54 protein-coding genes, 2 tRNA genes, 1 pseudogene and 1 riboswitch (2 of these 58 cut by a window edge) are annotated in these 55848 nt (G+C 67.6%); of the genes and pseudogenes, 21 read left to right on the plus strand and 36 right to left on the minus strand.

What is annotated here, in order from left to right; all coding sequences use genetic code 11:
* Positions 1-861: the 3' portion of a histidine kinase dimerization/phosphoacceptor domain -containing protein gene (locus AADJ02_RS08540; RefSeq protein ID WP_341212575.1), read on the plus strand. Its footprint begins 156 nt before the window's first position; only the last 861 of its 1017 coding nucleotides appear in the window; the start codon falls outside the window, past its left edge; its stop codon occupies positions 859-861.
* 297 nt (positions 862-1158) lie between these two features.
* Here the strand turns inward: AADJ02_RS08540 and AADJ02_RS08545 are convergent.
* Positions 1159-1234: transfer RNA gene (locus AADJ02_RS08545), tRNA-Lys, on the minus strand.
* 94 nt (positions 1235-1328) lie between these two features.
* On the opposite strand from AADJ02_RS08545, the gene dapF reads away from it, so the two are divergent.
* From dapF to AADJ02_RS08560, 3 genes are all read left to right on the plus strand, one after another.
* The gene (gene dapF, locus AADJ02_RS08550) at positions 1329-2156 is read left to right on the plus strand and encodes a diaminopimelate epimerase (RefSeq protein WP_341212576.1); all 828 of its coding nucleotides are present in this window, start codon (positions 1329-1331) and stop codon (positions 2154-2156) included.
* Positions 2156-3418 (plus strand): tRNA (N(6)-L-threonylcarbamoyladenosine(37)-C(2))-methylthiotransferase MtaB, encoded by a 1263-nt coding sequence (gene mtaB / locus AADJ02_RS08555; RefSeq protein WP_341212577.1) that lies wholly within the window; start codon positions 2156-2158, stop codon positions 3416-3418. Before dapF ends, mtaB begins: the two co-directional genes overlap by 1 nt.
* A gap of 133 nt (positions 3419-3551) precedes the next feature.
* Entirely contained in the window at positions 3552-4157 is a 606-nt protein-coding gene (locus AADJ02_RS08560) for a glutathione S-transferase (protein ID WP_341212578.1), read from the plus strand.
* A 140-nt stretch (positions 4158-4297) separates the two neighbouring features.
* On the opposite strand, the gene AADJ02_RS08565 is transcribed toward AADJ02_RS08560, so the two are convergent.
* Positions 4298-4945 (minus strand): outer membrane beta-barrel protein, encoded by a 648-nt coding sequence (locus AADJ02_RS08565; protein ID WP_341212579.1) that lies wholly within the window; start codon positions 4943-4945, stop codon positions 4298-4300.
* Positions 4946-5268: 323 nt separating this feature from the next.
* Between AADJ02_RS08565 and petA the strand changes: the two genes are divergently transcribed.
* The 3 genes from petA to AADJ02_RS08580 are packed head-to-tail and all read left to right on the plus strand — an operon-like array spanning position 5269 to position 8041.
* Positions 5269-5829 carry a ubiquinol-cytochrome c reductase iron-sulfur subunit gene (petA, locus tag AADJ02_RS08570; RefSeq protein ID WP_341212580.1) on the plus strand — a complete coding sequence of 187 codons (561 nt, stop codon included), beginning with the start codon at positions 5269-5271 and terminating at the stop codon, positions 5827-5829.
* A gap of 11 nt (positions 5830-5840) precedes the next feature.
* Positions 5841-7184 carry a cytochrome b N-terminal domain-containing protein gene (locus tag AADJ02_RS08575; RefSeq protein ID WP_341212581.1) on the plus strand — a complete coding sequence of 448 codons (1344 nt, stop codon included), beginning with the start codon at positions 5841-5843 and terminating at the stop codon, positions 7182-7184.
* Between the two features lie 14 nt (positions 7185-7198).
* Positions 7199-8041 carry a cytochrome c1 gene (locus AADJ02_RS08580; RefSeq protein ID WP_341212582.1) on the plus strand — a complete coding sequence of 281 codons (843 nt, stop codon included), beginning with the start codon at positions 7199-7201 and terminating at the stop codon, positions 8039-8041.
* Positions 8042-8245: 204 nt separating this feature from the next.
* Here the strand turns inward: AADJ02_RS08580 and AADJ02_RS08585 are convergent, their stop codons facing one another.
* The 3 genes from AADJ02_RS08585 to AADJ02_RS08595 are packed head-to-tail and all read right to left on the minus strand — an operon-like array spanning position 8246 to position 11425.
* Complete coding sequence (locus tag AADJ02_RS08585; protein WP_341212583.1) at positions 8246-8941, minus strand: ATP-binding cassette domain-containing protein; 696 nt, start codon at positions 8939-8941, stop codon at positions 8246-8248.
* The gene (locus tag AADJ02_RS08590; RefSeq protein ID WP_341212584.1) at positions 8928-10433 is read right to left on the minus strand and encodes a thiamine/thiamine pyrophosphate ABC transporter permease ThiP; all 1506 of its coding nucleotides are present in this window, start codon (positions 10431-10433) and stop codon (positions 8928-8930) included. Before AADJ02_RS08590 ends, AADJ02_RS08585 begins: the two co-directional genes overlap by 14 nt.
* 5 nt (positions 10434-10438) lie before the next feature.
* Complete coding sequence (locus AADJ02_RS08595; protein ID WP_341212585.1) at positions 10439-11425, minus strand: thiamine ABC transporter substrate binding subunit; 987 nt, start codon at positions 11423-11425, stop codon at positions 10439-10441.
* 35 nt (positions 11426-11460) lie between these two features.
* Positions 11461-11559, minus strand: a riboswitch (TPP riboswitch).
* A 92-nt stretch (positions 11560-11651) separates the two neighbouring features.
* Here AADJ02_RS08595 and aroC point away from each other — a divergent pair.
* Entirely contained in the window at positions 11652-12752 is a 1101-nt protein-coding gene (gene aroC / locus AADJ02_RS08600) for a chorismate synthase (RefSeq protein WP_341212586.1), read from the plus strand.
* Positions 12753-12825: 73 nt separating this feature from the next.
* Here aroC and AADJ02_RS08605 read toward each other — a convergent pair whose 3' ends face one another.
* The 5 genes and pseudogenes from AADJ02_RS08605 to AADJ02_RS08625 form a co-directional block, all read right to left on the minus strand.
* Positions 12826-13182 carry a PRC-barrel domain-containing protein gene (locus AADJ02_RS08605; RefSeq protein ID WP_341212697.1) on the minus strand — a complete coding sequence of 119 codons (357 nt, stop codon included), beginning with the start codon at positions 13180-13182 and terminating at the stop codon, positions 12826-12828.
* Between the two features lie 81 nt (positions 13183-13263).
* Positions 13264-14130, minus strand: a pseudogene (locus AADJ02_RS08610) (DMT family transporter); the annotation flags it as partial.
* A 95-nt stretch (positions 14131-14225) separates the two neighbouring features.
* Positions 14226-14516 (minus strand): HU family DNA-binding protein, encoded by a 291-nt coding sequence (locus tag AADJ02_RS08615; RefSeq protein ID WP_341212587.1) that lies wholly within the window; start codon positions 14514-14516, stop codon positions 14226-14228.
* Between the two features lie 132 nt (positions 14517-14648).
* Positions 14649-16124, minus strand: coding sequence for an AMP nucleosidase (locus AADJ02_RS08620; RefSeq protein WP_341212588.1), 1476 nt, complete (start codon positions 16122-16124; stop codon positions 14649-14651).
* A 5-nt stretch (positions 16125-16129) separates the two neighbouring features.
* Entirely contained in the window at positions 16130-17929 is a 1800-nt protein-coding gene (locus tag AADJ02_RS08625; RefSeq protein ID WP_341212589.1) for an adenine deaminase, read from the minus strand.
* Positions 17930-18124: 195 nt separating this feature from the next.
* Here AADJ02_RS08625 and AADJ02_RS08630 point away from each other — a divergent pair, with 195 nt between their 5' ends.
* From AADJ02_RS08630 to AADJ02_RS08645, 4 genes are all read left to right on the plus strand, one after another.
* A complete protein-coding gene (locus AADJ02_RS08630; RefSeq protein WP_341212590.1) occupies positions 18125-19105 on the plus strand; it encodes a DNA topoisomerase IB in 981 nt (326 codons plus the stop codon).
* Positions 19102-19509 carry a DUF1810 domain-containing protein gene (locus tag AADJ02_RS08635; RefSeq protein WP_341212591.1) on the plus strand — a complete coding sequence of 136 codons (408 nt, stop codon included), beginning with the start codon at positions 19102-19104 and terminating at the stop codon, positions 19507-19509. Before AADJ02_RS08630 ends, AADJ02_RS08635 begins: the two co-directional genes overlap by 4 nt.
* A gap of 64 nt (positions 19510-19573) precedes the next feature.
* Positions 19574-19819 carry a hypothetical protein gene (locus AADJ02_RS08640; RefSeq protein ID WP_341212592.1) on the plus strand — a complete coding sequence of 82 codons (246 nt, stop codon included), beginning with the start codon at positions 19574-19576 and terminating at the stop codon, positions 19817-19819.
* 75 nt (positions 19820-19894) lie between these two features.
* Positions 19895-20746 carry an SDR family oxidoreductase gene (locus tag AADJ02_RS08645; protein ID WP_341212593.1) on the plus strand — a complete coding sequence of 284 codons (852 nt, stop codon included), beginning with the start codon at positions 19895-19897 and terminating at the stop codon, positions 20744-20746.
* 7 nt (positions 20747-20753) lie between these two features.
* Here the strand turns inward: AADJ02_RS08645 and dxs are convergent, their stop codons facing one another.
* The 6 genes from dxs to AADJ02_RS08675 form a co-directional block, all read right to left on the minus strand.
* Positions 20754-22694 (minus strand): 1-deoxy-D-xylulose-5-phosphate synthase, encoded by a 1941-nt coding sequence (dxs, locus tag AADJ02_RS08650; RefSeq protein ID WP_341212594.1) that lies wholly within the window; start codon positions 22692-22694, stop codon positions 20754-20756.
* Between the two features lie 17 nt (positions 22695-22711).
* On the minus strand, positions 22712-23578 hold the full coding sequence (locus tag AADJ02_RS08655; RefSeq protein WP_341212595.1) for a polyprenyl synthetase family protein: 867 nt from the start codon (positions 23576-23578) through the stop codon (positions 22712-22714).
* A complete protein-coding gene (locus AADJ02_RS08660; RefSeq protein WP_341212596.1) occupies positions 23571-23813 on the minus strand; it encodes an exodeoxyribonuclease VII small subunit in 243 nt (80 codons plus the stop codon). Before AADJ02_RS08660 ends, AADJ02_RS08655 begins: the two co-directional genes overlap by 8 nt.
* The gene (locus AADJ02_RS08665) at positions 23810-24736 is read right to left on the minus strand and encodes a histone deacetylase family protein (RefSeq protein ID WP_341212597.1); all 927 of its coding nucleotides are present in this window, start codon (positions 24734-24736) and stop codon (positions 23810-23812) included. The genes AADJ02_RS08660 and AADJ02_RS08665 overlap by 4 nt, the downstream gene beginning before the upstream one ends.
* A gap of 95 nt (positions 24737-24831) precedes the next feature.
* Positions 24832-25533 carry a response regulator gene (locus tag AADJ02_RS08670; RefSeq protein ID WP_341212598.1) on the minus strand — a complete coding sequence of 234 codons (702 nt, stop codon included), beginning with the start codon at positions 25531-25533 and terminating at the stop codon, positions 24832-24834.
* A complete protein-coding gene (locus tag AADJ02_RS08675) occupies positions 25533-26039 on the minus strand; it encodes a MarR family transcriptional regulator (protein WP_341212599.1) in 507 nt (168 codons plus the stop codon). Before AADJ02_RS08675 ends, AADJ02_RS08670 begins: the two co-directional genes overlap by 1 nt.
* Positions 26040-26193: 154 nt before the next feature.
* Here AADJ02_RS08675 and AADJ02_RS08680 point away from each other — a divergent pair, with 154 nt between their 5' ends.
* A complete protein-coding gene (locus tag AADJ02_RS08680) occupies positions 26194-27063 on the plus strand; it encodes a branched-chain amino acid aminotransferase (RefSeq protein ID WP_341212600.1) in 870 nt (289 codons plus the stop codon).
* Between the two features lie 218 nt (positions 27064-27281).
* On the opposite strand, the gene AADJ02_RS08685 is transcribed toward AADJ02_RS08680, so the two are convergent.
* From AADJ02_RS08685 to AADJ02_RS08740, 12 genes are all read right to left on the minus strand, one after another.
* Positions 27282-27665 carry a DUF1294 domain-containing protein gene (locus tag AADJ02_RS08685; protein WP_341212601.1) on the minus strand — a complete coding sequence of 128 codons (384 nt, stop codon included), beginning with the start codon at positions 27663-27665 and terminating at the stop codon, positions 27282-27284.
* A gap of 52 nt (positions 27666-27717) precedes the next feature.
* Positions 27718-28692 carry a DMT family transporter gene (locus tag AADJ02_RS08690; RefSeq protein ID WP_341212602.1) on the minus strand — a complete coding sequence of 325 codons (975 nt, stop codon included), beginning with the start codon at positions 28690-28692 and terminating at the stop codon, positions 27718-27720.
* 140 nt (positions 28693-28832) lie between these two features.
* Positions 28833-29018, minus strand: coding sequence for a hypothetical protein (locus tag AADJ02_RS08695; protein ID WP_341212603.1), 186 nt, complete (start codon positions 29016-29018; stop codon positions 28833-28835).
* A 172-nt stretch (positions 29019-29190) separates the two neighbouring features.
* Entirely contained in the window at positions 29191-30255 is a 1065-nt protein-coding gene (gene queG, locus AADJ02_RS08700; RefSeq protein WP_341212604.1) for a tRNA epoxyqueuosine(34) reductase QueG, read from the minus strand.
* 43 nt (positions 30256-30298) lie between these two features.
* Complete coding sequence (locus AADJ02_RS08705; protein WP_341212605.1) at positions 30299-30985, minus strand: glutathione S-transferase family protein; 687 nt, start codon at positions 30983-30985, stop codon at positions 30299-30301.
* 47 nt (positions 30986-31032) lie between these two features.
* On the minus strand, positions 31033-31800 hold the full coding sequence (gene mtgA, locus AADJ02_RS08710; RefSeq protein ID WP_341212606.1) for a monofunctional biosynthetic peptidoglycan transglycosylase: 768 nt from the start codon (positions 31798-31800) through the stop codon (positions 31033-31035).
* 111 nt (positions 31801-31911) lie between these two features.
* Positions 31912-32919 carry an alpha/beta hydrolase gene (locus tag AADJ02_RS08715; RefSeq protein ID WP_341212607.1) on the minus strand — a complete coding sequence of 336 codons (1008 nt, stop codon included), beginning with the start codon at positions 32917-32919 and terminating at the stop codon, positions 31912-31914.
* A 183-nt stretch (positions 32920-33102) separates the two neighbouring features.
* Positions 33103-37650: a glutamate synthase large subunit gene (gene gltB, locus AADJ02_RS08720; protein ID WP_341212608.1), complete on the minus strand. Its 4548-nt coding sequence runs from the start codon at positions 37648-37650 to the stop codon at positions 33103-33105.
* Positions 37637-38356 carry a hypothetical protein gene (locus AADJ02_RS08725; protein ID WP_341212609.1) on the minus strand — a complete coding sequence of 240 codons (720 nt, stop codon included), beginning with the start codon at positions 38354-38356 and terminating at the stop codon, positions 37637-37639. The genes gltB and AADJ02_RS08725 overlap by 14 nt, the downstream gene beginning before the upstream one ends.
* Positions 38357-38484: 128 nt before the next feature.
* Positions 38485-39924, minus strand: coding sequence for an NAD(P)-dependent oxidoreductase (locus tag AADJ02_RS08730; protein ID WP_341212610.1), 1440 nt, complete (start codon positions 39922-39924; stop codon positions 38485-38487).
* 158 nt (positions 39925-40082) lie between these two features.
* Positions 40083-40889 (minus strand): undecaprenyl-diphosphate phosphatase, encoded by an 807-nt coding sequence (locus AADJ02_RS08735; protein ID WP_341212611.1) that lies wholly within the window; start codon positions 40887-40889, stop codon positions 40083-40085.
* 15 nt (positions 40890-40904) lie between these two features.
* Entirely contained in the window at positions 40905-41888 is a 984-nt protein-coding gene (locus AADJ02_RS08740; RefSeq protein WP_341212612.1) for a complex I NDUFA9 subunit family protein, read from the minus strand.
* Positions 41889-42087: 199 nt separating this feature from the next.
* Between AADJ02_RS08740 and AADJ02_RS08745 the strand changes: the two genes are divergently transcribed.
* The 8 genes from AADJ02_RS08745 (at position 42088) to AADJ02_RS08780 (ending at position 46963) form a co-directional block, all read left to right on the plus strand.
* Positions 42088-42174: transfer RNA gene (locus AADJ02_RS08745), tRNA-Leu, on the plus strand.
* Positions 42175-42205: 31 nt separating this feature from the next.
* Positions 42206-42817, plus strand: coding sequence for a ribonuclease D (locus AADJ02_RS08750; RefSeq protein ID WP_341212613.1), 612 nt, complete (start codon positions 42206-42208; stop codon positions 42815-42817).
* A 1-nt stretch (position 42818) separates the two neighbouring features.
* Entirely contained in the window at positions 42819-43799 is a 981-nt protein-coding gene (locus AADJ02_RS08755; protein ID WP_341212614.1) for a KpsF/GutQ family sugar-phosphate isomerase, read from the plus strand.
* Between the two features lies 1 nt (position 43800).
* Positions 43801-44406: an LPS export ABC transporter periplasmic protein LptC gene (lptC, locus tag AADJ02_RS08760; protein ID WP_341212615.1), complete on the plus strand. Its 606-nt coding sequence runs from the start codon at positions 43801-43803 to the stop codon at positions 44404-44406.
* Positions 44403-44888: an LptA/OstA family protein gene (locus AADJ02_RS08765; RefSeq protein ID WP_341212616.1), complete on the plus strand. Its 486-nt coding sequence runs from the start codon at positions 44403-44405 to the stop codon at positions 44886-44888. The genes lptC and AADJ02_RS08765 overlap by 4 nt, the downstream gene beginning before the upstream one ends.
* A complete protein-coding gene (lptB, locus tag AADJ02_RS08770; RefSeq protein WP_341212617.1) occupies positions 44885-45646 on the plus strand; it encodes an LPS export ABC transporter ATP-binding protein in 762 nt (253 codons plus the stop codon). Before AADJ02_RS08765 ends, lptB begins: the two co-directional genes overlap by 4 nt.
* Before the next feature lie 224 nt (positions 45647-45870).
* The gene (gene raiA / locus AADJ02_RS08775; RefSeq protein WP_341212618.1) at positions 45871-46446 is read left to right on the plus strand and encodes a ribosome-associated translation inhibitor RaiA; all 576 of its coding nucleotides are present in this window, start codon (positions 45871-45873) and stop codon (positions 46444-46446) included.
* A 52-nt stretch (positions 46447-46498) separates the two neighbouring features.
* On the plus strand, positions 46499-46963 hold the full coding sequence (locus AADJ02_RS08780; RefSeq protein WP_341212619.1) for a PTS sugar transporter subunit IIA: 465 nt from the start codon (positions 46499-46501) through the stop codon (positions 46961-46963).
* A gap of 34 nt (positions 46964-46997) precedes the next feature.
* Here the strand turns inward: AADJ02_RS08780 and AADJ02_RS08785 are convergent, their stop codons facing one another.
* From AADJ02_RS08785 to cysQ, 8 genes are all read right to left on the minus strand, one after another.
* Positions 46998-48419, minus strand: coding sequence for a nodulation protein NodH (locus AADJ02_RS08785; RefSeq protein ID WP_341212620.1), 1422 nt, complete (start codon positions 48417-48419; stop codon positions 46998-47000).
* Positions 48412-50118 carry a beta-1,6-N-acetylglucosaminyltransferase gene (locus AADJ02_RS08790; RefSeq protein WP_341212621.1) on the minus strand — a complete coding sequence of 569 codons (1707 nt, stop codon included), beginning with the start codon at positions 50116-50118 and terminating at the stop codon, positions 48412-48414. Before AADJ02_RS08790 ends, AADJ02_RS08785 begins: the two co-directional genes overlap by 8 nt.
* Complete coding sequence (locus AADJ02_RS08795; RefSeq protein WP_341212622.1) at positions 50115-51125, minus strand: glycosyltransferase family 2 protein; 1011 nt, start codon at positions 51123-51125, stop codon at positions 50115-50117. Before AADJ02_RS08795 ends, AADJ02_RS08790 begins: the two co-directional genes overlap by 4 nt.
* Before the next feature lie 30 nt (positions 51126-51155).
* Positions 51156-52343, minus strand: coding sequence for a glycosyltransferase (locus AADJ02_RS08800; protein WP_341212623.1), 1188 nt, complete (start codon positions 52341-52343; stop codon positions 51156-51158).
* A 4-nt stretch (positions 52344-52347) separates the two neighbouring features.
* A complete protein-coding gene (gene galU / locus AADJ02_RS08805; RefSeq protein ID WP_341212624.1) occupies positions 52348-53244 on the minus strand; it encodes a UTP--glucose-1-phosphate uridylyltransferase GalU in 897 nt (298 codons plus the stop codon).
* A gap of 122 nt (positions 53245-53366) precedes the next feature.
* On the minus strand, positions 53367-54608 hold the full coding sequence (locus AADJ02_RS08810; RefSeq protein ID WP_341212625.1) for a glycosyltransferase: 1242 nt from the start codon (positions 54606-54608) through the stop codon (positions 53367-53369).
* Entirely contained in the window at positions 54605-55408 is an 804-nt protein-coding gene (locus tag AADJ02_RS08815) for a manno-octulosonate cytidylyltransferase (RefSeq protein ID WP_341212626.1), read from the minus strand. Before AADJ02_RS08815 ends, AADJ02_RS08810 begins: the two co-directional genes overlap by 4 nt.
* Positions 55408-55848, minus strand: the 3' portion of a protein-coding gene (cysQ, locus tag AADJ02_RS08820) for a 3'(2'),5'-bisphosphate nucleotidase CysQ (protein ID WP_341212627.1). Its footprint extends 354 nt past the window's final position; 441 of the gene's 795 nt are visible here — the last part of the coding sequence; the start codon falls outside the window, past its right edge; it ends in the stop codon at positions 55408-55410. The genes AADJ02_RS08815 and cysQ overlap by 1 nt, the downstream gene beginning before the upstream one ends.

The raw sequence follows: 55848 nt of genomic DNA on the forward strand, positions 1-55848 counted from the left end.
ACCGGGCTGCACGGGGCCACCGGTCGCACCGCGCGCGAATTGGTCCCGAACCTCGAACCCATCTGGGTCGAAACCTACGGGCGGATCGCCTTCGACGGCGAATCCCGGCGCTTTCAGCAGGAATCCCCGGCGATGGGCCGGTTTTTCGAGGTCTATGCCGTGCCGGTCGAACCGCTCGGCCGCTTTGCGCTGCATTTTCGCGACATCACCGAGACCAAACGCATCGAAGCCGAACGCGAAACGGCACTGTCCGAGGCACGGCAACTTCTCATCGAGTTGAACCACCGCGTGATGAACAGCCTTGGCACCATTTCCTCGATCATCTCCATGGAATCGCGTGCCCGCCCCGAAGGCGAAGGGCGGCAGGCGCTGCGCCGGATCGGCCAGAGGGTGCAGGCGGTGGCCAACCTCTATCGCAGGCTCAACGCCTCGAATTCGATCGACACCGTCTGTTCGCGTGACTACCTCGATCAGATCGTCGCCGGCCTCGCCGCGTCTATCGGTCGCGATGACGTGCGGATCGAGGCCCGCATCGCCCCGGTGCGCCTGTCCACCCGGATCGCGGTGCCGCTTGGGCTGATCGTCAACGAACTGGTGACCAACAGCCTGAAATACGCCTTCGCCCCCGGCGTCGCGGGCACCGTGATCGTGGCGCTCGACACCACCGAACACGGCGCGCTCAGGCTCGAGATCCGCGACAACGGCCGCGGCCTTGCCTCCAGCCTGCGCGACGAAAGCGACAATGTCAGCGGCATCGGCCAGAAGTTGGTTCGGGCCTTCGCCACGCAGCTTGGCGGCGAACCGGTGATCGACACCGGGCCCGAAGGCACGGCGGTGACGCTGCGCTTTCCCGGCATCTAAACCCAGCCACCGCCTCGGCCGCGCGGCGACGATGCCATGCCTACCATCCCTGAGGCGTCACCCGCGGTGCGTGTCGAACTGCTCTTCGCGGATCGTGCCCCTTCGGAAGCCGCCCGCCACGGGTGCGGCGCAGAGCGGGCTGCAGCGACTCGGCAGAACCGGGGGGAAGCAAAGGCTACAACCGCAAGGTCAGACACGGCAAAGTCGAGAGATAATCACGCTCTCGGACGGCATGCCGCGGCGGGGGAAGGCATGCGCACCCGCCCCGTCCGCGATCGATGATCCTGGAGTGATCAGTGGTGAGCCGTGCAGGATTCGAACCTGCGACCCACTGATTAAAAGTCAGTTGCTCTACCAACTGAGCTAACGGCCCACTGGGCGGGTCTCTAAGGGGAGTGGCGGGGGGGGTCAACCGCAAAATTCCCCTTTTGCTGGATAAAGTTCGCAGGCTTTGCTATTGGCCCGCCATGCAGGAAAACACACCCTCCGGCCTGCCGTTCATGAAGATGCACGGTCTTGGCAACGACTTCGTCGTGATCGACGCGCGCGGGCCAGTTCCGACCGTGACGCCGGAACTCGCGCGCGCCATGGCCGACCGGCATCGCGGCGTCGGCTTCGATCAGCTGGCGACGATCCACGCGGGCCAAGGCCCGAACCAGAACGCGGATCTGCATCTCGTGTTCTGGAACGCCGACGGATCGCAATCAGCGGCCTGTGGCAACGCCACGCGATGTATCGCGGCGTGGGAGATGGCGCGCACGGGCAAGCCCGCACTCGACATCACCACCGAACGCGGTCGCCTTGCCGCGCGCGATGCCGGGAATGGGCTGGTTGCCGTCAACATGGGCCAGCCGCAGCTGCGCTGGGACGAGATCCCGCTGGCGCGCGAGATGGACACGCTGGCGTTGCCGATCGAGGGCGCACCCACCGCCACCGGCATGGGCAACCCGCACTGCAGCTTCTTCGTGGACGACGTCTCGGCCATCGACATCGAAAGCTTTGGCGCGGCGCATGAGCATCATCTGCTCTACCCCGAGCGCACCAACGTGCAGGTGGCGCAGATCACCGGCCCCGACCGCATCCGCATGCGAGTCTGGGAGCGTGGGGCGGGGCTGACGCTGGCATCGGGGTCGTCGTCCTGCGCCGTGGCCGTGGCCGCCGCGCGCCGGGGGCTGACCTCGCGCACCGTCACCATCGATCTAGATGGCGGCACGCTTCATATCGACTGGCGCGACGACGGGGTCTGGATGACCGGCCCTACCGCGCATGTCTTCGACGGGGTCTGGAGGCTCTGATGGACCGCAAAGCACCGATTTTCGCGACCATGGGTTGCCGCCTCAACGCCTATGAGACCGAGGCGATGAAGGATCTCGCCGCACGGGCGGGTGTCGAGGACGCGGTGGTGGTCAACACCTGCGCCGTGACGGCGGAGGCCGTGCGCAAGGCGGGACAAGAGATCCGCCGCCTGCGCCGCGAGAACCCGACCGCGAAGATCATCGTGACGGGCTGTGCGGCGCAGACCGACCCCAAGCGATTCTCGGACATGGCCGAGGTCGATCTCGTCATCGGCAACACCGAGAAGATGCAGCCCGAGACATGGAAAGGCATGGCCCCCGACCTGATCGGCGCGACCGAGCCGGTGCAGGTCGACGACATCATGAGCGTGACCGAGACCGCCGGACATCTGATCGACGGCTTTGGCAGCCGCTCCCGCGCTTATGTGCAGGTGCAAAACGGCTGCGACCACCGCTGCACCTTTTGCATCATCCCCTTCGGGCGCGGCAATTCGCGCTCGGTGCCCGCGGGCGTGGTGGTCGAGCAGATCAAGCGGTTGGTGGATCGCGGCTACGAGGAGGTCGTGCTGACCGGCGTCGATCTCACCTCTTGGGGTGCCGACCTTCCAGCGACGCCGCGGCTTGGCGATCTGGTGATGCGGATCCTCAAGCTGGTGCCGGACCTGCCGCGCCTGCGCATCTCCTCCATCGATTCGATCGAGGTGGACGAGAACCTGATGCAGGCCATTGCCACCGAGCCGCGGTTGATGCCGCATCTGCACCTGTCGCTGCAGCACGGCGACGACCTGATTCTCAAGCGGATGAAGCGCCGCCACCTGCGCGACGATGCGATCCGCTTTGCCGAGGACGCGCGCCGCCTGCGGCCCGACATGACTTTTGGTGCCGACATCATCGCGGGTTTCCCGACAGAAACCGAGGCGGCCTTCGAGAACTCGTTGAAGCTGGTTGAGGAGTGCAATCTCACTTGGCTGCACGTCTTTCCCTATTCGCCGCGCCCCGGCACCCCAGCGGCCCGGATGCCGCAGGTGAAGGGTCCGGCGATCAAGGCGCGCGCGGCACGGTTGCGGGCGGCGGGCGATTTGGCCGCACAGGCGCATCTGAGCGCGCAGGTCGGACGCCAGCATCGCATCCTCATGGAAAGCCCCCGCATGGGCCGGACCGAGCATTTCGCCGAGGTCGATTTTGCCACCGATCGCCCCGAGGGGCGCATCGTCGAGGCCGCGATCACCGGGGTGTCCGGCACCCGGCTCTCGGCGGGCTGAAGGCCGGGCCCGCAGGTTCGCGGGTCCGGCATGTTCGTGGAATTGCGGAACCGGGGCAGGCTTACGCACCGCCCCGCCCTTGCGCGTCTGTGCCCCCGCTGCTTGACTGCGCCGTGACACAGGAGCGTTCCACATGAAACTTCTCACCTCCCCCGCCTCGCCCTTTGCCCGCAAGGTCCGCGTCGTGCTGATCGAGACGGGTCAGGCCGATCAGGTCACCGAGATCGCCGCCGCGACCGACCCGCTGGGCGATCCGGTGGACGTGATCCATGCCAACCCGCTGGGCAAGATCCCCGCCTTGGTGCGCGACGACGGCCCCGCCCTCTATGACAGCCGGGTCATCACCCGCTATCTCGACGCGCGCGCAGGTGGGCGGCTCTATCCCGAGACCCGGATCTGGGAGGTTCTGACGCTCGAGGCCACGGCCGACGGGATCATGGATGCGGCGCTGGCGATGGTGCTCGAAAATCGTGTCCGCCCCGAAGGCGAGCGGTCGCCGAAATGGGTCGAGGGACAATGGCGCAAGGTGGAGCGCAGTCTCGACGCGATCGAGGCGCGTTGGGTCAGCCATCTCGAGGGGCAGATCGACATGGGCCAGATCGCCGCGGCCTGCGCGCTGGGATATCTCGACCTACGGCATGGAACGCGCAATTGGCGCGAGGGTCGCCCGCAGCTTGCCGCATGGGCCGAACGCTTTGCGACGCGGGAGAGTATGGTGGCGACGGCCCCGCCCGCCTGAGGCGGGCCGATCCACAAATGACCGCCTGAGGCGGGCTTACCCGTAGCGGACAGCCCGAAGCAGGCGCGGAAGCTTCACCAAATCGAGGCCCACCAAAGCCTTCTCCGCCCGAGGCGGGGGAGGCTCGGACAAGCGCAGGATCAGAAGTTGAAGCTGACGCCGAGATTGAGCGCGTTGGTGACGATGTCCGATTCCAGCGTGCCGCCGCCGACGAGGTCGGCTTCGTTCTGCGAATAGGTGCCCTTGTATTCGCCGAACACCGACATGCTGTCGGTGACGGCGTAGCTCGCCCCCGCCATCAGCGCGACCGCCGGGCCGGTGAGCTGGTATTCGTCGGTGCGCCCCTCGCCGTCGTCATACTCGACCCGCGGCACCGCGACGCCCAAACCGCCACCGACATATGGCGTCAGGCCATAGGCGGCATCGGGAAAGCGGCGATAGGCGTTCAGCGTCAGGATATTGAGCCCGTCGGTGAATTCCAACGTCTCGAGCCCCTCGTCGGCAAGGGTGTCGTCGTCGGCATAGACCTTGGTGTGGTTGAAATCGAGGCCGAAGCCGAGATTGTCGCCGCGCCACCAGGTCGCGCGCAGGCCGTAATGCGGCGGCGCGTCGAAGGAGTTGCCCTCCCAGCCGGCGGTGAAATCGCGGTCACTCGTGGTGCCGGGCCGATCGACCGTGACACCCGAATGCGGCGCGCCCTGAACACCGCCATAGAAACTCAACTCGACCTCGGAATGGGCAAGGGCGGGAAGCAGGATCAGGAGCAGCGGAGCGGCGAGGCGGAACATCGGATATGACTTTCGGTCGGACGGTGGCGGACAGGGATGGGCGACAGACTCGCGCCACTATCACCCGAATCTGGAGATCCCAGTAACAAACCCCAAGGCAAAGCCATTTCAATTTTCCGTTGTCGCATTCCCGCAACGGCAAGCAGACCCCGCCCCCTTGTCGGCGCGGGTCACGGGGCCTAGGTGCCTCCGGCTGCGCGGTATTGTCCGCTGGACGGGCGCGGGATTGATGGCTAAACAGCGCCAAAACGCCAAGCGGGTCACGGCCCGCGGTCTTTTGCCGTCCGGGCGACGCCGCCCCAGCCATACCGGAGATCACCCCCGTGTCACACGCAGACGATCATCAGGGCACACGCCGCGATTTTCTCTACTATGCCACCGCCGGTGCGGGGGCTGTCGTGGCCGGCGCCGCGGTCTGGCCCCTGGTCAACCAGATGAACCCCTCGGCCGACGTTCTGGCGCTCGCCTCGATCCGGGTCGACGTCTCCGGCGTCCAGCCCGGCACCCAGCTTACCGTGCTGTGGCAGGGCAAGCCGGTGTTCATCCGCTCGCGCACCGAAGAAGAGATCGCCGCCGCCCGCGAGGTCGACGTCAACTCGCTGCCCGACCCGATCGCACAGAACGACAACCTGAACGGTGCCGCCCTCGCCACCGACGAGAACCGCGCGCTGGACGAGACCGGCACATGGCTCGTGCAGATGGGTGTCTGCACCCATCTGGGCTGCGTGCCCCTGGGCGAGCAGGGTGACTTCGGCGGCTGGTTCTGCCCCTGCCACGGGTCGCACTACGACACCGCCGGCCGCATCCGCAAAGGGCCCGCACCGCGCAACCTGCCCATTCCCGTCGCCGAATTCGTCGACGAGACGACCATCAAGCTCGGCTGAGGAGACCCCTGATGTCCGGTATTCCGCACGATCATTACGAACCCAAGACGGGTGGCGAGCGCTGGCTCAACAACCGCCTTCCGGTCATCGGCCTGCTCTATGACACGCTGATGATTCCGACGCCGAAAAACCTCAATTGGATGTGGATCTGGGGCATCGTCCTCACCTTCACTCTGGCGCTGCAGATCATCACCGGCATCGTGCTGGTGATGCACTACACGCCGCATGTCGACATGGCCTTCGCCAGCGTCGAGCACATCATGCGCGACGTGAACGGCGGCTTCATGCTGCGCTACATGCACGCCAACGGCGCCTCGCTGTTCTTCGTGGCGGTCTATGCGCACATCTTCCGCAGCCTCTACTACGGTTCGTACAAGGCCCCGCGCGAAGTCACCTGGATCATCGGCATCCTTATGTACCTCCTGATGATGGGCACCGCCTTCATGGGCTACGTTCTGCCCTGGGGTCAGATGTCGTTCCACGGCACTGCGGTGATCACCGGCCTGTTCGGCGCCGTGCCCTTCGTGGGCGAGGCGATCCAGACCTGGCTCTTGGGCGCTTCGGCCGTGGGCCAGCCTGCGCTGAACCGCTTCTTCTCGCTGCACTACCTGATGCCCTTCATCATCGCGGGCCTCACCGTCGTGCACATCTGGGCCTTCCATTCGACTGGCAACAACAACCCCACCGGGGTCGAAGTGCGCCGCACCTCGAAGGAAGAGGCCAAGCGCGACACCCTGCCCTTCTGGCCCTACTTCGTGCTGAAGGACCTGTTCGCGCTCGCCGTGATCCTCGCGGTGTTCTTCGCGATCGTCGGCTTCATGCCGAACTATCTCGGCCACCCCGACAACTACATCGAGGCGAACCCGCTCTCGACGCCCGCGCACATCGTGCCCGAGTGGTACTTCCTGCCCTTCTACGCGATCCTGCGCGCCTTCACCGCCGACGTCTGGGTCGTGATGTTCGCCGAGTGGATCACCTTCGGCATCGTCGACGCGAAGTTCTTCGGCGTGCTGGCGATGTTCGGCGCCATCGCGGTGATCGCGCTGGCCCCGTGGCTCGACACCTCCTCGGTACGCTCGGGCCGCTATCGCCCGATGTTCAAGTGGTGGTTCGCGCTGCTGGTCGTCGACTTCTTCGTGCTGATGTGGGGCGGCGCGATGCCCGCCGAGGGCATCTATCCCTACATCTCGCTGATCGGGGCCGCCTACTGGTTCGGCTACTTCCTCGTGATCCTGCCGCTTCTGGGCGTGATCGAGAAGCCGCTGCCGATCCCCGGCACGATCGAAGAAGACTTCAACGCGCATTACGACCCAAAGACCGGCGGCACCCACACCGTCGTCAAGCCGGCCGAGTGAGAGAGGCAAGACACATGCTGAGAACCGTCACGCTGGCCGCGATCGCGGCGATGGGCCTCTCCGGCGCCGCCACCGCGGAGTCCGAGACGCACATCACGGATTACGACTTTCCCTACGAGGGTCCCTTCGGGGCCTTCGACCAGATGCAGCTTCAGCGGGGCCTTCAGGTCTACACCGAGGTCTGTGCCGCCTGTCACGGGCTGAAGTACGTCTCCTACCGCAACCTCGCGGATGAGGGCGGCCCCGGCCTGCCCGAGGATCAGGTGCGGGCCTATGCCGCGCAGTTCGAGACCTTCGACGAGGAACTCGACGACTTCCGCCCCGCCACCGCGGCGGACAAGTTCCCCGAGAGCTCGCTGCCCGAGGCACCCGACCTGTCGCTGATGGCGAAATCGCGCGCGGGTTTCCACGGCCCCTATGGCTCGGGCATGAACCAGCTCTTCAAGGGCATGGGCGGGCCGGAGTACATCGCGTCGCTGCTGACCGGCTACGAAGAGACGCCCGAGTGCGCGCCCGAGGACTTTCCGGGCTACTACAACGTCGCCTTCGGCTCCGGCGGCTTTCCCGAAAGCTGCATCGACGAAGACGGCCACCACGAGGTGCCCGGCTCCTGGATCGCCATGCCGCCGCCGCTTCTTGGCGACGACGTGGTCTACGAGGACGGCCACGAAGCCTCGGTCGTGGAAGAGGCCAAGGACGTGACCGCCTTCATGATGTGGACCGCCGAGCCCAAGATGATGGCCCGCAAGCAGGCCGGCTTCACCGGCGTTCTGTTCCTCGGCATCCTCGCGGTTCTGCTCTACCTCACCAACAAGCGGATTTGGCATCGCGCCAAGTACGGCCCCCGCGACGAGTGATCGTCCGCGCCGCACGGATCACGGGGCGCCCCTTCGGGGGCGCCTTTTTTCATGCGCGGTATGTGGCCGGATAGGCTGGGCATCGGAAGCAAAAGGGACGGCACGTGACGCTCCGACGTCATGGCCCCTTCTCCTCCTGCTGCGATGCGCAAGGCACCGCCATGCCCCGAACGCGGCGATGGACAGAAGCCGTCGCCCAGTGCCTCAGCGCCCGAGATAGACCCTGAGCGCCGGGGGCGGATCGGCAAGTAGGGGTGCCGCCGCCTCGGGCGCTGCGGCAACACCGGCATCGACCAGAACGATGTGGCTCGCGATTCGCGCCGCGTCCTCCGGCGCGTGGCTCACCATCAGCAGTGTCCTCCCCTCCCCTGCCAGCACCTCGCGCGCCAGATCGAGCATCTCGGCCCGCAGACCCGGCCCGAGCGCGGCGAATGGCTCGTCGAGCAGCACCAACGCCCGGTCCATCAGAAGCACCCGCGCCAGAGCCGCCCGGCTTTGCTGCCCGCCCGAGAGCGCGGCGGGCCTGCGCGCGCCCATGCCGTCCAGGCCGACGCGCTCCAGCACCTCTCCGATGGCGCGCCGCCGTTCCGCGTCGAGCCGTCCGCGCGGATCGAGACCCAAGGCGAGATTGCGCTCCACCGTCAAGTGCGGGAACAGGTTGTTGTCCTGAAACAGGATCGAAATCGGCCGCGCGGCGGGCAACAGCGGCGTCAGGTCGCGCCCATCCCAGAGGACGCGGCCCGCACCGGGCGCGAGAAACCCCGCGATGGTGGCGAGCAGCGTCGACTTGCCGCCACCCGATGGCCCCATCACTGCGCAGACCGCACCGTCCTCCAGCGCCCAATCCGCCGAGAGGCCGAACTCACCCTGCCGGATCTCCAACCCCTCAAGCCGCAGCATCGACGCGCCCTCCCCTGTCGAAGATCCAGAACAGCGCGAGGCTCAGGCCCAGCAGCACCAGCGCCACCCCCGCCGCCTGCTCCATCCGGTAGGCCGACATCAGGCGCACCATCAAGAGTGGCAGCGTCGCTTCGCCGTCGCCCGCGAAAAGCGCGATCACCCCGAGGTCGCCCATCGACAGCGCCGCCGTCAGCCCGGCGGCGAACCCCAAGGGGCGGCGCAGGCGTGGCAACAGCAGCCAGCGCAGCCGCGCCCAGCCGGCGAGGCCAAGTGAGGTCGCCAGCCGCCCATGCGCGGCCTCGGCCTGTGCCACAGCGGGGGCCAGCACGCGCGCCGCGAAGGGCAGCGCCATCGCAGCGTTCACCCACCCCGTTACCACCAGCGCCACATCGCGGGGCGAAACCAGCGGATAGAGCACCACGAACAGCCCCGTGCCCATCACGAGGCTTGAAGCGGCGAGCGGCAGCAGCATCGACAGCTGCGCCAGCCCGCCCCCGCGCAGCACCAACGCCAAGGCCAGCGCCAGCGTCAGCACCGTCGCCCCCAGCGCCACCGAGATCGAGCGCAGCGCCGCCGCCCAGACCCCATCGGGCAAATCAAACAGCCCCGGCGCGCCGCGCGCCACGATCATCGCCAGCGGCCCCATGAGAAACAGCGTGGCAAGGGCGATGGCCACCGCATCACGCAATTGCCCGCCCGGCTCGAAACGCTCGACCACCCGGTCGAGCCCTGCGCCCAGCGCCTCGGGTGCGCCTGCCGTCCGCACCATCAACGCGGCGGCGGCACAAAGGCCGAACTGCACCATCGCCAGCACCGCGGCACGGCCCAGATCGAAGTCGAATCGCAGGGATTGATAGATCGCCAACTCCACTGTGGTCGCGCGAGGCCCGCCACCCAGCGTCAGCGCCACGGCAAAGCTCGTCAGACAGATGAGAAAGATGACGGCAAAAGCCCCCGGCACTACGGCGCGCAGCATCGGCCCTTCGAGCAGTCGCCCCACCGGCGCGCCGAGCGAAGCGGCGAGGCGAAAGCGTTCGGCGGGGATCGCGATCCAGCCCTGCAGGATCAGCCGCACTGCCAAGGGCAGGTTGAAGAATACATGCGCCAGCACCACCCCGTGCCAGCCATAGACCGAGACGGGACCAAGACCTGCCAGCCCCAGCGCGTCGTTCAAAAGCCCGCCGCGACCGAACACGCCGATGAGGCCAATCACCGCGACCACCACTGGCAGGATGAAGGGTGCCCCCAGAAGCGTCACCAGCGCGCCGCGCCCGAAAAACCGCCGCCGTGCCAGAGCCCGCGCCACCGGCATGGCGAGCACGACCGACACGCAGGCCGACAGCGCCGCCTGCCAAGTGGTGAACCAGATCGCCGAGAGATCGGCGGGGCCGAGCCGCAGTGCGAAACCCGCGCGCCAGATCACGGCCGCCAGCGTGCCCAGCGTCAGTGCCAGCACCAGCCCGGCGGCGATGCCGCCGGGCCATCTCGCCACAGGTGTTATTGCGACAGCCCCTGTCGCCAGGCCTCAATCGCGGGCGCGCGCAGCGCATCGGCTTCGGCCTCGGGCAGCCAGATCGCCTTTTCGGGCATCGCGATGTCGCGGAAGCCTTCAGGCCATTCGGTCTCGGGCAGCGCCGAGGGGTAGGACCAGTTCGAGGTCGGGATCAGCGACTGGAAGGTCTCGCTGGTGACGAACTGCATGAACCGCTGCGCCAACTCCGGCGCGTCGGTGCCCTCAAGCTGAGCCGCCAGCTCGATGGTCATGTAATGCCCCTCCTCGAAGATCGCCGCCGAAACGGTGTCGTCGTCCTCGGCGATCGCGTGGTAGGCGGGCGAGGTGGTGTAGCTCAGCACCATGTCGACCTCGCCCTCGGTGAAGAGACCATATGCCTCGGACCAGCCCGGCGTGACGGTGGTGATCTTGGGTGCCAGCGCGGCCCATTTCGCCTCGACCTCCTCGCCAAAGACCTCCTCGGCCCAGAGCACCAGAGACAGGCCCGAAACCGAGCTGCGCGGGTCCTGGATGGCGATGCGCAGATCGTCGGAGGCCGAGACCAGCTCCGCAAAGCTCCCCGGCACCTCTTTCAGCGCCTCGTTGTCGTAGACGAAGGCGAGGTAGGACCAGTCGAACGGCAGAAAGACTTCGTCGGTCCAGTCGATCGGCAGCGTCAGACCGGCGGTGTCGACGCCATGCGGCGCGAAGAGCCCGGTCTCGCGCGCCTTCTTCATCTCGGTCGAATCAAAGCCGATGGCCACGTCCGCCTCGGTGCGCGCGCCTTCGAGCAGCAGCCGCGGCAGCAGGTCGCCGGTCTGGTAGTCGAGCGTACAATCGCACTCGGCCTCGAAGGCCTCCTTGATCGCGGGGCCGGGGCCCCATTCGGAGGCGAAGTAATCGGGGGCATAGACGGTGAGGGTCTGGCCTTGCGCGAGCGCCGGGGTGGCGACGAGTGCTAGGGCGAGACCCGCATTCAGGCGATGGGACATGGTCATCCTCCAATGCGGGCGAAGAGCAAGGAGGACGCGTGTCCCGAAACCTTCCCTCCGCCGGTGTGATCCGGTTCAGGTTCAACGGGTCCGCGCGATGCGCATCTCAGCCAGTGGCCCCCCGAGGTGGCGCAGACACTACGCCATGGGGGGCTGCGCGCAAGCCCCCGCCCTTTCCCCCGCACCCGCCCCGCGCTACACCGGCCCCGCCACAAGGAGAGCGTCCATGTCCCTCAACAGCTTCGGCCACCTGTTCCGTGTCACCACATGGGGCGAAAGCCACGGCCCCGCACTCGGCGCCACGGTCGATGGCTGCCCACCGGGGGTGGAGATTACCGAAGCCGACCTGCAGGTCTGGCTCGACAAGCGACGCCCGGGCCAGAACAAGCACACCACGCAAAGGCGCGAGCCCGATACGGTGGAGATCCTGTCGGGCGTGTTCGAGGGCCGCTCCACCGGCACGCCGATCCAGCTGATGATCCGCAACACCGACCAGCGGTCCAAGGATTACGGCGACATCGCCGAGACCTTCCGCCCCGGCCATGCCGACATCGCCTATCACCTGAAATACGGAATCCGCGATTATCGTGGTGGCGGTCGCTCGAGCGCGCGCGAGACGGCGGCGCGGGTGGCGGCGGGTGGCGTGGCACGGGCCGCGTTGGCAGCCCTTCTGCCGGATTTGAAGATCACCGGCTACATGGTGCAGATGGGCGAGAAGACGATCGACCGCTCAAAGGTCGATATGGCCGAGGTGGCCCGGAACGACTTCTGGTGCCCCGATGCGCAGGCCGCGACCGATTGGGCCGACTATCTCGACGCGCTCAGGAAGGACCACAACTCGGTCGGCGCGATGATCGAAGTCGTAGCCTCGGGCGTGCCCGCGGGCTTAGGCGCGCCGGTCTATGGCAAGCTCGACACCGATCTGGCGGCGGCGATGATGTCGATCAACGCGGTCAAGGGTGTGGAGATCGGCGAGGGCATGGCGGCGGCGGCGCTGACGGGCCGCGACAATGCCGACGAGATCTTCATGGGGCCGAACGGGCCGGAGTACGGCTCGAACCATGCGGGCGGGGTCTTGGGCGGCATCAGCTCGGGGCAGGATGTGGTGGTGCGCTTTGCGGTCAAGCCGACCTCGTCGATACTGTCGCCCCGCAAATCGATCCGTATGGACGGCAGCCCGACCGAGGTCATCACCAAAGGCCGCCACGACCCCTGCGTCGGCATCCGCGCGGTGCCGGTGGCCGAGGCGATGATGGCCTGCGTGCTGCTCGATCACTATCTGCTCGATCGTGGCCAGACCGGGGGCGCACGCGGTACCATCGGCTGAGGTCGTTGTTAGAGACAATTCAGAGACAACAAAGGCCGCCGGGGCATCCCTCGGCGGCCTTTCTCGTGGCGCGTCAGATCCAGTAGTAAGGCGCGCCGTAATGGGTATAGGCCGCCTCTTCCCAACGCCGGTCCTCGTACCAGCGCTCGGGCCGCTCGGGCGCGCCCTGAAGCTGCGCCTCGGTGATGTCGGTGCGATACCCGCCAAGGCCGGTGTCGTAGTCGAGCTTGGACCAAGGGATCGGGTGATGCTCTTCACCGATGCCGAGGAAGCCACCGAAGCCCATCACGGCGTAGGTGATTTTGCCGCTCTTCTTGTCGATCACGAGATGGTCGATGTGGCCAATCTTCTCGCCCCCGGCACCAAACACCTCGGTGCCGTTGACGCGGTCGGACGAAATCGTGCTGTGGCTGTCGCTGTAGTCGAACATGATGTCCTCCTGTGCTGTCTCGGGTGTAAAACCAACAGCCCTGCCCGGCTGTTCCGACGCGCGCGCCGGTGCGCCGGTTTTGGCCGATGGCCGCCGTGCCAGCTGCACCGCGAGGATGCCCGCCGCCACCACCGCGACGCCCAGCGCGTCCGTACCGCCCAGCGCCTCGCCCAAGAGCACGGCGGCGATGACAACGCCGAAGACGGGGTTGAGGAAGTGGAACGTCGCCGCCTTCACCGCGCCGATCCGCTCGACCAGCACGAACCACACCAGCGTCGCCAGAACACCCGGCACCAGCACGGTGTAGACGAAGGCCAGAACGAGCGGCCATGACCACCCCACAGCCCATGTCTCCAAGATCAGCGCCGGGGGCAGCAGCGCCGCCGCGCCGACCAGCATCTGCAGGCCGACCACCATCATCAGGTTGCCACCCGAAGCCGCGCCGCGCACCGCCAGGGTCGCCGTGGCCAGCGCCAGCGCTGCCACGCCGCACAGCGACACTGCGAAGAGGTCGAGCCCGCCCGCCATACGCCCGCCCATGATGATTGCCACGCCCGCGAACCCAGCGACGAGGCCCAGAGCCGCGATGGGCGGCAACCGGTCGCGCAGCACCACCCAGCCGATCAGCGCCACCAGAAGCGGCATGGTCGAGGCGATGATCGATGCGACCGAGGCACCGATCCACTGCATCGCCACGAAGTTCAGCCCCAGATACAGCGCGTTCTGGCACAGGCCGAAGATCACCACCCCGCGCCACTGGCCCCGGCTCAGCCGCGCCGTCTGCCGCAAGGCCAGCGCGATGCCGATGGCGATGGCGCCGGAGGCCAGAAACCGCAGCGTCAGCGCGGTGAGCGGCGGCGCGTAGGTGACGACCACCCGCGCCGAGGTGAAGGCCGAAGACCACATCAGCGCGAAAGCGAGCCCGAGCCCGAGTGACCTGAGATCCATCGACTACCTCCTTGCGGCAACGAAAAAGGGCCGCCCCTCTCGGGGCGACCCTTTCGTCATTTCGTCCGGGCCGCAAGGCCGCGGCGCGTCGAGGATCACTCCTCGTTGACGCTGTCCTTCAGGGCCTTGGCGATGGTCATCTTGACCACCTTGTCGGCGTCCTTCTTGATCTGCTCGCCCGTCGCGGGGTTGCGGACCATGCGCTCGGGGCGCTCGCGGCAGTAGATCTTGCCGACGTTCGGCAGGGTCACAGCGCCGCCCTGCGACACTTCGCGGGTGATGATGGCGACCAGCGCGTCCAGATGGGCGCCAGCGGATTTCTTGTCGCCGCCGGTCTCGTCGGCGATGGCGCTGACGAGCTGCGCCTTGGTCATCGGTTTGGCCATTCCAGGTCTCCTTACCACAGCCCGCTTGGGGCGTATTCCTGCGCCGCTTGGCGCGACGTGTTGCCTAGACCCACAATGAAACAATCGCCAATGCAAGCAAAAACCGATGTTTCCTTGCGGTATCGGCGGGTTTCAGAGGAAAGCCGTCTCTTCGAAGCTACGCAGTTTGCGGCTGTGGATGCGTTCGAGCGGCATTTCGCGCAGCCGCTCCATCGCCCGGATCCCGATCATCAGGTGGCGCGCCACCTGCGTCTTGTAGAAATCCGACGCCATGCCCGGCAGTTTCAGCTCACCGTGCAGCGGCTTGTCCGATACGCACAGCAAGGTGCCGTAGGGCACCCGGAACCGAAAGCCGTTGGCGGCGATGGTCGCACTTTCCATATCGAGCGCCACCGCGCGCGACTGGCTCAGCCGCTGCACCGGGCCGGACTGGTCGCGCAACTCCCAGTTGCGGTTGTCAATGGTGGCGACGGTGCCGGTGCGCATGATCCGCTTGAGATCGTAGCCCTCGAGCGCCGTCACCTGCTCCACCGCCTCCTCGAGCGCGATCTGGATCTCGGCCAGCGCCGGGATCGGCACCCAGACGGGCAGGTCGTCGTCGAGCACGTGATCCTCGCGCAGGTAGCCATGCGCGAGAACGAAATCGCCCAGACGCTGAGAGTTGCGCAGCCCCGCGCAGTGGCCGACCATCAGCCAGGCGTGCGGACGCAGCACCGCGATGTGGTCGGTCGCGGTCTTGGCGTTCGAGGGGCCGACGCCGATGTTGACCAGCGTGATCCCCTGCCCCTTTGCCCGCTTGAGGTGATAGGTCGGCATCTGCGGCATCTTTGCGGGGATGTGCATCGCCCCTTCGGGATCCGTGATCACCTGATTGTTCGGCCCGACAAAGCTGGTGTAGCCGCTCTCGGGGTCGGCCAGCACGTGGCGCGCGTAGGCCTCGAACTCCTCGACATAGAACTGGTAGTTGGTGAACAGCACGTGGTTCTGGAAATGCGTCGGGTCGGTCGCCGTGTAATGCGCGAGCCGCGCCAGCGAATAATCGATCCGCTGCGCCGTGAAGGGGGCCAAGGGCCGCGCCCCGTCGGGATAGGTAAAGCCGTTGCCGTTGACGATGTCGTCATGCGTGGTGCTCAGATCCGGCACGTCGAAGACGTCGCGCAGATGGAACTCCATCGCCCCGTCCTGCGGCACCGTGACCGAAGGGTCGTTGGAGACCGCGAAATGCACCGGCATCGGCGTCTCCGACGCGCCGATCACCACCGGCACGCCGTGGTTTTCGATGAGCAGGCGCATCTGCTGCTTGAGGTAATTGCCGAACAGCTCGGGCCGCGTCACGGTCGTCGAATAGGTGCCGGGCTCGGCCACATGGCCAAAGCTCAGGCGGCTGTCGGCCTGTGCGAAGGTCGAGGTGGAAAACCGGATCTCGGGATAGAAGGCGCGATATCGCGTCTCGGGGATGCCGCCCTTCAGCGTCTCGGTGAACTTTTCGCACAAAAAGTGCGAGGCGCCCTCGTAGATCTCCTTGAGCCGCGCCAGCGCCGCCTCGGGATCGGTGAAGGCCTCGGCGGCGGGGCTCGGGGGGGTCTCGATCTTCAGCGTCTTCTCCATCTCGTTCAGTCCTGTCCTTCGAATGGTCCCGTGATCTCGAAGCGGGTGACGTCCACCAGCCCCAGATCCGATATGCGCAACTCGGGGATCACCACGAGTGCCAGCAGCGAGTGCTGCATGTAGGCGTTGTTGAGGGTGCAGCCAGCATCGCGCATCGCCGCCCCCATGTCATCGGCCGCGGCCGCCACCTCGCGCGCGGGCGCGTCCGACATCAGCCCCGCGATCGGCAACCGCACCAGCGCGCGCTCCTCGCCGTCGCGCCAGACGGTGACGCCGCCGCCGACCCGGCCCAGCCGGTTCGCGGCCCGGGCCATCATCTCGGCATCGGTGCCGACCACGATCATGTGGTGGCTGTCATGCGCCACGGTCGAGGCGATTGCCATGCGCCCCTCGTAGCCAAAGCCCTCGACGAAGCCGTTCACGACCCCGCCGGTGCCGCGATGCCGCTCCACCAGCGCGATCCGGGCGACCGAGCCTGAGGGCACCACCGCGCCATCCTCGACGGGCAGCTCGCGCACCAGTGCCTTTGTCGGCGCTTGGTTCTCGACCACGCCGATCACCTTGGCGCGCACCGTCTCGACCTCGCCGGGGGCCTCGACCTTGAAATCATCCGCCATCAACTCCCGCCCGAGGCGCACGGTGTCGCGCGCCTTCAGGGGCCAGTCGTAATGCGGGCATGTGACACGCAGATCACCGTTCTCGGCCACCAGCACACCGCGCGCGAAGACCGTCTCGATCGGCAGGGCCTTCAGATCGGAGGTCAGGATCACGTCAGCGCGCCGCCCCGGCGCGATGCTGCCCAGTTCGCGCTCCATGCCGAAATGCGTGGCCGAATTGATCGTCGCCATCTGCAGCGCCACCACCGGATCGCAGCCGCAGGCAATGGCATGGCGCACCACCCGATCCATGTGGCCGTCGTTGACCAGCGTGCCGGAATGGCAGTCATCGGTGCAGAGCACGAAGTTGCGCGGGTCGAGACCTTTCTCCGTCACCGCAGTGATCTGGCTCTCCACGTCGTACCAAGCGCTCCCGAGCCGCAGCATCGAGCGCATGCCCTGCCGCACCCGGTCGATCGCGTCGCTCTCACGCGTGCCCTCGTGATCGTCGGCGGGTCCGCCCGCGACATAGGCGTGGAACGGCACGCCGCGGTCCGGGCTGGCGTAATGACCGCCCACCGTTTTGCCCGCGCGCATGGTCGCCGCGATCTCGGCCAGCATCTTGGGGTCGCCCGCGACGACACCGGGGTAGTTCATCATCTCGCCCAAGCCCACGATGCCGGGCCATGACATCGCCTCGGCCACATCCTCGGGGGAGATTTCGTGGCCGGTCGTCTCAAGGCCCGGCGCCGAGGGCGCGCAGGAGGGCATCTGGGTGAAGATGTTGACGGGCTGCATAAGCGCCTCGTCATGCATCATCCTGACGCCGTCGAGACCCAGCACGTTGGCGATCTCATGCGGGTCGGTGAACATCGTCGTGGTGCCATGCGGGATCACCGCGGCGGCGAATTCGGCCGGCGTCAGCATGCCGCTCTCGATATGCATATGCGCGTCGATCAGACCGGGGATCAGATAGCGCCCCCCGGCATCGACCACCTTCGTCCTCTCGCCGATGCAATGGCGCGCATCGGGGCCGACATAGGCAAAACGCCCCTCGGCCACCGCCACCTCCCAGCCGTCGAGGATCTCGCGGCTCTGCACGTTGACCAGACGGCCACCACGGATCACGAGATCGGCGGCCTCGCGGCCCGCGGCCACGGCGACAAGACGGGGGGCGGTGTCGGCCCAGGATTTGAAGGCATGTTCCATCTTCGGATTTCATACCAACCGGAGAGCCGCCGCAACCCCGGCCCACCGCGATTGCCCCCTCGGGCATCCATGAACAGATCGCCGATACCGTGCGTATTTGAGAATTCGCACGCCTGCGCTTCGCGCGAGAGTGTGATCGGCCTCTCCGGAACGGTCTCGACCCATGTCGCGTTGCGCGCCAGAGGAGACCCGGCCATGCCACCACCTGCCCAACTCGTCTACTACCCCGACTCGGAACCCGGCATCGCGCGCCGTCGCTGCGGTCGCGGATTTTCCTACACGGCACCCGATGGCACCACTATTGCGCGCGGCGCTGAGCGCCGCCGTCTCGACGCGCTCGCGGTGCCGCCCGCCTATGAAAACGTCTGGATCTGTCCCAAGCCAGAGGGTCATTTGCAGGCCACTGGTCTCGACGCGCGCACCCGCAAGCAATATCGCTACCACCCCGACTGGCGCGCATGGCGCGAGGCGCACAAGTTCGATCACCTTGCGGAGTTCGGCGACGCGCTGCCCGCGATCCGCCGCCGCATCCGCCGCGATCTCTCGGGCGAGGCGGGAGAGCTCGACTTCGCCATTGCCGCCGTTCTCGCCCTCATCGACCGGGTGTCGATCCGCGTCGGCAACCCCGAGTACGCCGCGGAGAACCGCACCTACGGGGCCACGACACTGACGGGCCGACACATTCGGCTATCGGGTGGCGAGGTGCGGTTGCGCTATGTCGCCAAGGGCAGCAAGAAGGTGGACCGCAGCCTCAAGGATCGCCGCTTGATGAAGGTGCTGGGAGAGCTGCACGACCTTCCGGGCAAGCAGCTCATCGGCTGGATCGACGAGGACGGCACCCCGCGCGGCGTATCCTCGGGTCAGGTCAACGACCGGCTGGCCGAGATCACCGGCTCCGAGCATATCACCGCCAAGACCTTTCGCACTTGGGCGGGTTCCGAAGTGGCGCTGGCCTGCGCGCTCTCGAACGACGCGCTCAGTATCAAGGGCATGAGCGAAGCCGCCGCCGAGCGGCTCAACAACACGCCGACCATCGCGCGCAACAGTTACATCCACCCCCGCGTGATCGCTCTGCACGACACCGACCCCGAAGAGCGCGCCGCCCTGCTCGAAGACCTCCCCGAGACGGCCGGGCTGCGACAGGCCGAGCGCGCCTTGCTGAGGCTTCTGTCATGAGTCTCGAGCGGTTCATCGAGGCGCAGAAGGACAGCTACGCCACAGCGCTGTCCGAGATCGAGGCGGGCCAGAAGCGCAGTCACTGGATGTGGTACATCTGGCCGCAGTTGCGCGGTCTCGGCCATTCGCCCATCGCGCAGCACTACGGCATCGACGGTATCGAGGAGGCGCGCGCCTATCTCGCCCACCCGGTGCTCGGCCCGCGCCTGATCGAGATCAGCCGTGCCCTTCTGGCACACCGAGGCCGCAAGTCGGAGGAGATCCTCGGTGGCATCGACGCGCTGAAGCTGCGCAGTTCGGCCACGCTCTTCGCCGCGCAGCCCGATGCCGATCCGGTGTTCGCGGCGTTGCTCGATGCCTACTGCGACGGGCCCGACCCCGAAACCCTGAAACGGCTGCGCTGAATGGGCCGCTTGCCGGAGCGCCCGGACGCGAGCAAGCTGTGGCGAAACTCGGAGGGCCATGACGATGACATCGGCGGGCATATTGGCAGGTTTGTTCTGGAGCCTCATCGGCGGCCTCTGCATCGGCGCCGTCATCGCGGCGCTGATCATGACGATCCGCCACGGGCGCGACGCCAAGAGATCCGGCGGCGGTCATGTGCAGTTCGGCAAGAGTTGGTCCGTCAGCTTCGAGCGCAGCTACGAGTTGCGGTGGCCATGGCGCCGCGCGTCCGTTGCTTCGCCGCCGAACGACCCGCCGCCGCCGAGCTGACGTGGCGCGATACCTGTTTAGATGGCGGTGGCCCGTAGGCTTGCATCGCGCCGCGCCGAGAGCGACAACCCCGACATGAACACGCTGCTTTCCTTCGGCCACGGTTACTCCGCTCGCGCGCTCACACACCTTTTGCCGGATGACTGGCGCGTTATCGGCACCACACGTTCTACCGAGAAGGCCGAGAGCCTGCGCGCCGAAGGCGTAAAGCCAGTGATCTGGCCCGGTAGCGATCTCACACAGGCGCTCGATGCCGCGACGCATCTGCTGATCTCCGCAGCACCCGACGGCGAGGGCGACCCAGTGCTGCGCGACTGGCACGACGCCATCACCGCGCGCGCCGACCGCTTCGCATGGGTCGGTTATCTCTCGACCACGGGCGTTTACGGCGACCGCGAGGGTGGCTGGGTCGATGAGGACAGCGACCTGCGCCCCGCCACAAGACGCGGGCAGGCCCGAGTCGAGGCCGAGGCCGCGTGGCGGGCGATCCCCGATCTGCCGCTGCACATCTTTCGTCTTGCCGGGATCTACGGCCCCGGTCGCGGCCCCTTCGCCAAGGTGCGCGCGGGCACGGCCCGGCGCATCGTCAAACCGGGTCAGGTCTTCAGCCGCATCCATGTCGAAGACATCGCACAGGTGCTCATGGCCTCGATCAAGGCCCCGAGGCCCGGTGCGATCTACAATCTGTGCGACGACGATCCCGCCCCGCCGCAGGACGTCATCGCCCACGCGGCAGAGCTTCTGGGGCTGCCGGTGCCGCCCGAGGTGGCGTTCGCCGAGGCCGAGATGACGCCGATGGCGCGCAGCTTCTATGCCGAATCGAAGATGGTGCGGAACGACCGGATCAAGGACGAGCTGGGCGTGAAGTTGATCCACCCCGACTACCGCTCGGGGCTGGCCGCGTTGCTGGAGGCCGAGAGGGGCTGAGCGCGCCTCAGGCCCGCCTGCCCAGCACCTCGACGCCCAGCACCGAAAGCACCTTTTCCTCGATATGCCGCGCCGAGAGTTGGGCGGTCTCGTACATGTCCGAAGGGCTCGCCTGATCGATGAAGATGTCAGGCAGCACCATGGAGCGGAACTTCAGCCCGTGGTCGAACACGCCCTCGTCCGACAGAAGCTGCGCAACGTGACTGCCAAAGCCGCCCACGGCCCCTTCCTCGATGGTGATGAGCGCCTCGTGCTCTTCGGCCAGCTTCAGGATCATCTCGCGGTCCAGCGGCTTGGCGAAACGCGCATCGGCGATGGTCGGCGTGATGCCGCGCGCGCCGAGCGCCTCGGCGGCCTTCACCACCTCCGAGAGCCGCGTGCCGAACGACAGGATCGCCACCCGGCTGCCCTCCTGCACGATCCGCCCCTTCCCGATCTCGAGCGGCTCCGCCTCCGCGGGGATCTCGACGCCGACGCCTTCGCCGCGTGGAAAGCGGAAGGCGATGGGGCCTTCGTCATGCGCGGCGGCCGTGACGACCATGCGGGCCAGTTCCGCCTCGTCGGCGGCGGCCATTACCACCATGCCCGGCAGGTTCGCCATGAAGCCCACGTCGAACGATCCGGCATGGGTCGCGCCGTCGGCCCCCACGAGACCGGCGCGGTCGATGGCAAAGCGCACGGGAAGCCGCTGGATCGCGACGTCGTGCACCACCTGATCGTAGCCGCGCTGCAAGAAGGTCGAATAGATCGCGCAGAAGGGCTTCATGCCGCCCGCCGCGAGACCGGCGGCAAAGGTCACCGCGTGCTGCTCGGCAATGCCCACGTCGAAGCAACGGCTGGCGTAGCGGTCCATGAACCGGGCCAATCCCGTACCGTCCGGCATCGCCGCCGTCACGGCGACGATCTTGTCGTCTTTCTCGGCTGCTTTGATCAGGCTCTCTGAAAACACCGATGTGTAGGATGGCGCATTGCTCTTGGCTTTGGCCTGCTCGCCCGAGATCACGTCGAACTTGGCCGTTGCATGCCCTTTGTCGGAGGCGGCCTCGGCGGGGGCATACCCCTTGCCCTTCTTCGTGATGGCATGGATCAGGATCGGCCCGCCTGCGCGCGATTTCACCGTGCGCAGCACCGACAGAAGCTGCTCCATGTCGTGCCCGTCGATCGGGCCGATGTAGGAAAAGCCCAGCTCCTCGAACAGGGTGCCGCCGACGGTCATGTGCTTGAACACGTCCTTGGCCCGCTTCGCCCCCTCCTGAAAGGGCGGCGGCAGGAAGCTGACGGCTCCCTTGGCGAGCGCCTTGAACTCCTGAAACGGCGCACCGGCGTAGAGCCGCGACAGATAGGAGGACATCGCGCCCACCGGGGGGGCGATGCTCATCTCGTTGTCGTTAAGGATGACGATCATCCGCTTGCCCAGATGGCCCGCGTTGTTCATCGCCTCATAGGCCATGCCGGCGCTCATCGCGCCGTCGCCGATCACCGCGATGCAATCGCCGACGCTCTCGCCCTCGAGCCCGCGCCCGCCGAGATCCCGCGCCGCCGCCATGCCGAGCGCCGCCGAGATCGAGGTCGAGCTATGGGCGGTGCCGAAAGGGTCGTAGGGGGACTCCGAACGCTTGGTAAAGCCCGATAGCCCGTCCTTCTGGCGCAGCGTGCGGATACGGTCTCGGCGGCCCGTCAGGATCTTGTGCGGATAGGACTGGTGGCTCACGTCCCAGATCAGCCGGTCGCGCGGCGTGTCGAACACCGCGTGCAGCGCCACGGTCAGCTCGACCACGCCGAGGCCCGCGCCCAAGTGCCCTCCGGTCTCGCTCACCGCCGAAATGGTCTCGGCGCGCAGCTCGTCGGCGAGGCGTTTCAGCTCGGCGTCGCTCAGCCGCTTCATGTCGGCGGGGATCTTCACCCGGTCGAGAACGGGCGTGATGGGGCGGTTCGGCGTCTGGGTCATGGCGAGCCCCCTGATGTTCAGTTGTCGCGCGCGATAACGAAGCGGGCGGTTTCGTGCAAGGTTTCCGCCTGCGCGCCGTAAGGCGACAGCGCGTCACAGGCGGCCTCGACCAGTTCGGCGGCGCGCAGCTTCGCGGCCTCGAGCCCGAGCAGCGACACGAAGGTCGCCTTGCCCGCCGCATCGTCCTTGCGCAGCGCCTTGCCCATCTTTTCGGCGTCCCCCTCCACGTCGAGGATGTCGTCCGCGATCTGAAAGGCAAGGCCAAGTGCTGCAGCGTAACGCCCCAAGGGGCGCGCATCGGCCCCCGCCATCACCGCGCCTGCCTCGGCGGACCAGCGGATCAGCGCCCCGGTCTTGCCTTGCTGCAGCTCGGTGATCTGATCGAGGTCGAGAGGCAGGTCCGCGCTTTCGGCCATGATGTCGCGCGCTTGCCCACCGACCATGCCCGCGATTCCGCTCGCGCGGGCGAGCGCAAGGCACAGATCGGCGCGGTGCGGCCCCACGGCGGGATCGGCGCAAAGCTCGAAGCCCAGGCTTTGCAGCGCGTCGCCCGCGAGGATCGCGGTCGCCTCGTCCCAGGCGACATGCACGGTGGGCCGCCCGCGGCGCAGGTCGTCATCGTCCATCGCGGGGAGATCGTCATGCACGAGGGAATAGGCGTGCAGCGCCTCGATCCCGGCGGCGGGCAGCAACGCTGCTGCGCGATCCACACCATGCAGCCGCGCGCCTTCGAGCACGAGAAAACCGCGCAGCCCCTTGCCGCCCGCGACCGCGTGCTCCATCGCGCGGGCCACCGGCAGGTCGTGACCCGCGAGCCTGTCGCGCAGCAAACTTTGGGTCTCGCGTCCGGCCTCGGCCAGAGCGGCCGCAAAGCCCTCAGCCATCGAGCGGCGCGGTGCCCTGCGCCTGCCCGTCGGGCCCTTGGGTGATCTTGGCGACCTTTTCCTCGGCCTCGGCCAACTGCTTTTCACAGCGGGCCTTCAGCTCGGCCCCGCGCTGATACAGCGCGATGGAATCGTCGAGCGCGACATCGCCGCGCTCAAGCTTGCCCACCACCTGCTCCAGTTCCTTGATCGCCGCTTCGAAGCTCAGTTCCCCGACGGGTGTCGCATCGCTCATCGCCCGCGTTCCTCCAGTATTCTCACATGGGCGGCCACCGAGGCCGCCAGCGCCTCAAGGTCATAACCGCCTTCGAGCGCGGAGACCACGCGCCCCGCGCACAGATCGTCGGCCAGATCGCAGATCCGGGACGTGATCGTCGCGAAGTCCTCGGCCTCCAGCATCAGCCCGGCCAAGGGATCGGCGCGATGCGCGTCGAACCCCGCCGAGATGAGAATCAACTCGGGCGCATGGGTCGCGACCCTTGGAAACACCCCGCGCTTCAGCGCCGCCAACATCCCCGCCCCGTCGCAGCCTGCGCGCAGGCCGACGTTGACGACCGTGCCATGCGGGCCGGTGTCGGAGGGATCGCCGGTGCCCGGATAAAGTGGCCGCTCATGGGTCGAGCAGAACAGGATGCGCGGATCGTCTTCGACCAGATCCTGCGTGCCGTTGCCGTGATGCACGTCGAAATCGATGATGGCCACGCGTGAGAGCCCATGGTGGTCGAGCGCGTATTTGGCGGCAGCGGCGACATTGCCCAGAAGGCAGAAGCCCATCGCGGTTTCGCGCTCGGCGTGGTGCCCCGGCGGACGCATCGCGCAAAACGCATTGGCCGCCTCGCCCGAGAGCACCAGATCCACCGCCCGGATCGCCGCCCCCGCGCCGCGCCACGCAGCCCCGAGGCTGCCCGACGACAGCCATGTGTCGGCATCGATCTGGCGGGTGCCGTGCTCGGGCGTGTCGCGGCGCAGATCGTCGAGATAGGATTTCGGATGCACACGCAGCAGGTCCGCCTCGGCGGCGAGCGGCGCCTTGATGCGCATCAGGTCCATGCCTTCGAGCGCGCCAAGCACGGCGTCGAGCCGCGCCACCTGCTCGGGATGGCCGGGGGGCGTGGCGTGGTCGAAACCGTCGGGATGGGTGAGGAGTGCTGTGGTCATGGCGGCAGGCAATCCCAGATCGCGCCGAGGCGCAAGCGCCACGCCATCACCCAAGCGCGAGCCGCGCCTGTCCCGCTCCCATCGCCATAAAGGTCTCAGTCCGGTGTCAGCATGTAGCCTTCGCCGCGCACCGTCTGCAGGTAGCGTGGCTGGCGCGGATCGGTCTCGAACTTGCGCCTTAGCCGTGTGATCTGCACGTCGACCGCGCGCTCTTGGCTTTGGCCACCGCCCCGGCCCAACTCCTCGACGAGATGGGCACGGGTCACCGGCTCGCGCGGCTGCGCGGCAAAGATCCGCATCAGCTGCGATTCGGTCGCGGTCAGGCGAATCCGGTCCTCGCCCTCCCACATCTCGCCGCGCGCCACGTCGTAGCGCACCGGCCCCAGCTCCAGCATGGTGGGCCCTTCGGGTTCCGGCTCGGGCACCGGCTGACGCCGCAGCACGGCGTTGATCCGAAGCAGCAGTTCCTTGGGGTCGAAGGGCTTGGCGAGGTAGTCGTCGGCCCCGGCCTCGAGCCCCATGATCCGGTCCTCGGTCTCGCCGCGAGCGGTGAGCAGCAGGATCGGCACCGGCAATGTCGCGCGCAGCGACCGGCACAGCGAAATGCCATCCTCGCCGGGCATCATGACATCCATGACGATGAGATCGAAGTCGAGTCCCGACAGCAGGCGGCGCGCATGGCCCGCATCACGCGCCCCTGTCACGAGGTAGCCGTGCCGCGCGAGGAACTTCTGCAGCAGCCCCCGCAGCCTTGCGTCGTCGTCGACCACCAGAAGATGCGCGAGATCGGTGCTCATCATCCGCTCCTTCCGGCCAAGGCCTCGTATTGGCGGCGGCTTTCGTCATCCATCATCGCTTCGAGCACCTGCCGGAACCCGGCCACCGCGACCGGCCCGGCGGTGCGGTAGGCGGCACGCATCCGCTCTCGCTGCGCGTCGGACAGCTCGCGCTCCAGCCGTGCACCTTCCTCTGTCAGGTGCAGGTGCCGCTCGCGCCGGTCGCGCCGCCCCACCCGCGCCTCGACCAGCCCTGCCGCGATCAAGGCCCGAAGCACCCGGTTCAGCGATTGCTTGGTGACGCCCAAAAGCGCCATCAGGTTCGACACGGTGGTGCCCGGGGAGCGGTGGATGAAGTGGATCGCCCGGTGATGCGCACGGCCCATCTCGCGCCCTTCGAGGATGCGGTCGGGATCGGCGGTAAAGCCGCGATAGGCGAAGAACATCGCCTCGATGCCCTTTCTGAGCTGCTCGTCCGTCAGGAAGAGGAGGCTCGATCCCCCCTGCGGCGCCGGTGCCTCGGCCATGCGGTGTCGTCCCTTCGGTCGTTCGCCTTTGGGTCACAATACGTCAGCCTTGTTGACATTCCAAGAGCGAAGGACTAGCGATCTGCCCCATGAGGCGCAATTTTCGGTCTCGGAGACCTGCGCCGGCCCGAATATCTTGACAGGGAGGCACGCCATGTCCGGCGGCTATGACGATCGCGACGGAAAGATCTGGCTCGACGGCCAGCTTGTGGAATGGCGCGATGCGCAGGTGCACATCCTGACCCATGCGCTGCATTACGCCTCCTCGGTGTTCGAGGGCGAGCGCTGCTACGACGGCAAGATCTTCAAGGGTGTCGAGCACTCCAAACGGCTGCGCACCTCGGCCGAGCTGCTCGATTTCGAGATCCCCTATTCGGTCGAGGAGATCGAGGCGGCGAAATATGCGGTGCTCGAGGCCAACGGCTGGTCCAACGCCTATGTGCGCGCCCTCGCATGGCGCGGCGCCGGTCCCGACATGGGCGTGGCGTCCTTGCGCAACCCGGTGCGCATGGCCGTCGCGGCTTGGGAATGGGGCAGCTATTACGGCGACGCCAAGATGAAGGGCGCCAAGCTCGACATCGCCAAGTGGAAGCGCCCGAGCCCCGAGACCGCGCCGTCTCAGGCCAAGGCCGCCGGTCTCTACATGATCTGCACCATGTCCAAGCACGCCGCCGAGGCCAAAGGCTGCTCGGACGCGCTGATGTTCGACTATCGCGGCTACGTGGCCGAGGCGACCGGCGCCAACATGTTCTTCGTCAAGGACGGCGAGGTGCACACGCCGCTGGCCGATTGCTTCCTCAACGGCATCACGCGCCAGACCGTGATCGCGATGCTCAAGGAAAAGGGCATCACCGTGCACGAGCGTCACATCATGCCCGAGGAGCTCGAGGGCTTCGAGCAGTGCTGGCTCACCGGCACCGCCGCCGAGGTCACCCCGGTGGGGCAGATCGGCGATTACACCTTCGAGGTCGGCGCGCTGACCCGCGACGTGGCCGAGAGCTACGAGAAGCTCGTGCGCGCCTGAACCGAAGCTCATGCCGACAACGAGGGGGCGGGGCCGTATGGTCCTGCCCCTTTTGATTTCCAGCACCAGTCAGACGATTGCGGGCCTCTCGAGCATGGTGGAGACCCTAATGCTCCGCCTCTACACGACCGCCCTGACCGGCTGGCCTGCACCTGCCTATAGCCCGCGGTTGATCCTGACCGCGGCCCCTGCTGCTCGTTCTGTCACGGGCTCCGGCTCTACGGCGCCCCCTGCCAGAGCGCCCCTGCCGACAGGGTCACGGCCTCTGCCAGCCCCTGCGCTGCCATTTCGATTGCACGGCGTGTCGGTTCGGACCAAATCAGCACCGCCCCGAGTACGGCGACGAACACCGCCTGACCGGCGACGATCCGGTTCAGACGCCGCGCGAAGGGCTGCTTTCGGGTCTTGTGCCGCAACCGGTGCTGCGCCGACTTGGCCCCGATCCCGCCGCCCAGTGCTGCCAGCCACAACAGCCGTCGCTCGGACACCCTGCGCCCAGCGCTCTGCGCGCGCCGCTTGTCATGCGCATAGATCGCGAAGACCATGAGGTTGATCATCCCCAGACCCGCTGTGGCGATCACCAGCCCCTGCACCCATGCCATGCCGTGCGCCTTTCGTCCTTGCTCATGTGATCCCGTTCCCCGGGGGCTGCCCTCAGCCGTTGGGACTCATCGCGCGCCGCCCGCGGTTGCGCTCGAGGCCGAGGCGGTGTTCGCGCCAGATGATCGCGATGCCCGCCGAGATGATGATCGCCGCCCCCGCGAGCATCGCCGCCGTCGGTATTTCGTCGAACAGGAAATAACCCACTCCAAGCGCCAGCAGCATCGAGGCGTATTCGAACGGCGCGATCAGCGAGGCGTCGGCGTAGCGGTAGCTGGAGGTCAGAAAGATCTGGCCCAAGCCTCCTAGAAGCCCCGCCGCAACCAGTAGCGCGAAGCTGGCGGGGTCGGGCATGGCCCAGCCGAAGGGCAGCGTCAGCAGCGACAGAACGCTCGCCGTGGCCGAGAACCAGAACACGATCGTCGCCGTGCCCTCGGTGCGGGTAAGCTTGCGCACGAAAACCTGCGCCAGCGCCGCGCAGAGCGCGCCGCCCAGCGCCACCACGGCCCCCAGCGTCTCGGCCATGCTGAGCGGGTCAGAGGTCACCGAAAGCCGGGGCGACATGACGATCAGCACCCCGACGAGCCCCGCCCCCACCGCCGAGAGCCGGAACAGCCGCACCTCTTCGCCCAGAAACATGGCCGCGAGCACCACCACCATCAGCGGCGCCGCATAGCCGATCGCCGTCACCTCGGGAAACGGCAGCAGCCCCAGCGCGGTGAAGCCGAGACCCATCGCGGCGGTGCCGACAAGACCGCGCCACAGGTGGCCCATTGGGTTTGGGGTGTCGAGCCCGTGGCGCAACTCGCCACGCCACAACAGCCAGACGATGATGACCGGAAGCGCAAAGAAGGAGCGGAAGAACACCGCTTCGCCGGGCGGCACCACGTCCGAGGTCGCCTTGATGATCGAGGCCATGGCGACGAAGACGCAGACCGAGGCGACCTTGAACAGGATGCCGCGCATCGGCTGCTGCGGCGGCGCGGCCACGGGCCGCGCCGGGGTCGGCGAAGTGCTGGGTCGGGGCATGGGGCATCCTTTCGCCCCGACCCTAGCCGCGCGAGCGGCAGGGGCAAGCGAGCCGACAGGACTTCTGGCTCACCGGCTGCTGTTTCAAACCCACTGCGCGGCCCGCGCCCCGGCGGCCCGGCAGGGGAACTCTCAGGCTCTCAGGCCTCGCGACCGCGCTCGATCCTCAGGAACTGCCGCATCCGCGTCGCGCCGCGCGACCCGAGGCTGCGGGCATGGAGCCGCTTCACGGAGCGATGCGGGCCCTCCTCGCGCTCGAGCCGCATGAATTCGCGCGCCTTGATCTCGGTGCGGTCCTTGGGTTTGTCGATCACGTGCTTGGTCATCGAAACGTCCTCCCTTGGGGGTATCGCGGGTCTGCAACCTAACCGATCCCAGCGATTCGGTCTGCATCTTTCAAATTAGCCCTCGGGCATGGGCCACTCGCCGCCGGGGACCGCGGCGGGGCTCTGCCTCAGGACTTGGGCGAAAGCTTAAGCATTCCGGTCTCCTTTGCGGTCAGGAGATCGAGCCAGCCCCCTCCTCGGGCCCTTCCAGCCGCCTTACGGCCCATTGACCGGCCTCGGCCACCACGGGATCGGCATCGCGCGCCAGATCGCGGGCCGTGGCCATGAGCGCGGGCGCGCCCGAATTGCCCACGGCATAGGCCACGTTGCGCAGGAACCGGTCGCGCCCGAGCCGCTTGATCGGAGAGCCCGAGAACATCGTGCGAAAGCCCGCGTCGTCAAGCCGGGCCAGATCCGCCAGCGGCGGCGCGCCAAGATCGCCGAAGTAGCGCATCTCGGTCGCGTCCTGGGCGAACTTGTTCCAAGGACAGACCGCGAGGCAGTCGTCGCAGCCGTAGATGCGGTTGCCCAGCGCCTCGCGGAATTCCTCCGGCACCGGTCCTTTGTGCTCGATGGTGAGGTAGGAGATGCAGCGCCGCGCATCGAGCTGGAACGGCGCGGGAAAGGCATTCGTCGGGCAGATGTCGAGGCAGCGCGTGCAGGAGCCGCATTTCTCTGTCGCGGGCGCATCGACGGGCAGATCGATCGTGGTGAAGATCGCCCCCAGAAACACCCAATTGCCGACCGTGCGGCCCAGAAGATTGGTGTGCTTGCCCTGCCAACCAAGGCCCGCCGCCTGCGCCAGCGGCTTTTCCATCACCGGAGCGGTGTCGACGAAGACCTTGATCTGCTCCTCCGGCACCTGCTCCAGAAGCCAGCGCCCGACCCGCTTCAGACGCTTCTTGACCAGATCGTGGTAGTCGCGGCCCTGCGCATAGACGCTGATCGCGGCGCGCTCGCGCTGTTCGAGCACATCGAGCGGATCGTGGCGCGGCGTATAGGCTTCGGCCAGCATGATGACCGAACGCGCCTCGGGCCACAGGGCGGCGGGGTTGCCGCGCCAGTGCATGCGCTCTTCCATCCAGCCCATCTGGCCGTGGCGGCCTTCCTCGACATAGGTGGCGAGCCGGTCGGCGGCCTCGGGGATGGCATCGGGGCGACAGATGCCCATTTCGGCGAATCCCTCGCCGAGCGCCGTCTCGCGCAGCCTGTCCTTGAGCGCTTGGCTATCCATCATTCCTCAAACACCCGATCGGAGCGTCGGCCCCAAACGGGGCGTCTCAGAAGTCGAGATCCGCGTAGTGCGACGGCTGCGGAAAGCCCGGCAGCTGGTCGGCGAGCAGCGAGCGGAAGGCCGGGCGCGACTTGATCTTGGCGTACCAGTCCTTGACCGTCTCCGAGCGGTTCCAGTCCACGTCCGAGATATAATCGAGGCACGACAGATGCGAAGCGGCGGCGAAATCGGCGAGCGACAGCTCGTTGCCCGCGAGCCAGCGCCGCTGATCCAGCAGCCACGCCATGTAGTCGAGGTGGTACTTGATCGCCCGCGCGCCTGCCTTGACGTTGGTGCTGTCGGGATAGCCGCCGCCCATGACCTTCTTGAACACCCGCTCGCCCAAGAGCTTCGAGGTCACCTCGCGATGGAACTTGTCGTCGAACCACGCCACGAGCCTGCGCACCTCGTAGCGCGCATCGACCGACTGCGGCAGCAAGGGCGGGTCGGGCTGCACCTCTTCAAGGTATTCGCAGATCGCCGCGCTCTCGGACATCATGCGGTTGCCGAGCTTGAGCACCGGCACCTTGCCCGCCGGGTTGCGGCGCAGAAACTCGGGGTCCTGTTCCCAGTATCGCTCTTCGACGAGTTCGACCTCGATCCGCTTTTCGGCGAGGCTGAGCCGCACCTTTCGCGAGAAAGGCGAGAGCGGGTAGTGGTAAAGGCGGTGCGTGGCGGGACGGTTGTTCTGCATGACCCCTTATCTGCCGCAACTGCCGCGCCGCTTCAATCCCGCGCGCGTCACTCGAAGCAGTCGTCGCGCCCATCGCGGCGGATCGTGGCGGCCCCGTCGAGAATCTGGCCCGCCCGCCTGCGCACGAAGTCCGACGGGCTGGAGGCCGAGCGCCCCTTGGGGTCGGGCAGGATCGCGGCGAGGCGGGCGGCCTGCACCTCCGACAGATCGGCTGCGGACACGCCGAAGTAATGCGGCGCCGCCATGCCAACGCCGAACACGCCCTCGTCGAACTCGGCGACGTTGAGATAGGTCTCGAGGATGCGCCTCTTGGTCCAGACCGCCTCGACGGCGGGGGTCAATCCGGCCTCGAGCGCCTTTCTCAGCCAGCTACGTCCCTGCCAGAGATAGACATTCTTGACCACCTGCTGGCTGATCGTCGAGGCGCCGCGATTGCCGCCCTGCGCCATGGCGGTACGGATCGCCTTGAGATCGAGACCCCAATGCAGGCAGAAGTCCGCGTCCTCGGCAGCGACGGCGGCGCGGGCCATGACCGGGGCGATCTCGTCCATCGGCACCCAGTCATGGGTGATTTCGCCCAGACGGGCACGCTCGGACATCATGTAGGGGGTGATCGGCGGGTTGATGGTCGAAAACACCAGCACCATCACGCCCGCAAGGCCGACAAGGCCAAGGACCGCCCAGAGCAGGGCACGCGCGATCAGCCGGGTCGGTCCACCGGGTGTCGGGGTGTCGGACGCCTTTCGAGCGGCGGCACGCGCCTTGCTCCGACGGGATGCGGAGCCGGATCGGGAGGTGTTCACGGGCTTGGCCATGCCGCCATAGACCTTGCCCGCCGGGGCCGGGTCAAGCCGAACCTCGGGGCGTCCACGGGGCGCCGACCGGGGCCGGTACGTCCACCGCACCGCTCCCGGCCCGCATCCCGCTCAGGCGACGGCAAGGGTGCGTGGCGCGGCGACCTTGTCGATCGCCGCCATCAGCGCCGTGGTCGCGGTCTGGTGGATCATGTGGCCCTCGCCCGGCAGGCGGTCGAAGCTGCTCTGCGCGATCTCCTCATGCAGCCGCGCCGACTGCTCTTCGCAGTCGATCAGCCGGTCCTCGGCCCCTGCGAGAATGGCGACGGGCATCGAAAGCGCCGCATAGCGCGGCCGTGCTGCGGCGGCGCGCGGGATCATCAGGGCGGTTTCGGCCGCACTGGCGCGGATCTGCGAGGGGCGCACCGCCATCTCCTTGGGAAAGCCCGCGAATTTCGGCGGCACCGGGCGCGGGGCAAAGAGATGCTCGATGACGGCGGGCCACGTTAGCCGCGCCAGATGCGGCGACACGGCATAGCGCAGCACGTCGCCCAGCACCGGGACCGCCGGGACCGAAAGGCCCACCACGTCGGCGCGCGCGCTGGGGTAGTAATAACCCGAGGCCAGTACCAACCCTGAAACCGTTCCGGGGAAGCGATCCGCAAGGGCCACCGCCACCGAGCAGCCCCAGGAGTGGCCCAGTACCGTGGCGCGCGTCACGCCGATCCGGCGCATTGCCTCGTGAAACAACGCCGCCTGCGCTGCTGGCGTCCAGATCATGCCGCGGGGACGGCTGCTGTGGCCATAGCCGGGCCGGTCGAAAACGATGACGCGGTGGGTTCGCGCCGCCATGTCGATCAGCCCGCTGCTCTCGAAGTCCTGGATCATGCTGCCATTGCCATGCAGCAGGACCAGCGCCGGGCCGGTGCCGCGTTCGAGGTAATGCAGCCGCACGCCTTGCACGGTGATGAAGCGCCCGATGGGCGGGTTGTCACGTTCAGCGCGCTTGGCAAGGCGGTGGTTGGCATAGGCCGAGGCCGCCATAGTGGCCATGGCGGTTCCCGCGACGGCGCGGATCTTGAGCCGCTGCGACGCCGCGCGTGTGAGGGAGGCCGAATCTCGTCTGTTCGGGGAGGTCATCGGGCGTATCCATTCGTGGGGGGCCGCGTGCTCGCCGCCGTCCTTGGCGATGTTGCGGTGCAGCACGACTACCCTCAAAGGCCCATCCCGGTTCCCGCATGGCGGCCATGACCTCCGCTCGCAGGCAAAAGGGCCGGAGCGTCGCCGCCCCGGCCCTTTTCGAATTTCAAACGCTGTGTCCGATCACTCGGCGGGCAGCGCCACCTCCTCGACGGTGAGGGGGTGCGGGATGTGGCGCAGCATCTCCTTGGGGCAGACCTGCAGGAAGTTGTGCTTCTCGCTGTCCCAATGCTGCAGGATCTCGGCGGCCTTGCGGCTACCGGTCTCGAGCTGGTGACGCTCAATGAGGCCGTGCAGCTCGCGCTCCCAATGATCGACCGTGACGCCGCAGGTGACGAGCGTCTCGGTGTTCATCAAGGGCTCTGCCAGACCCTCGGGGTCATAGAGATAGGCCATGCCACCGGTCATGCCCGCGCCGAAGTTGGCGCCGATGGAGCCGAGGATCACCGCGACGCCGCCGGTCATGTATTCGCACCCGTTGGTGCCGCAGCCTTCGATGACCACATGCGCGCCCGAGTTGCGCACCGCGAACCGCTCGCCAGCGCGGCCGGCGGCAAAGAGATAGCCCGCCGTCGCACCATAGAGCACGGTGTTGCCGATGATCGTGTTTTCGGAGGCCACCAGAGGGCTTTGCATCTGCGGGCGCACCACGATGGTGCCGCCCGACAGGCCCTTGCCGACATAGTCGTTGGCGTCACCGGAGACCTCCAGCTTGAGGCCGGGGGCGGCAAACGCGCCGAGCGACTGGCCCGCGGAACCGGTCAGCTTCACGGTCAGGTGGTCGGGCTGCAGCGAGTTGCGCATGCCGAAGTTGGCGACGATATGCGCCGAAGTGCGGGTGCCGATGGTGCGGTGCGTGTTCTGCACCGCGTATTGCAGCTGCATCTTCTCGCCATCGTTGAGGAAGCGCTGGGCGTCCTTGACGATTTCCGCATCCAGAGTGTCGAGCACCTCGTTGCGCGGCTTGTTGCGGTCGTAGCGAATGCTCTTGGTGCCATCGACCGTGATCAGGAGCGGGTTGAGGTCGAGGTCGTCGAGATGCGCCGAACCACGGCTGACCTGCGTCAGCAGGTCGGCCCGACCAATCACCTCGTCGATCGACCGCGCGCCGATCGACGCCAGGATCTCGCGCACTTCCTGCGCGTAGAAGGTGATGAGGTTCACCACCTTGTCGGCGTTACCCGCGAACTTGCCCCGCAGAGCCTCGTCCTGGGTGCAGACCCCCACCGGGCAGGTGTTGGACTGGCACTGGCGCACCATGATGCAGCCCATGGCGATGAGGGCGGCGGTGCCGATGCCGTATTCCTCGGCCCCCATCATCGCGGCCATGACGATGTCACGACCCGTGCGCAGGCCACCGTCGGTGCGCAGCGTCACGCGGCCCCGGAGGTTGTTCATCGACAGAACCTGATGCGCCTCGGTGAGACCCATCTCCCACGGCAGGCCCGCGTATTTGATCGAGGTCGCAGGCGAAGCCCCGGTGCCGCCGTTGTGGCCCGAGATCAGGATCACGTCGGCCTTGGCCTTGGCCACGCCCGCCGCGATGGTGCCGACGCCCGAGGACGACACCAGCTTCACCGTCACCTTGGCACGCGGGTTGATCTGCTTGAGATCGTAGATCAGCTGCGCGAGATCCTCGATCGAGTAGATGTCGTGGTGCGGCGGCGGCGAAATGAGGGTCACGCCCTCGGTCGAATGCCGCAGCCGCGCGATCAGCTTGGTGACCTTCATGCCGGGAAGCTGGCCGCCCTCGCCGGGCTTGGCGCCCTGCGCCACCTTGATTTCCAGCTCCTCGCAGGCGCCCAAGTATTCGGCGGTGACGCCGAAGCGGCCCGATGCCACCTGCTTGATCTTGGCCGAGGGGTTGTCGCCGTTGGCCTCGGGCAGGAAATGCGCCGGATCCTCGCCGCCTTCGCCAGAGTCGGACTTGGCGCCGATCCGGTTCATCGCGACGTTGAGCGTCTTGTGCGCCTCGGGGCTGAGCGCGCCCAGAGACATGCCCGGCGTGACAAAGCGCTTGCGGATCGAGGTGATGCTTTCGACCTGCTCGATCGGGATCGCTTCGCCCATCGGCTTGATGGCCAGCAGATCGCGCAGATGGATCGGCGGGTTGGCCTGCATGGTCGAAGCATATTGCTTCCACAGCTCATAAGAGGCGCGGTCGCAGGCGGCCTGCAGCATGTGCATGGTCGTAGCTTCCCAAGCGTGCTTCTCGCCCGAGCGGCGCGACTTGTAGAAACCGCCGATCGGCAGCGTGCCGAGATCGGCGCCGTCCTTGGTCCAGCCGCGAGCGTGCACCTCCTCCAGCTTCTTCTGGATGCCGGTGAGGCCGATACCCGAGATGCGGCTGTGCATGCCGGGGAAATACTCGGCGCACATGGCGCGGCTCAGACCCACGGCCTCGAAGTTCAGGCCGCCGCGATACGACGAGATCACCGAGATGCCCATCTTGGCCATGATCTTCAAAAGGCCCGCGTCCACCGCGTCGCGGTAGCGGCGCATGATGTCGGTGAGCGTGCCTTCGAGCAGGCCGCGGTTCAGGCGATCCGCGAGGCTGTCCTGCGCCAGATAGGCGTTCACCGTGGTCGCACCCGAGGAGATCAGCACCGCGAAGTAGTGCGGATCGATGCATTCGGCCGATCGCACGTTGACCGAGCAGAAGGTCCGCAGGCCCTTGCGGGTCAGCCACGAATGCACCGCCGAGGTGGCGAGGATCATCGGCATCGGGACGCGGTCCTCATCCTGATGCTGATCGGTGAGCACGATGTGCCCCGCACCCGAACGCACCGCGTCCTCGGCCTCGGCGCGAATGCGCTCGAGCCCGGCGCGCAGCCCCTCGGCCGCACCGCCCGCCGGGAAGGTGCAGTCGATGAAGGCCACCTGATCGCCGAACTGCTCGACCATGGTGTCGAACTCGGCATTGGCGATGAACGGGCTCTCCAGCACGAGGATCTCGGCTTGGGACGAGCTTTCATCCAGCACGTTCTTGAGGTTGCCGAAGCGGGTCTTGAGCGACATCACCCGGCTTTCGCGCAGGCTGTCGATCGGCGGGTTGGTCACCTGCGAGAAGTTCTGCCGGAAGAAGTGCGACAGCGGCCGGTACTTGGTCGAAAGCACGGCCGAGGGCGTGTCGTCGCCCATTGACGCGATCATCTCCTTGCCGTCCTCGGCCATCGGCGCCAGCACCTGCTCCAGCTCCTCGATCGAGTAGCCGGCGGCGATCTGGCGCTTGCGCAGTTCGGGGCCCTCGAACAGCGGTTCTTCGGGCACGTCGCGCAGGATGTCGTTGAGGTTCACGACCTTCTCGATCCACTCGCCGAAGGGCTGCGAAGCGGCGAGCTTGTCCTTCATCTCCGCGTCGTGGAACAGGCGGCCTTCGGTCATGTCGACGGCGATGAGCTGACCCGGCCCGAGCGCGCCCTTCTCGACGACGCTGGCCTCGTCGACGGGCACCATGCCGGCCTCCGAGCCCGCGACCAGCAGGCCGTCACCGGTGACCACGTAGCGCATCGGCCGCAACCCGTTGCGGTCGAGACCGGCGCAAACCCACCGGCCATCGGTCATGGCGAGGGCGGCGGGGCCGTCCCACGGCTCCATCACGGCGTTGCAGTAGGAATACATGTTCTGCCAGGCCTCGGGCATCTCGACCCGGCTCTTGGACCAGGCCTCGGGCACCAGCATGGTCTTGGCCATCGGCGCGTTGCGCCCGGCGCGTACCAGCACCTCGAACACCGAATCGAGCGCGGCCGAGTCGGAGCTGCCCTGCGGCACGATCGGCTTGATGTCCTCAGCCATCTCCCCGAACGTGGAGGACGCCATGCGGATCTCGTGGCTCTTCATCCAGTTGGTGTTGCCCTTGAGCGTGTTGATCTCACCGTTGTGGGCGAGCATGCGGAAGGGCTGGGCCAGCCACCACTGCGGGAAGGTGTTGGTGGAATAGCGCTGGTGATAGAGCGCGAAGGCGCTCTCGAAGCGCGGGTCCAGCAGGTCGGGATAGAACACGGCCACCTGCTCGGCGAGCATCATGCCCTTGTAGATCACGCTGCGGCACGACAGCGAGGCGAGGTAAAGCTCGCGCACACCGGCGGCAATCGCGGCGCGCTCGATGCGGCGGCGGATGATGTAGAGCTCGCGCTCGAACTGCTCCTCGTCGATGTCCTTTTCGCAGCGGATCAGGATCTGCTCGATCTCGGGGCGCGTGGCATTGGCCTTTTCGCCGAGGCAGGTGACGTCGACGGGAACGTGGCGCCAGCCATAGATATAGTGGCCCATGCGGAGCACTTCGGTCTCGACGATGGTCCGGCAGGTCTCCTGCGCGCCGAAATCGTTGCGCGGCAGGAACACCTGACCCACGGCGATGCGGCGGTCGGCCATCGGCTCGTGGCCGGTGCGGCGGATCTGGTCCTCGAAGAAGGCGCGCGGGATCTGCACGTGGATGCCGGCACCGTCGCCGGTCTTGCCGTCGGCGTCGACGGCGCCGCGGTGCCAGACCGCCTTGAGCGCGGCGATGCCTTTTTCGACCACCGCGCGCGATGGCGTGCCGTCGATCGCAACGACGAGGCCTACGCCACAGGAGGCATGCTCGTCGTCTTCGCGGTAGAGGCCGTGCTCGGCCATGTACTTGCGCTTGGCCTCTTCCGAGGCGACCCAGGCGTCATCATAGGTGGTCATGGAAGATCTCCTTGGCGATGGGGGCGGGTGCTGACGACATGGTCGCGCCGCAGCCGTGTTTGGGGTTGGACGAGAGGAAGCCCGGCTCGCCCGGAAGGATGAATTCGACCGGCGTATCGTCCGAGGTGAAGCTGCCCTCGGATCCGGTCACTTCGCTGGTGCCCGACAGGAAGATGCGCCGGGCGCGGTCGATGAACTCGGTGCCGCGGCTGAGCCACAGCGTTTCGCCGTCGGGGCCGATGGCGCGCACCTCGTAATCGGTGCGCTCCAGCTCGACGCCGTCGATGACGACGGTTTCGCCGGTCAGGCTGTCGAAGCCGACATAGCGGGTTTCGCCGACCTGATCCGACAGCGTCGTGAAATCGAAGCTGTCGGCTCCGGTTTCCGACAGCTCGGTGAACGAAGCCGGATCGACGGGATCGGGGCCGAGCGCCTCGCGCCGGTCGGCGCGCGGATAGACGCTTTCGACCCACTGGGTCTCGGCGTCGATGGCGCCGAAATAGCTCACGCCGTCGCGGTCGAGATCGACCCTGCGGCGCCAGCCCTCGGGGTCGGCCTCACAGGTGAAATGGTGCGACACGTTGCAGTTCGCGGTCTGCACGGTCAGCTCGGCGGTGCAGCCCTCGGGCAGCGTCACCTGGCGCGGTGCCTGCGCCGTGGCCACGGCTGGCAACGCGCAAAGCAGAAGGGCGATAGGCGTCTTCATGGCGGTCTCCGAAACAGGGTCGGCGGGACAGGGATCATCGGGGATCAGGCGACCCCGGCCCGAAGGCCGGGGCATCGGCCCCGGAACCGACGCTTGGCAGCACGGGCCACGCGGCCCGCGCCATCCGCTCACTCGGCGGCGACGCCGGCGCTGGCGGACTGATCGAGATAGTCGACGATGGCGGTGGCGCTGTCACGCCCGTCGCGGATCGCCCAGACCACAAGCGAGGCCCCGCGCACGATGTCGCCCACGGCATAGACACCGTCGAGCGAGGTCGCGCCGGTGCCGAACTCGGCCCGAACGGTGCCCCAGCGGGTCACTTCGAGACCCTCGACGCCCCAGAGCGTCGGCAGATCCTCGGGCTCGAAGCCGAGCGCCTTGACCACGAGGTCGGCCTTCTCGACATAATCCGCGCCCTCGATCTTCTCGGGCATGCGGCGGCCGGTCGCATCCGGGGTGCCAAGGCGCATCTTGTGAACGTGGACGCCCTCGACGCCGTTCGGGCCGCAATCGAACCCCTTGGGAGCCGACAGCCAGACCAGTTCGACGCCCTCTTCCTCGGCGTTGGCGACCTCGCGCTGCGAGCCCGGCATGTTGGCCCGGTCGCGACGATAGAGACACTTCACGCTCTCGGCGCCCTGACGGATCGCGGTACGCACGCAGTCCATGGCGGTGTCGCCGCCGCCGATGACCACGACGTTCTTGCCCGCCGCGTTCAGCTCGCCGCTGTCGTACTCGGGCACCTCGTCGCCAAAATTCTTGCGGTTCGACGCGGTGAGGTAATCGATGGCGCGGACCACGCCATTGTGGTCGCTGTCGGCCAGATCGCGCGACTTGTAAACGCCGGTGGCGATCATCACCGCGTCGTGCTTGCCGCGGATCGCGTCAAAGGAGATGTCCTCGCCGACCTTGCAGTTGAGCACGAACTCGACGCCCGACTCCTCGAACTGACGGGTGCGGCGCTCGACGATCTCCTTCTCAAGCTTGAAGCCCGGAATACCGTAGGTCATCAGCCCGCCGACGCGGTCGTAACGGTCGTAGACCGTGACCTGCACGCCGGCACGGCGGAGATAATCGGCGGCGGCCAGACCACCGGGGCCCGCGCCGATGATGCCGACGCTCTCGCTGCGCTCGCGCGCGGGGCGGATCGGCTGGACCCAGCCTTCGTCCCACGCCGTGTCGGTGATGTATTTCTCGACCGAGCCGATGGTGACGGTGCCGTGGCCCGACTGCTCGATCACGCAGTTGCCTTCGCACAGGCGGTCCTGCGGGCAGATGCGGCCGCAGATCTCGGGGAAGGTGTTGGTGGCCTGAGAGACTTCGTAGGCCTCTTGCAGGCGGCCTTCGGCGGTCAGGCGCAGCCAGTCGGGGATGTTGTTGTGCAGCGGGCAATGCGTCTGGCAATAGGGCACGCCGCACTGGCTGCAGCGGCTCGACTGCTCGGCCGCCTTGTCACGGGCGAACTCGGCGTAGATTTCCTGGAAATCCTCGCGCCGCGCTGTGGCCAGACGCTTTTCCGGCATGTCCCGCGGTACGGACACGAATTTCAGCATCTTATTCTCGGCCATGGCTTGTCTCCCTCTGGCTGGGCTCGCGAGAGGGGATACAGAAAGGCCGTGACGATGAAAAGGCAGTACGCCTGACCTATTAACCGCTTTCGCGCGCAGGATCGTGAAATTCTCGGCCCTGCGCCGTATTTTTAGGTCAGTAACTGATACCTACCGCCTCACCCGACCAGAAGAAGCCCGGCCAGAGCCACGAGGCCCACGATGATTCGCCACCAGCCGAACAGCGCGTAGCCATGGCGGGAGACGTAGCCCAGCAGCCATTTGACCACGATGGCACCGGAAACGAAGGCCAGGGCAAAGCCGATGGCGATCTCATTGAGCGAGCTCCAATCGAGCACGTCACGGTTCTTGAACAGGTCGTAGGCCACCGCGCCTGCCATGGTCGGCATCGACAGGAAAAACGAGAATTCCGCCGCCGCGCGTTTGTTCACGCCCATCAACAGACCGCCAACGATGGTCGCACCCGAGCGCGAGACGCCCGGCACCATGGCCAGAACCTGAAAGAACCCGATGGCAAGCGCGGTGCGCACCGGCAGCTTCATCGCGTCGCCGTGGCGCGGATTCGGCGCCATGCGATCGACGAAGAGCAGCACGATGCCGCCCAGCACCAGCATCACCGCGATCAGCACGGGCGTCTCGAACAGCACCGTCTTGATGATGTCATGCGCCAGCACGCCGATCACCGCTGCCGGAAGAAAGGCGATCAGCACCGCGGCGATGAAGCGCCGCGCCGCCGGGTCGTGCGGCGCATCGCGCAGCACGCGCCAGAGCTGCCCGAAATAGAGCGTGAGCAGCGCCAGCACCGCGCCGAGCTGGATCACCACCTCGAAGGTCTTGCCCGTGCTCTCGAAGCCGAGGAAATGCCCCGCGAGCAGCAGGTGACCGGTCGAAGACACCGGGATGAACTCCGTTAGCCCCTCCAGAAGGCCAAGGAGGAGTGGCAGGAGAATCGTCTCTCCGGTCATGGCTATGTCCGTTCGTTAGTGCGGGCGCAAGTTCTGCGCCGACTCCTTGATGGAGAGATACTGCCCCGAGGGGCGGAAGCGCCACAGGTAGTCGGGCAGCACGGCCTCCATCGCGATGGGCTCGATTCCAAGATCGGCGAAGCCCTTGGAACCGCTGCTCACGACATTGTCGCGGCGCAAATTGGCGACCTGATCGGCGGTGATCGGCGCGCGGACCAACCCGAGGGTCAGCATCTGCACCAGACCGCCGGCGATGGCCATCAGGCGACCGACGCCGAACGGCAGCGCCAGAACCATGCGGCGGCGGCGGATCATATGCAGCATCTGCGTGATCAATTCGCGGAAGGTATGCACGTCCGGCCCACCCAGCTCGTAGACGCCGGGGGCGGCATGACCGGTCACTGCGAGGGCGGCGGCATGGGCCACGTCGTCGGCATGCACCGGCTGGAACTTGGTATCGGCGCCGACCACCGGGATCACCGGCGAGATCTGCGCCATCGAGGCGAAGCGGTTGAAGAACTCGTCCTCCGCGCCGAACAGGATCGAGGGGCGCAGGATCACCGACTGCGGCATGTGGCGCAGCACCGAGGCCTCGCCCGCCGCCTTGCTGCGGGCGTATTCGCTCTCGCTTTCGGCGTCGGCACCGATCGCCGAGATCTGCACCATGCGCGTCACGCCCAGCTCGGCGGCAATGCGGGCGATCCGCTCGGGGCCCTCCTCCTGCACCGCCTTGAAGGTGTTGCGGCCCTTTTCAGCCAGCACGCCCACGCAGTTCACCACCGCGTCGGCCCCGGTCATCGCGCCGCGCACACTGTCGTCGTCGCGGATGTTGCAAAAGATCGGCTCGACCTGACCCACGACGCCGTAGGTGCGCACGAACTGCGCCTCTTCGGGGCGGCGACAGGCCACGCGGATGCGCCAGCCCTGCTGCGCCAGACGACGCGTGATATAGCGCCCGAGGAAGCCCGATCCGCCGTAGATGGTCACAAGTCCGGTCATCTGCCCCGCCCTGTAAGGTGAATTGACGCCTCGCGGTTTACCCGCAGGGGGCCACGCGGACAAGCGCCGATCCGGTCGGCTGCCCCGCGCCGTGGCACCAAGACGCCGCATCGCAGGCTTCCGCAGCGACAGCGAAAATTCGCGCGGATTGTCGTTGACACCCTCCGCGCCATTCCGTAGATCGCCCCTCACACGACCTGCCCAGGTGGTGGAATTGGTAGACGCGCTGGCTTCAGGTGCCAGTGTCCGAAAGGACGTGGAGGTTCGAGTCCTCTCCTGGGCACCATCCCTCCTCGTGGTTCAAGAGCGAGGATACCGTGGCAAATCACCTTTACCAGAACGACCTCCCCGACGATCTCGATCTTGGCCCCGTCGTGGCCATCGATTGCGAGACCATGGGCCTGAACCCGATCCGCGACAGGCTCTGCCTGATCCAGATGTCGGGCGGCGACGGGCATTGCCACATGATTCAGGTCCGGCCCGGCCAGACCGAGGCCCCGAACCTCGTGCGGCTGCTCGAAGACCCGCAGGTGCTCAAGCTGTTCCATTTCGGGCGATTCGACATCGCTGCGATGCGCCACGCCTTCGGTGCTACTGCCGCCCCAGTCTACTGCACCAAGATCGCCTCCAAGCTCGTGCGCACCTTCACCGATCGGCACGGGCTCAAATTCCTGCTGCAGGAGCTGGTCGGCGTCGATATCTCCAAGCAACAGCAGCAATCCGACTGGGGTGCCGAAGAGCTGACCAATGCGCAGCTCGATTACGCGGCCTCGGACGTGCTTTATCTCCACCGCCTCAAGGAAGCGCTCGACGCCAAGCTCGCCCGTGAAGGGCGCAGCGAGCTGGCGCAGAGCTGCTTTGATTTTCTGCCCACCCGCGCAGCACTCGACCTCGCGGGTTGGCCCGACGCCGACATCTTCGCGCACTGAAATGACCGATCCCGAGCAACGCACCAAGGATCTGGAGATCGCGCGACAGGTGATCGCCGACGAGGCCGCGGGCCTGGCCGCGCTGGCACGTGGGCTCGATGACGGGTTTACCTCTGCGATCTCGGCGATTCGCGCCGCGACCGGGCGGGTGATCGTCTCGGGCATGGGCAAATCGGGGCACATCGCCCGCAAGATCGCCGCCACCCTCGCCTCGACCGGCACCCCCGCCTCCTTCGTGCACCCCGCCGAGGCCAGCCATGGCGATCTGGGCATGATCTCGCGCGGCGACGTGGTGCTGGTGCTGTCGAACTCGGGCGAGACGCCCGAACTCGCGGATCTCGTGGCCCATACGCGGCGATTCGGCATCCCTTTGATCGGCGTCGCGGCGCGGCCACAGAGCACGCTGATGACGCAGGCCGACATCGCGATCGTGCTGCCCGCCCTGCCCGAGGCCTGCGGCATCGGCGTGGTGCCCACCACCTCGACCACGATGACCCTTGCCTTGGGCGATGCGATCGCCATCGCACTGATGCGCGGGCGCGGTTTCACGGCGGCCGATTTCCGCGCCTTTCATCCGGGCGGCAAGCTCGGCGCGCGGCTGGCGCGGGTGCGCGACCTGATGCACGGCGCGACCGAGCTGCCGCTGGTGACGCTCGACACACCGATGTCCGAGACGCTGCTGGCGATCACCGGCGCGGGGTTCGGCGTCGTGGGGGTCACGGGCGCGGACGGGGGCCTCGCGGGCATCGTCACCGACGGCGATCTGCGGCGGCACATGTCGGGGCTTCTCGACCACCGCGCCGGCGAAGTCATGACGCCCGCGCCGCGCACCATTCGCCCCGACGCGCTCGCCGCCGAAGCGCTGGCACAGATGAACGAGCGCAAGATCACCTGCCTCTTCGTCGTCGACGATGAGGACGCCGCGGGTCGCCCGCTCGGCATCCTGCACATCCACGACTGTCTGCGGGCGGGCGTGGCCTGAGATGCACGCCCGCGACAACGCCTATTCCCGTTTCATCGGACGCGCCAAGGTGCTGCTGCCGCTGGTCGGGCTGGTGCTGCTCTCGACGCTGTTCCTGATCGCACGCGCGCCGCAGGGGCCCGGCGATATCCCCTTTGCCGAGATCGAGGCCATCGCCAACGAGCAAAGGGTCAGCGCGCCACGATTCGCGGGCATCGCCGACAACGGCGCGTCGATCTCGGTCGAGGCGGCGACGGTGCGCCCGCAGTCCGAAGGGGTCTATGCGATCGACGCGCCGCATGGTGTGGTCGACACCCCCGACGGCGCCCGGATCGAGATGCGCGCCGCTTCGGGCGCCATCGTTGCGGCCACACGGCAGCTACGCTTCAACGGGCCTGTCAGGGTCGAAACCTCGATGGGCTACAGCGTCGAGACGCCGACGCTCGAGGCCGATCTGGGCACCGGCGGCGTCGTGTCCACCGGCGCGATCACGGTCGACGGCCCCTTCGGTCGTTTCACCGCCGGAGGAATGCGCACCGAGCTGCCGGAGGAGACCGCGCCGCGCATGGTGTTCTCCGGGGGCGTGCGGCTGCTATATGATCCCTCAAGCCGAGGAGAGAGCCCATGATCCGCACCACCGCCCTTGCCGTCTTGATGACGGGCCTGCTGCTGCCCGGCCTCGCCACGGCCCAGACCCAGATGGCGCTGGGCGGGCTCACCGCCGATCCCTCTGCCCCGGTGGAGGTCACCGCCGAGAGCCTGAGCGTCGATCAGGCCACGGGCCGCGCCACCTTCGAGGGCGACGTGCTGATCGGTCAGGGCGATATGAAGATCTCGGCCGCCACGGTCGAGGTGGTCTATGACGACGCCTCCGGCGAGATCGCCCGGCTCGAGGCGGTGGGCGGCGTAACCTTCGTCACCGCGACCGAAGCCGCCGAGGCCGAGAGCGCCGTCTATGACATCTCGGGCGGCATGCTGACCCTGATCGGCGACGTGCTGCTCACCCAAGGGCGCACCGCGCTGTCGTCGCAGCGCATGGAGATCGACCTCGCCGCCGGCACCGCGCAGCTCACCGGCGGCGTGCGCAGCGTCATCGAGCCCGCGCAATGAGCGACCGCCCCGCCCTTGACCTGACGCCGGGAACCGGAGGCCTGCGCGTCACCGGCCTGCGCAAGAGCTATCGCAAGCGCCCGGTGATCCGCGACGTGTCGCTGCACCTCGACCGCGGCGAGGTCGTGGCGCTCTTGGGCCCCAACGGATCGGGCAAGACCACCTGTTTTTACTCCATCGCCGGGCTGGTCAGCCCCGAGGGCGGTCAGGTGATGATCGACGGGCGCGACGCGACGCTGCTGCCGATGTACCGCCGCGCGCGTCTGGGTATCGGCTACCTGCCGCAGGAGATGTCGGTGTTTCGCGGCCTCAACGTCGAGGACAACATTCTCGCGGTGCTGGAGATCGCCGAGCCCGACCGCACCTCCCGGCGCGAGCGGCTCGAAGAGCTGCTGTCGGACTTCTCCATCGGCCACTTGCGCCGCGCCCCGGCGCTGGCGCTTTCGGGGGGCGAACGCCGCCGGGTCGAGATCGCGCGCTGCCTTGCCGCGAACCCGCGCTACGTGCTGCTCGACGAGCCCTTCGCGGGCGTCGACCCGATCGCCGTTGGCGACATCCGCGACCTCGTGGCGGCGCTCAAGACGCGGGGGTTGGGTGTGCTCATCACCGATCACAACGTGCGCGAAACGCTCGGCATCGTCGACCGCGCCTACATCTTGCATGATGGCAAGGTCCTGATGTCCGGGACCACCGACGAGGTGGTGCGCGACGAGAACGTGCGCCGGGTCTATCTCGGCCAAGGCTTCCGCATCGGCTGATCGCGCCGCAACGCCGACGTTGACAAGCGGGGCCGCGATCGGGCGAGATGGGACTCGATGACGCAGTCCGACCACTCTTGTCCACAGGCACTGACGGCTCCGACGCGACGGGCCGGACGATCCTTGGAGACCGAAGGCGCTGCCCATCCCCACCCCCTGCCGACCCGGACCCCACGCCCGCCTCGCGCGCGCGTCGCCGCGTCGTGCCTCTGAAGGAGACCTCCATGCGCTACCAGATCACCGGCAAACAGATCGAGATCGGCGAGGCGCTGCAAACCCATGTGCAGACCGAGCTAGGCGTCACGCTGGGCAAGTATGCCGGTCGCCCGACCGACGCCAATGTGGTGTTCTCGCGCTCGGGCCACGAGCATGTCTGCGAAGCCGTGGTGCATCTGTCGACCGGTCTCACCGCGCAGGCCTCTGGCAAAGCCAACGAGATCTACGCCGCCTTCGAAGCCTGCTGTGAAAAGATGGACAAGCAACTCAGGCGCTACAAGCGTCGCCTGAAGGACCATCACAAGGCGCGTGCGAACCCGGTTGAACAATCCCTCGCGGGCTCCTATATCCTCGCCGCGTCAGGAGACAATGACGAAACCGAGCAGGACAGCCTCGCCCCGATGATCGTCGCCGAGATGGAATCCAAGATTCCCGAACTCTCGGTCGGCGAAGCCGTAATGCAACTCGAATTCACGGACGCCCCGGTGCTGGTGTTCCGCAACGAGAAGCACAGCGGGATCAACGTCGTCTACAAGCGCGATGACGGCAATTTCGGGTGGATCGACCCGCGCAACATCGGCTAGGAGACGCCAGATCCTGGCTCTCCGAGCCCGCCTCGCAGACAGGGGATTCCCTATGCAGATTTCCGAGATCCTTCCGGTGGACGGCGTCAAGATGCTGGCTTCGACCAGCTCCAAGAAACGGCTGTTCCAGGACCTCGGGGATCTCGCGGAGAGCTGCTACGACCTGACGTCCCCACGGGTCGTCGAGGCGCTGCTCGAGCGCGAGGGTCTCGGCCCCACGGGCGTCGGTCACGGCGTGGCGTTGCCGCATGCGCGGCTTCAGGGGCTCGACCGGGTGCGCGGCCTGTTCATCCGCCTAGACAAGCCGCTCGAATTCGATTCGATCGACCGTCAGCCCGTGGATCTGGTGTTCTGCCTGCTCGCCCCCGACGGCAGCGGTGTCGAACACCTCAAGGCGCTGGCGCTGGTGTCGCGCACGCTGCGCGACACCGCCACCTGTCAGAAGCTGCGCGCCAATGCCGAGGCCGGAACGCTGCACGCGATCCTGACCGAAGGCCCGGCGATCCAAGCCGCCTGAAAGCCCGGCTGACGCTCTTGTCCAAAGCCCTCTCTCAGCCGCAGAGCGGCTGCCAGTCCCCAAAGCCGAACCGCGCGTAATCGCGGGCGTAGACCGCCCGGATCGCGGTCTCGATCTCCGTGTCATGGATCGCTGCGAGGGCGGCTTCGTGCGGGTCGGTGTCTGCAGGCCAGTTCGGCGCCTCGCGGCCCACCCTTGCCGCCAGATCCGGCAGCATGTCGCCAAGCTCCGCCTCGCGCAGGATCGCGTCGGGGCATTCGAACTCGGCGATCCCCTGCAACAGCGTCCTCTGGCTGGCCCAGGCCGCATCGACCCGGATCGCGGTCTGACCGCCCAGATTGGCCTTCACGAAGCCGATGAAGGCCACAAAGGCCGCACGGTGGCGCGCCGGATCCGGGTCGGGGCCCGCCGCATCCTCGGCAATAGGCAGGTCGTAGCGGCGGCGCAGCGTCTCGCGGATCTCGTGAAAGCCGCCCCGACCGGGGTTGAGAATCCGTTCACAGAACGCCGCGTGCAGCCGCGCCACCGGGTGGCGCAGCACCGCAAAGCTGCGATGTCCCGGATGCGCGCCCTGCCACGCGCGCAGCGTCTTTTGGGTGAAACCATCGCGCACGGGCGCACCGTCGAGCGCCTCGAGCCAGCCCCGCAGCGCCGCCTCCGGCCCGGATTTGAGCGGCAGGCACAACAGGCCGCTGCGCGCAGGCGCGAGGTAGCTCGGGACCATCGGGCCGCGGCGCGGCTCGAAATTAGGCGTGCGGCCCAGATCGAACCGGTCGATCCGCGCCAGCGCCGCCTGCATCTCGTCGAAGTTCTCGACCTTCTCGGAGAGGCTTTCGGGGTTCTGTTTCTTGAGACTGCGGTCGAGCGCCTCCAGCCGTGCCTCCACTCCGAGCCAGGCTGCCAGACCATTGAGCACGGCCACGTCCTGAAGGTCGTCGTAGTCGATGTAGAAGGCGGTCTGCCCACCGCGCTGCAACGCCCCCATGATGCGCAGTTGTGCCTGCTGCAAGCGCTCCAGATGCTGCTCGAAGCCGGTGGCGTCGAAGGCGACGCGCTCGGCCCGCAAGTGACGCGCGTCGGTGAGCTTCCACTGCCCCGTCGCCGCGGCGATGCGGTGCGAGACGTAGGAATCCGCCGGATTACGGGTCAGCACGATCTTGGCGATGCGCGGCTCCTCCATCAGCGGCGCGAACAATCGCGGGTCGTGATCGCTGAAATAGCGAAACCCGTGCAGCCCCGGTGCGGCGCGCAGCTTGGACAGCAGTTCCAGCGGGGCGGCATCGCGCGCGGCCCGGTCCACCCCGAGGATCGGCGCATCCTTGGGCGAGCCGATGAAATGCGGGTTGAAGGCCTCGCCATGGCAAGTCACGCCCTCGAGCGCGTTGAGATTGCTTTCAAGAAAGTTCGAGCCGGTGCGCATCTCGGCGAGCACCACGAAGCTGTCGAAGTCAGGCATTGGGGCGGCTCACCAGATAGGGCTTGGGGGCGGGACGGCGCGGGCGGGTCCTCGGCTCGGCGGGGATGTCGCCGGTCAGATAAGGATGCATGCCGCGATTGCGCATCTCCTGCAGGAACCCGCCAAACCCGTCGAGCGGCAGCATCGGCGGCGGGTCCGGCAGCACGCCGACGCGGGAGGGCGCGATATCGGCCAGCATCTGCGCCAGTGCTTCGGAGGGGGCTTCGAGGACCTCCGCCAGCGTCCAGATCCTCACCCGCGCCTTGGCATAGGGCGAGCGCAGGACCCCCAGATGATCGGCCTCGGTCTTTTGCAGCCTTGCGGCCGTGTCGCGCAGATCGGCCACGGCTCGGCCCGAGCGAAACAGCGGCACCGCCCAGGCCCCCGAGATGACACCGATCCGGGCGTTGGGGTCCTTGGCGATGTCCCAGCTTACATGTTGGCTGTCGCGCGGGCCGAACTGGAACACCTGCCGCGCGCCGCGCCCGTTCCAGATCAGGTTGGTGAGAAACCGCCGCGCATCATGATCGCGCAGCACCGCATTGCTGGACAGCCCGCCGCGCCACAGCGTGGCCCCCTCCTCGAAAGCGGCCCCCTCGGGGGCGAAGAGATGGCCATGCACGGTGGCGCCGCTGGCGCGGGCGAACCAGCCCTCGAAGCCTTCGTAAAGCTCGGCAAAGCCCTCCAGAACGCCGTAGGGCGCGGCGGTAAAGCCATTCTCCCAATTCTCGTTGGGCATCCGGCTTTGCATGTAGAGCCCGGCCCGGCCGCGCACCCGCCGCTCGGTTGCCGCGACAAAGACCCGGTCGATCCGGGCCGGGGCCGGCTCGGCCGTCTCGGCCGCATGGCCGCCCGCAGCCATCTGCGCATAGATCGCCTCGGCTCGGGGCCAGACCTTGCGCGCCACGAAGCAGTCCGAGCGGCGCAGCAGGGGCAGGTGATCGTCGTAGAACAGGTGCGGCTTGCCCTGAAAATCGAATTTGCACATGGTCAGAGACCGGCTTTCGATCCGCTTCGACCAGCGCCGCGCGAGGCTCTGGAAGTAGCTTTCGTCGGGGATCCAGACGCGGGCGAAGTAGCGATCGAGCGCCGGGCGCTGCGGGTCCGACAGGATCGCCTCCAGCGTGCCGCGAGTCAGGCACCACCATTGCGACCCCATGTGCGGCACGAGCCCCGCGGGCAGGCGCCGCCGCACCCCAAGGCGCCGCTGCAGCGCAACGTAGCGATCAAAAGCCCAGCGCTGGCGCTTCCACGAGAAGGGAAAGCGCAAGCTGAACCGCTCCTCGGACAGGCCGCCGACGGTCCACGGCACATCGGCGACGGTCGCGCTTTCGATGAAATCGGTGTCGCCGCGCGCGGCCAGATAGGCGGTCAGCTCGGACACCGGGCGCAGCGGCACACAAGAGCCGGAGGCGAGATAGACGTGCGCGACCTCTGGAAAGCTGTCGAGCATCATCCGCGCGCCCGACTGCGTCGCCGCCACGATGCCCCAGCCGCCCCATTCACAGCGGTGCCGGTCGCAAAACAGCACCCGGTCGGAGATGTCGTCGAAGCCCGCGCGAAACCGCTCGAACCGCGCAGGCCGCATGGCGCTGTCGACATGCACCACCACCGGGCAGCCCGAGAGCGCCCAATGCCGGATCACTTCGGTGGCGCGGCCCAGCGCGTTGTGCACGAGGATCACGACGCCGAGGCTCATGCCCAGTTGCCCCGCGACATCAGCCCCAGCACCTCGAGCTGCCGCCAGTTGATGTATCTTTCGCTCCATCGGCACCACAGCTCGGGGTCCGCCTCAAGCCCGGCGGCATAGGCCTTGTACTCGGCGCTTGCGGCGTAATGTTGACCCCGCTGCAGCTCTTCGCGGGCCTTGGCGCCAAAGCCGTCGAGGAATTTGGTGTGGAGCAGCATGCCGCAGGTCTTCTCGCCGCCCCATTCGTCATAGACGAGGTTGAGCCCGCGCGGCAGCAGCATGTGGGTCGAGCTGACATAGGCGTAGCGGCGGTCCCATTTGACCAGCGGGATCTTGTTGAGCGCGGGCGCGCGTTCGGGCGTGTCGGCAAAGAACATCCGCGCCCGTGGCCCGCCTTGGATCCACAGGTTGCCGTAGAGCGCGTTGCGCGAGATGCTGTAGTTGCCCGGGTCGAACCAGCAGGCGATCTCGAGAGGATCGTCGCCCGGTGTGAAGGGCTGCGCGCCGATCGGCCCCTTGGGATAGAGATCGAGCAGCATCGCTCCGAAGCTGCGGATTGAGGAGGCGTCGAGCCAGTCGGTCAGCGCCTTGAGCGGGCGCGTGTCGCAGAAGGGATAGACCAGCAACTCGTCGGGATCGACGGTCAGACACCAATGGCTGTGGCCATGGCGGCGCATCAGCCAGTTGAGCCAATCGACCCCGAAGCGCGCGCGCTTGTAGCTGGCGTCGCTGCGCCATAGCGACACATCGGGCTGGGCCGCGAGGTACTCCGCTCCGCCGTCGTCGCTGCCATTGTCGACCATGAGGAAATGCGCGACGCCCATGCCCCGGTAGTGGTCGAGGAAATGCGGCAGCCGGGCGGCTTCGTTGCGCAGCGTGGTGAAGGCGAGGATGTCGGCGGAGCGGATCTGCGCGCTTCGGTCAACGACGCAGGACATCTCGCGCCGCTTGCGCAGCGCCCGCAGCCGCCATCTCTTGCGCTGCAGTCTCAGCCGGTATGTCTGCCAAGCCCCCAAGCGTGCGTCTCCCCGCGGCCCTGCGACCGATCAAAGCCCCCGAAGCGCGCGCTCCACATGTGCCGCCCAACCGGGTGGTGGGACGCGTGGCGGTGGCAGGCCGGGCGGCGCGACATGCGCCCGGATCGCCCGCTCCCACTGGTAGCGGTCGGTCGGATCGCAGTAAACGACGGCCTCGCCCAGCAGTTCGCGGCAGATGGCAAGATCGCCACAGATCACGCGGCAGCCCAGCGCCAGCGCCTCCAGCGGCGGCAGGCCGTAGCCTTCGGCCAGCGAGGGAAACAGCAGCGCCCGCGCGCCGCCCAGAAGCGCCGCGACCGCCGCATCGGACAGGCCCGGCATCTCGCACACACCCGGCACGCGTCGGTCGAGCCGCGCGAAGACCTCCGCGTTGTTCCAGCCGCGCGCTCCGCAGATCAGCAATCGCGGCGCGTCCTCGCCCAGCCGCTCCCAGACATCGAGCAGCAGCGCGTGGTTCTTGCGCGGCTCGATGGTGCCCAGCACGACCATGTAGGGGTGGGCGGGATCGAAGCCGGGCGGCAGCGCGGTGGGATCGGGTGAGGCGGGCGTGACCCCAAGTGGCGCCACCACCATCGGCGGCACCCGCCCCCTTTCGGCAAGCCGCGCTTCGATCAGGGCCGCGGTCGCCTGGGCCGTGGCGATGACCCGGTCGGCATGATGCGCCACCACGTCGAGACGCCGCGCGAACCGCGCGACGCTGCCTGGCCCCGCGGCCTGCGGCAGATCGAGCGGGATCGTATCATGGACCAGCACGAGGACGCGTGCGCCCGCGCCGTGCAGCGCGCGCATTACCCGGTCGTCGAGGTTGGCGTGGCCGGTATTGAGATAGGCCGCCCCCGAGGGCAAGCACCGTCGCAGCAGACCCTCGAGCCCGCGCCGCGAGCAGCGCGCGATGGCTAGCGCCCGCACCCGCCCCTGCGCCGCGCGCCGCGGTGGATCGAGCCGCCGAAACAGGGCCGCAACCGGCCCCGCGCGGCCCCAGCTGTCGCCATCGAAGGCCCGCGCAAACCCTGCCATGCCCGTCCGATCGAGCAGCGCAAAGCCCAAGGGCGTGCGCACAAGGCCGAAGACCGGCCGGGGGTCGGCAAGGCAGGCGTCGAGCCAGGCCCGCTCGACCCGGTCGACGCCGGTGGCCATGCGCCCGGCGCGGCTGGCCAGCCGCGTCAGGTCGAGGATCAGCGAGGTCGGTGCGGCCAAGCGCCTATTGCGCGGCGTTGCGGATCGCCATCATCTCGTGGAGATACTGGCCGAACTCGTCACGCAGTTCTTCGCGGGCGAGGCCGAAGGCCACGGTCGCTTGCAAGAACCCTGCCTTGGAGCCGCAGTCATAGCGCTCGCCCGAGAAGCGATGGCCGAAGACGCCGCGCTCGGTGTCGATTTCCTTGGCGATCGCGTCGGTGAGCTGGATCTCCCCCCCCGCGCCGCGCTCGTTGGCGTTCAGGTGCTGCATCACCTGCGGCGACAGGATGTAGCGGCCGATCACCGCGAGGTTCGAGGGCGCGTCGGCAGGCTTGGGCTTTTCGACCATGCCACGTACCTTCATGGTGTCGCCTTGACCCGGCTCGACATCGAGCACGCCATAGGAAGAGGTCCGCTCGTTGGGTACTTCCATCGCCGCGACCATGCAGCCACCGGTCTCACGGTACGCTTCGACCATCTGCTGCAGGCAGGGCTTCTCGGCGGCGATCACGTCGTCGGGCAGGATCACCGCAAAGGGCTCGTCGCCGATCAGGTTGCGCGCACACCAGACGGCATGGCCAAGGCCCAGTGCCTGATGCTGCCGGATATAGGCGATGGCGCCCGACGGCATGTAGGTCGACTTCAGCACATCGAGAAGCTTGTCCTTGCCGTCCTCAGCCAGCCGCGATTCGAGCTCGGGGGAGTGGTCGAAGTAATCCTCGAGTGCCGACTTGCCGCGCGCGGTGACGAAAATGAACTCCTCAATCCCGGCGGCGCGGGCCTCGTCGATCGCGTACTGGATCAGCGGCTTGTCGACGAGGGTCATGATCTCCTTGGGCACGGATTTGGTGGCCGGCAGGAATCGCGTTCCAAGCCCTGCCACGGGGAATACGGCCTTGGTCACACGTGCTGTCGTCATCTGCCTCAATCCTTTACTTGCGGCGCATCGGGGAGGGAGCGTCCGCCTGATAACTTTTGCGATCTGCTTTGCAGCAACCGCATACAACCGCAACACGTTCCTATCATGATGGCCTCAATGCATCAATTCGCGGTCCCGCCCGGGTCGCGTTGCGTACGCTGCCGTGCCTCTTCGAAAGCGGCGCGCTCGGCATAGCGCCAGCGGCGGAACGCGGGATCGCCCGGCAGCGACGGGCCGAACAGCCCGCCCGATTGCACCCAGACGCCGCGTGGATCGAACCTGAGCCGGTGCCGCCGCGCGTCGGGCCACAGCACCAGAAGCGTGACGACATGGCCACGCTCGGCGATCTGCGCCGCCTCGGCCATCTGCGCGCGTGCCGTGAAAGGCCGCGCCGAGAGCCAGACCGAGGGCTGCGCCGGCGCGGGGTCCAGCAGCGGCGCGAAGGCGGGCGGCGGCTCGTCGAGCGGCACGAGCCGTTCCAGCGGCCTGAGCCGTCCCTCGGATACCCCGGCCTCGAAGCTCGCCATCAGCCGACCCACATCGCCCGGCGCGATCCGACCCCAGCCCATGTGATGCAAGAGCCGCTGCCGCTGCGCCATCCGCTCGGCGTCGATCCGCGCGTTGCCGTCGAGCCGCGCGCCATGGCGGCGCAAGAACACCGCGAGGCTCGCGCCGATGTCCGACAGATCGCGCGGCACCCGGTCGTCGCGGCGCCGGGGCGAGGCGAGATAGCCGTGATGCACCTGCGCCAGCGGCACGATCGCGGTGCACGCGCCCATGGCCGCGAGCCGCAGGTTCAGGTCGGTCTCGTCGAGATAAAAGCGGTAGGCCGGGTCGAAACCGCCCATCGCGGTCAGCACGCCGCGCCGCACCGCCATGTTGGTGCCTTCGGTCTTGATGCCGCGCCCGAGCCGGCCACGCAGCACCACCGGCGCGTCGTCCTCGAGCACCAACTCGCGGCAGCTGCCGTCGGCGAAGGCGGCGCGCGCCCGCCATTGCCAGCCCAAATGACCGGGCCCGCGCACGAAACCGCCCGCCGCCGCCACCGTCTCGTCCTCGAAGGGGGCCGTGAGGGCGGCGAGCCAGCCCGGCTCCGGCAGGGCGTCGTCGTCGAGAAAGGCCACCACCTCGCCCGCCGCCGCTTCGACGCCGATGTTGCGCGCGCGGCCGATGTTGGCCTCGTCGCAGCGCCGCACCCGGATCCTGTCGCCCCATGGCGCCAGCGCCGCCGCGCCTTCGGCATCGGTGACGACCACCACCTCGAAGGCGGGGTGGCGGCTTTGCGCCAGCGCCGTCAGGCACAGCCTGAGCGCGCCCGGGCGGCCACGGCTGGCGATGACGACGCTGACGCGGAGCGGCGTCACGCCACCTGCATCTCGGCGAGCATCGCCTCGATACGCGGCACGTCCGAGGGGTTGTTGAGCTCCCAGAACTGCCGCCCGCGCGCCTCGACCTCGACGCAGAGCATTGGCACGCGGCGCTCGAGGAAGCGCAGCTGCTCGAGGCCCTCAAGCGTTTCGAGCGGCCCCTGCGGCCAGCGGCCATAGGCAGCCAATGCCGAGGGGCGATAGGCATAGACGCCGACATGGTGGAACACCGGCGTCGCCTCGTCGGCGGCGTAATCGTCGCGCCCGGTGTAGGGGATCACCTCCTTGGAGAAGTAGAGCGCGGTGTTGTCGGTGCCGAACACCGCCGTGGTGCCCCCCACCTGCCCCGCCCGCCGATCCTCGCGAAACCCCTTGAGCGCCGCGGCATCGGCGCGCAGCACCGGCGTCGCCACCTCGGCCACGGGATGATCGCGCAGATCCTCGATCAGCCGCTCCACGAACCACGGCGGCGTCAGCGGCGCGTCGCCTTGCAGGTTCACCACGATCTCGAAGCCACCACCCAGCGCATCGAACGCCTCGCCGCAGCGCTCGGTGCCATTGCGACAGGCCTCGGAGGTCATGACCACCTCGGCCCCGAAGGCTTCGGCGGCCGTGCGGATGCGGTCATCGTCGGTGGCGACGACGACGCGCGGGTTGCCGGAGACCTGCATCGCCGCCTCCCAGGAGCGGCGGATCAGGCTGCGCGCCTCCCCCGTGGCCCCGGTCAGCTCGACCAGCGGTTTGCCCGGATAACGGGATGAGGCATAGCGGGCGGGGATGATGATGAGGACGGACATCAGGGTTTTGCCAGATCCACGCCCGGAGCATAGGCGATGAAGAACGGGTTCTCGAACCCCGGCTTGCCATAGCCCAGCACCGTGTGATCGTCGAAGCGCACGACCTTGCCGCCCGCGCCGCCGAGCACCGCATGGCCAGCCGCCGTGTCCCATTCCATGGTGCGCCCCAGACGCGGATAGATGTCGGCCTCGCCCGTGGCCACGAGGCAGAACTTGAGCGAAGAGCCTGCACTCTTCATGTCCTCGACCTCGTATTTGCCGATGTAATCGTCGGTGGCGGCGTCGCGGTGGCTCTTGGAGGCGACCACGCGCAGCGCCGCATTGGGGGTCGCGACCTTGATCGGCGCGGTGGTGCCGGGGGTATCTGCGTCGAAGGGGCCCTGCTCCTCGACCGAAACGCCAGAGGCGTCGGTGTAGAACAGCCGGTTCTTGGCCGGGGC

The sequence above is a fragment of the uncultured Limimaricola sp. genome, from assembly GCF_964022235.1.
Classification (GTDB): domain Bacteria; phylum Pseudomonadota; class Alphaproteobacteria; order Rhodobacterales; family Rhodobacteraceae; genus Limimaricola.

Coding starts and splice junctions, on each gene's coding strand:
- dapF (WP_341212576.1), top strand. CDS start 1,329: ATGCAGGAAAACACACCCTCCGGCCTGCCGTTCATGAAGATGCACGGT.
- mtaB (WP_341212577.1), top strand. CDS start 2,156: ATGGACCGCAAAGCACCGATTTTCGCGACCATGGGTTGCCGCCTCAAC.
- AADJ02_RS08560 (WP_341212578.1), top strand. CDS start 3,552: ATGAAACTTCTCACCTCCCCCGCCTCGCCCTTTGCCCGCAAGGTCCGC.
- AADJ02_RS08565 (WP_341212579.1), bottom strand. CDS start 4,945: ATGTTCCGCCTCGCCGCTCCGCTGCTCCTGATCCTGCTTCCCGCCCTT.
- AADJ02_RS08575 (WP_341212581.1), top strand. CDS start 5,841: ATGTCCGGTATTCCGCACGATCATTACGAACCCAAGACGGGTGGCGAG.
- AADJ02_RS08580 (WP_341212582.1), top strand. CDS start 7,199: ATGCTGAGAACCGTCACGCTGGCCGCGATCGCGGCGATGGGCCTCTCC.
- AADJ02_RS08585 (WP_341212583.1), bottom strand. CDS start 8,941: ATGCTGCGGCTTGAGGGGTTGGAGATCCGGCAGGGTGAGTTCGGCCTC.
- AADJ02_RS08595 (WP_341212585.1), bottom strand. CDS start 11,425: ATGTCCCATCGCCTGAATGCGGGTCTCGCCCTAGCACTCGTCGCCACC.
- aroC (WP_341212586.1), top strand. CDS start 11,652: ATGTCCCTCAACAGCTTCGGCCACCTGTTCCGTGTCACCACATGGGGC.
- AADJ02_RS08605 (WP_341212697.1), bottom strand. CDS start 13,182: ATGTTCGACTACAGCGACAGCCACAGCACGATTTCGTCCGACCGCGTC.
- AADJ02_RS08615 (WP_341212587.1), bottom strand. CDS start 14,516: ATGGCCAAACCGATGACCAAGGCGCAGCTCGTCAGCGCCATCGCCGAC.
- AADJ02_RS08620 (WP_341212588.1), bottom strand. CDS start 16,124: ATGGAGAAGACGCTGAAGATCGAGACCCCCCCGAGCCCCGCCGCCGAG.
- AADJ02_RS08625 (WP_341212589.1), bottom strand. CDS start 17,929: ATGGAACATGCCTTCAAATCCTGGGCCGACACCGCCCCCCGTCTTGTC.
- AADJ02_RS08630 (WP_341212590.1), top strand. CDS start 18,125: ATGCCACCACCTGCCCAACTCGTCTACTACCCCGACTCGGAACCCGGC.
- AADJ02_RS08635 (WP_341212591.1), top strand. CDS start 19,102: ATGAGTCTCGAGCGGTTCATCGAGGCGCAGAAGGACAGCTACGCCACA.
- AADJ02_RS08640 (WP_341212592.1), top strand. CDS start 19,574: ATGACATCGGCGGGCATATTGGCAGGTTTGTTCTGGAGCCTCATCGGC.
- AADJ02_RS08645 (WP_341212593.1), top strand. CDS start 19,895: ATGAACACGCTGCTTTCCTTCGGCCACGGTTACTCCGCTCGCGCGCTC.
- dxs (WP_341212594.1), bottom strand. CDS start 22,694: ATGACCCAGACGCCGAACCGCCCCATCACGCCCGTTCTCGACCGGGTG.
- AADJ02_RS08655 (WP_341212595.1), bottom strand. CDS start 23,578: ATGGCTGAGGGCTTTGCGGCCGCTCTGGCCGAGGCCGGACGCGAGACC.
- AADJ02_RS08660 (WP_341212596.1), bottom strand. CDS start 23,813: ATGAGCGATGCGACACCCGTCGGGGAACTGAGCTTCGAAGCGGCGATC.
- AADJ02_RS08665 (WP_341212597.1), bottom strand. CDS start 24,736: ATGACCACAGCACTCCTCACCCATCCCGACGGTTTCGACCACGCCACG.
- AADJ02_RS08670 (WP_341212598.1), bottom strand. CDS start 25,533: ATGAGCACCGATCTCGCGCATCTTCTGGTGGTCGACGACGACGCAAGG.
- AADJ02_RS08675 (WP_341212599.1), bottom strand. CDS start 26,039: ATGGCCGAGGCACCGGCGCCGCAGGGGGGATCGAGCCTCCTCTTCCTG.
- AADJ02_RS08680 (WP_341212600.1), top strand. CDS start 26,194: ATGTCCGGCGGCTATGACGATCGCGACGGAAAGATCTGGCTCGACGGC.
- AADJ02_RS08685 (WP_341212601.1), bottom strand. CDS start 27,665: ATGGCATGGGTGCAGGGGCTGGTGATCGCCACAGCGGGTCTGGGGATG.
- AADJ02_RS08690 (WP_341212602.1), bottom strand. CDS start 28,692: ATGCCCCGACCCAGCACTTCGCCGACCCCGGCGCGGCCCGTGGCCGCG.
- AADJ02_RS08695 (WP_341212603.1), bottom strand. CDS start 29,018: ATGACCAAGCACGTGATCGACAAACCCAAGGACCGCACCGAGATCAAG.
- queG (WP_341212604.1), bottom strand. CDS start 30,255: ATGATGGATAGCCAAGCGCTCAAGGACAGGCTGCGCGAGACGGCGCTC.
- AADJ02_RS08705 (WP_341212605.1), bottom strand. CDS start 30,985: ATGCAGAACAACCGTCCCGCCACGCACCGCCTTTACCACTACCCGCTC.
- mtgA (WP_341212606.1), bottom strand. CDS start 31,800: ATGGCCAAGCCCGTGAACACCTCCCGATCCGGCTCCGCATCCCGTCGG.
- AADJ02_RS08715 (WP_341212607.1), bottom strand. CDS start 32,919: ATGACCTCCCCGAACAGACGAGATTCGGCCTCCCTCACACGCGCGGCG.
- gltB (WP_341212608.1), bottom strand. CDS start 37,650: ATGACCACCTATGATGACGCCTGGGTCGCCTCGGAAGAGGCCAAGCGC.
- AADJ02_RS08725 (WP_341212609.1), bottom strand. CDS start 38,356: ATGAAGACGCCTATCGCCCTTCTGCTTTGCGCGTTGCCAGCCGTGGCC.
- AADJ02_RS08730 (WP_341212610.1), bottom strand. CDS start 39,924: ATGGCCGAGAATAAGATGCTGAAATTCGTGTCCGTACCGCGGGACATG.
- AADJ02_RS08735 (WP_341212611.1), bottom strand. CDS start 40,889: ATGACCGGAGAGACGATTCTCCTGCCACTCCTCCTTGGCCTTCTGGAG.
- AADJ02_RS08740 (WP_341212612.1), bottom strand. CDS start 41,888: ATGACCGGACTTGTGACCATCTACGGCGGATCGGGCTTCCTCGGGCGC.
- AADJ02_RS08755 (WP_341212614.1), top strand. CDS start 42,819: ATGACCGATCCCGAGCAACGCACCAAGGATCTGGAGATCGCGCGACAG.
- lptC (WP_341212615.1), top strand. CDS start 43,801: ATGCACGCCCGCGACAACGCCTATTCCCGTTTCATCGGACGCGCCAAG.
- AADJ02_RS08765 (WP_341212616.1), top strand. CDS start 44,403: ATGATCCGCACCACCGCCCTTGCCGTCTTGATGACGGGCCTGCTGCTG.
- lptB (WP_341212617.1), top strand. CDS start 44,885: ATGAGCGACCGCCCCGCCCTTGACCTGACGCCGGGAACCGGAGGCCTG.
- raiA (WP_341212618.1), top strand. CDS start 45,871: ATGCGCTACCAGATCACCGGCAAACAGATCGAGATCGGCGAGGCGCTG.
- AADJ02_RS08780 (WP_341212619.1), top strand. CDS start 46,499: ATGCAGATTTCCGAGATCCTTCCGGTGGACGGCGTCAAGATGCTGGCT.
- AADJ02_RS08785 (WP_341212620.1), bottom strand. CDS start 48,419: ATGCCTGACTTCGACAGCTTCGTGGTGCTCGCCGAGATGCGCACCGGC.
- AADJ02_RS08790 (WP_341212621.1), bottom strand. CDS start 50,118: ATGAGCCTCGGCGTCGTGATCCTCGTGCACAACGCGCTGGGCCGCGCC.
- galU (WP_341212624.1), bottom strand. CDS start 53,244: ATGACGACAGCACGTGTGACCAAGGCCGTATTCCCCGTGGCAGGGCTT.
- AADJ02_RS08815 (WP_341212626.1), bottom strand. CDS start 55,408: ATGTCCGTCCTCATCATCATCCCCGCCCGCTATGCCTCATCCCGTTAT.